Annotated in this window: 54 protein-coding genes and 1 pseudogene (2 of these 55 only partly in view); 30 read left to right on the forward strand and 25 right to left on the reverse strand. The window is 61.7% G+C overall.

The features are described 5' to 3' along the window. The 3 genes in view from AC5RU7_RS04295 to AC5RU7_RS04305 are tightly spaced (at most 39 nt apart) and all read right to left on the reverse strand, a layout consistent with a single transcriptional unit that may run on beyond the window. Positions 1 to 293: the 5' portion of a hypothetical protein gene (locus tag AC5RU7_RS04295; protein ID WP_494051205.1), read on the reverse strand. The gene continues 172 nt to the left of window position 1, outside the view; only the first 293 of its 465 coding nucleotides appear in the window; it begins with the start codon at positions 291 to 293; its stop codon lies beyond the left edge, outside the window. Then, positions 275 to 658, reverse strand: a complete 384-nt coding sequence (locus tag AC5RU7_RS04300) for a thiol-disulfide oxidoreductase DCC family protein (RefSeq protein ID WP_494051206.1) — start codon at positions 656 to 658, stop codon at positions 275 to 277. The genes AC5RU7_RS04295 and AC5RU7_RS04300 overlap by 19 nt, the downstream gene beginning before the upstream one ends. A gap of 39 nt (positions 659 to 697) precedes the next feature. Next, complete coding sequence (locus tag AC5RU7_RS04305) at positions 698 to 1201, reverse strand: LbetaH domain-containing protein (RefSeq protein ID WP_494051207.1); 504 nt, start codon at positions 1199 to 1201, stop codon at positions 698 to 700. Positions 1202 to 1334: 133 nt separating this feature from the next. On the opposite strand from AC5RU7_RS04305, the gene AC5RU7_RS04310 reads away from it, so the two are divergent. Next, positions 1335 to 3371 (forward strand): acyltransferase family protein, encoded by a 2037-nt coding sequence (locus AC5RU7_RS04310; protein ID WP_494051208.1) that lies wholly within the window; start codon positions 1335 to 1337, stop codon positions 3369 to 3371. Positions 3372 to 3570: 199 nt separating this feature from the next. Beyond that, positions 3571 to 3843, forward strand: a pseudogene (locus AC5RU7_RS04315) (Lrp/AsnC family transcriptional regulator); the annotation flags it as partial. 48 nt (positions 3844 to 3891) lie between these two features. On the opposite strand, the gene AC5RU7_RS04320 reads toward AC5RU7_RS04315, so the two are convergent. Both AC5RU7_RS04320 and AC5RU7_RS04325 read right to left on the reverse strand, forming a co-directional pair. Further along, positions 3892 to 5115 carry a MinD/ParA family ATP-binding protein gene (locus AC5RU7_RS04320; RefSeq protein WP_494051209.1) on the reverse strand — a complete coding sequence of 408 codons (1224 nt, stop codon included), beginning with the start codon at positions 5113 to 5115 and terminating at the stop codon, positions 3892 to 3894. Positions 5116 to 6023: 908 nt separating this feature from the next. Continuing rightward, positions 6024 to 8021, reverse strand: a complete 1998-nt coding sequence (locus tag AC5RU7_RS04325) for a right-handed parallel beta-helix repeat-containing protein (RefSeq protein ID WP_494051210.1) — start codon at positions 8019 to 8021, stop codon at positions 6024 to 6026. 731 nt (positions 8022 to 8752) lie between these two features. On the opposite strand from AC5RU7_RS04325, the gene AC5RU7_RS04330 reads away from it, so the two are divergent. From AC5RU7_RS04330 to AC5RU7_RS04360, 7 genes are all read left to right on the forward strand, one after another. Next, positions 8753 to 10237, forward strand: coding sequence for a tyrosine-protein kinase domain-containing protein (locus tag AC5RU7_RS04330; protein ID WP_494051211.1), 1485 nt, complete (start codon positions 8753 to 8755; stop codon positions 10235 to 10237). A 352-nt stretch (positions 10238 to 10589) separates the two neighbouring features. After that, on the forward strand, positions 10590 to 11477 hold the full coding sequence (locus AC5RU7_RS04335) for a glycosyltransferase family 4 protein (RefSeq protein WP_494051361.1): 888 nt from the start codon (positions 10590 to 10592) through the stop codon (positions 11475 to 11477). 8 nt (positions 11478 to 11485) lie between these two features. Continuing rightward, positions 11486 to 12532, forward strand: a complete 1047-nt coding sequence (locus AC5RU7_RS04340) for a polysaccharide pyruvyl transferase family protein (RefSeq protein WP_494051362.1) — start codon at positions 11486 to 11488, stop codon at positions 12530 to 12532. Then, positions 12532 to 13428 (forward strand): glycosyltransferase family 2 protein, encoded by an 897-nt coding sequence (locus tag AC5RU7_RS04345; RefSeq protein WP_494051212.1) that lies wholly within the window; start codon positions 12532 to 12534, stop codon positions 13426 to 13428. Before AC5RU7_RS04340 ends, AC5RU7_RS04345 begins: the two co-directional genes overlap by 1 nt. A 746-nt stretch (positions 13429 to 14174) precedes the next feature. Next, positions 14175 to 14555 carry a hypothetical protein gene (locus AC5RU7_RS04350; RefSeq protein WP_494051213.1) on the forward strand — a complete coding sequence of 127 codons (381 nt, stop codon included), beginning with the start codon at positions 14175 to 14177 and terminating at the stop codon, positions 14553 to 14555. Positions 14556 to 14610: 55 nt separating this feature from the next. After that, complete coding sequence (locus tag AC5RU7_RS04355) at positions 14611 to 16083, forward strand: lipopolysaccharide biosynthesis protein (RefSeq protein WP_494051214.1); 1473 nt, start codon at positions 14611 to 14613, stop codon at positions 16081 to 16083. Beyond that, positions 16084 to 17427 carry an O-antigen ligase family protein gene (locus tag AC5RU7_RS04360; RefSeq protein ID WP_494051215.1) on the forward strand — a complete coding sequence of 448 codons (1344 nt, stop codon included), beginning with the start codon at positions 16084 to 16086 and terminating at the stop codon, positions 17425 to 17427. A 114-nt stretch (positions 17428 to 17541) separates the two neighbouring features. Here the strand turns inward: AC5RU7_RS04360 and AC5RU7_RS04365 are convergent, their stop codons facing one another. Continuing rightward, positions 17542 to 18624, reverse strand: coding sequence for a glycosyltransferase (locus tag AC5RU7_RS04365; RefSeq protein WP_494051216.1), 1083 nt, complete (start codon positions 18622 to 18624; stop codon positions 17542 to 17544). A 294-nt stretch (positions 18625 to 18918) separates the two neighbouring features. Between AC5RU7_RS04365 and AC5RU7_RS04370 the strand changes: the two genes are divergently transcribed. The 5 genes from AC5RU7_RS04370 to AC5RU7_RS04390 all read left to right on the forward strand — a co-directional run bounded on the left by AC5RU7_RS04370 (position 18919) and on the right by AC5RU7_RS04390 (position 25127). Further along, the gene (locus AC5RU7_RS04370; protein WP_494051217.1) at positions 18919 to 20385 is read left to right on the forward strand and encodes a sugar transferase; all 1467 of its coding nucleotides are present in this window, start codon (positions 18919 to 18921) and stop codon (positions 20383 to 20385) included. Between the two features lie 44 nt (positions 20386 to 20429). Then, the gene (locus AC5RU7_RS04375; protein ID WP_494051218.1) at positions 20430 to 21743 is read left to right on the forward strand and encodes a UDP-glucose dehydrogenase family protein; all 1314 of its coding nucleotides are present in this window, start codon (positions 20430 to 20432) and stop codon (positions 21741 to 21743) included. 92 nt (positions 21744 to 21835) lie between these two features. Next, positions 21836 to 23608 (forward strand): DUF4012 domain-containing protein, encoded by a 1773-nt coding sequence (locus tag AC5RU7_RS04380; protein WP_494051219.1) that lies wholly within the window; start codon positions 21836 to 21838, stop codon positions 23606 to 23608. 181 nt (positions 23609 to 23789) lie between these two features. Beyond that, on the forward strand, positions 23790 to 24395 hold the full coding sequence (locus AC5RU7_RS04385) for an LPXTG cell wall anchor domain-containing protein (RefSeq protein WP_494051220.1): 606 nt from the start codon (positions 23790 to 23792) through the stop codon (positions 24393 to 24395). Between the two features lie 321 nt (positions 24396 to 24716). Then, a complete protein-coding gene (locus AC5RU7_RS04390) occupies positions 24717 to 25127 on the forward strand; it encodes a VanZ family protein (RefSeq protein WP_494051221.1) in 411 nt (136 codons plus the stop codon). Positions 25128 to 25136: 9 nt separating this feature from the next. On the opposite strand, the gene galU is transcribed toward AC5RU7_RS04390, so the two are convergent. The 7 genes from galU to AC5RU7_RS04425 form a co-directional block, all read right to left on the reverse strand. Then, positions 25137 to 26027, reverse strand: coding sequence for a UTP--glucose-1-phosphate uridylyltransferase GalU (gene galU, locus AC5RU7_RS04395; RefSeq protein WP_494051222.1), 891 nt, complete (start codon positions 26025 to 26027; stop codon positions 25137 to 25139). Between the two features lie 61 nt (positions 26028 to 26088). Beyond that, positions 26089 to 26985 carry a nucleotidyltransferase family protein gene (locus tag AC5RU7_RS04400; protein ID WP_494051223.1) on the reverse strand — a complete coding sequence of 299 codons (897 nt, stop codon included), beginning with the start codon at positions 26983 to 26985 and terminating at the stop codon, positions 26089 to 26091. A gap of 9 nt (positions 26986 to 26994) precedes the next feature. Next, a complete protein-coding gene (locus AC5RU7_RS04405; RefSeq protein WP_494051224.1) occupies positions 26995 to 28572 on the reverse strand; it encodes a tyrosine-protein kinase domain-containing protein in 1578 nt (525 codons plus the stop codon). A gap of 10 nt (positions 28573 to 28582) precedes the next feature. Further along, positions 28583 to 29806, reverse strand: coding sequence for a hypothetical protein (locus tag AC5RU7_RS04410; RefSeq protein ID WP_494051225.1), 1224 nt, complete (start codon positions 29804 to 29806; stop codon positions 28583 to 28585). Positions 29807 to 29891: 85 nt separating this feature from the next. Then, positions 29892 to 30077, reverse strand: a complete 186-nt coding sequence (locus AC5RU7_RS04415) for a PqqD family peptide modification chaperone (RefSeq protein ID WP_494051226.1) — start codon at positions 30075 to 30077, stop codon at positions 29892 to 29894. Between the two features lie 2 nt (positions 30078 to 30079). Then, positions 30080 to 30607, reverse strand: coding sequence for a hypothetical protein (locus tag AC5RU7_RS04420; RefSeq protein WP_494051227.1), 528 nt, complete (start codon positions 30605 to 30607; stop codon positions 30080 to 30082). A 191-nt stretch (positions 30608 to 30798) separates the two neighbouring features. Further along, complete coding sequence (locus AC5RU7_RS04425) at positions 30799 to 30954, reverse strand: hypothetical protein (RefSeq protein WP_494010166.1); 156 nt, start codon at positions 30952 to 30954, stop codon at positions 30799 to 30801. Between the two features lie 379 nt (positions 30955 to 31333). On the opposite strand from AC5RU7_RS04425, the gene AC5RU7_RS04430 reads away from it, so the two are divergent. From AC5RU7_RS04430 to AC5RU7_RS04445, 4 genes are all read left to right on the forward strand, one after another. Then, the gene (locus AC5RU7_RS04430) at positions 31334 to 32125 is read left to right on the forward strand and encodes a GAF domain-containing protein (protein ID WP_494051228.1); all 792 of its coding nucleotides are present in this window, start codon (positions 31334 to 31336) and stop codon (positions 32123 to 32125) included. A 771-nt stretch (positions 32126 to 32896) separates the two neighbouring features. Continuing rightward, on the forward strand, positions 32897 to 33328 hold the full coding sequence (locus AC5RU7_RS04435) for a hypothetical protein (RefSeq protein ID WP_494051229.1): 432 nt from the start codon (positions 32897 to 32899) through the stop codon (positions 33326 to 33328). After that, on the forward strand, positions 33315 to 33728 hold the full coding sequence (locus AC5RU7_RS04440; RefSeq protein ID WP_494051230.1) for a PadR family transcriptional regulator: 414 nt from the start codon (positions 33315 to 33317) through the stop codon (positions 33726 to 33728). The genes AC5RU7_RS04435 and AC5RU7_RS04440 overlap by 14 nt, the downstream gene beginning before the upstream one ends. Positions 33729 to 34343: 615 nt before the next feature. Next, positions 34344 to 35504 carry a serine hydrolase domain-containing protein gene (locus tag AC5RU7_RS04445; RefSeq protein WP_494051231.1) on the forward strand — a complete coding sequence of 387 codons (1161 nt, stop codon included), beginning with the start codon at positions 34344 to 34346 and terminating at the stop codon, positions 35502 to 35504. Positions 35505 to 35744: 240 nt separating this feature from the next. Here the strand turns inward: AC5RU7_RS04445 and ykgO are convergent, their stop codons facing one another. After that, entirely contained in the window at positions 35745 to 35867 is a 123-nt protein-coding gene (gene ykgO, locus AC5RU7_RS04450; protein ID WP_011693081.1) for a type B 50S ribosomal protein L36, read from the reverse strand. A 29-nt stretch (positions 35868 to 35896) separates the two neighbouring features. After that, positions 35897 to 36994: a GTP-binding protein gene (locus AC5RU7_RS04455; RefSeq protein ID WP_494051232.1), complete on the reverse strand. Its 1098-nt coding sequence runs from the start codon at positions 36992 to 36994 to the stop codon at positions 35897 to 35899. A gap of 151 nt (positions 36995 to 37145) precedes the next feature. On the opposite strand from AC5RU7_RS04455, the gene AC5RU7_RS04460 reads away from it, so the two are divergent. The 9 genes from AC5RU7_RS04460 to AC5RU7_RS04500 all read left to right on the forward strand — a co-directional run bounded on the left by AC5RU7_RS04460 (position 37146) and on the right by AC5RU7_RS04500 (position 45685). Then, positions 37146 to 37466, forward strand: a complete 321-nt coding sequence (locus AC5RU7_RS04460; protein ID WP_494051233.1) for a hypothetical protein — start codon at positions 37146 to 37148, stop codon at positions 37464 to 37466. Positions 37467 to 37547: 81 nt separating this feature from the next. Next, complete coding sequence (locus AC5RU7_RS04465; RefSeq protein ID WP_494010145.1) at positions 37548 to 38585, forward strand: metal ABC transporter substrate-binding protein; 1038 nt, start codon at positions 37548 to 37550, stop codon at positions 38583 to 38585. A gap of 3 nt (positions 38586 to 38588) precedes the next feature. After that, positions 38589 to 39377 carry a metal ABC transporter ATP-binding protein gene (locus tag AC5RU7_RS04470; RefSeq protein ID WP_494010144.1) on the forward strand — a complete coding sequence of 263 codons (789 nt, stop codon included), beginning with the start codon at positions 38589 to 38591 and terminating at the stop codon, positions 39375 to 39377. Beyond that, positions 39377 to 40291 carry a metal ABC transporter permease gene (locus AC5RU7_RS04475; protein WP_494010143.1) on the forward strand — a complete coding sequence of 305 codons (915 nt, stop codon included), beginning with the start codon at positions 39377 to 39379 and terminating at the stop codon, positions 40289 to 40291. The genes AC5RU7_RS04470 and AC5RU7_RS04475 overlap by 1 nt, the downstream gene beginning before the upstream one ends. Before the next feature lies 1 nt (position 40292). Next, a complete protein-coding gene (locus AC5RU7_RS04480) occupies positions 40293 to 40682 on the forward strand; it encodes a Fur family transcriptional regulator (protein WP_494010142.1) in 390 nt (129 codons plus the stop codon). Positions 40683 to 40801: 119 nt separating this feature from the next. Next, entirely contained in the window at positions 40802 to 42355 is a 1554-nt protein-coding gene (locus tag AC5RU7_RS04485; RefSeq protein ID WP_494051234.1) for an ABC transporter substrate-binding protein, read from the forward strand. A 17-nt stretch (positions 42356 to 42372) separates the two neighbouring features. Next, positions 42373 to 43362 carry an ABC transporter permease gene (locus AC5RU7_RS04490; protein WP_494010140.1) on the forward strand — a complete coding sequence of 330 codons (990 nt, stop codon included), beginning with the start codon at positions 42373 to 42375 and terminating at the stop codon, positions 43360 to 43362. Further along, positions 43362 to 44246, forward strand: a complete 885-nt coding sequence (locus tag AC5RU7_RS04495) for an ABC transporter permease (RefSeq protein WP_494010365.1) — start codon at positions 43362 to 43364, stop codon at positions 44244 to 44246. The genes AC5RU7_RS04490 and AC5RU7_RS04495 overlap by 1 nt, the downstream gene beginning before the upstream one ends. A 2-nt stretch (positions 44247 to 44248) precedes the next feature. After that, a complete protein-coding gene (locus tag AC5RU7_RS04500; RefSeq protein WP_494051363.1) occupies positions 44249 to 45685 on the forward strand; it encodes an ABC transporter ATP-binding protein in 1437 nt (478 codons plus the stop codon). A 75-nt stretch (positions 45686 to 45760) separates the two neighbouring features. Here AC5RU7_RS04500 and AC5RU7_RS04505 read toward each other — a convergent pair whose 3' ends face one another. From AC5RU7_RS04505 to AC5RU7_RS04535, 7 genes are all read right to left on the reverse strand, one after another. After that, complete coding sequence (locus AC5RU7_RS04505) at positions 45761 to 46546, reverse strand: enoyl-CoA hydratase/isomerase family protein (RefSeq protein ID WP_494051235.1); 786 nt, start codon at positions 46544 to 46546, stop codon at positions 45761 to 45763. Between the two features lie 30 nt (positions 46547 to 46576). Continuing rightward, entirely contained in the window at positions 46577 to 47818 is a 1242-nt protein-coding gene (gene paaE / locus AC5RU7_RS04510) for a 1,2-phenylacetyl-CoA epoxidase subunit PaaE (protein ID WP_494051236.1), read from the reverse strand. Positions 47819 to 47827: 9 nt separating this feature from the next. Next, a complete protein-coding gene (gene paaD / locus AC5RU7_RS04515; RefSeq protein ID WP_494051364.1) occupies positions 47828 to 48373 on the reverse strand; it encodes a 1,2-phenylacetyl-CoA epoxidase subunit PaaD in 546 nt (181 codons plus the stop codon). Between the two features lie 8 nt (positions 48374 to 48381). After that, positions 48382 to 49302 (reverse strand): 1,2-phenylacetyl-CoA epoxidase subunit PaaC, encoded by a 921-nt coding sequence (gene paaC / locus AC5RU7_RS04520; protein ID WP_494051237.1) that lies wholly within the window; start codon positions 49300 to 49302, stop codon positions 48382 to 48384. Continuing rightward, complete coding sequence (gene paaB, locus AC5RU7_RS04525; protein ID WP_494051238.1) at positions 49299 to 49721, reverse strand: 1,2-phenylacetyl-CoA epoxidase subunit PaaB; 423 nt, start codon at positions 49719 to 49721, stop codon at positions 49299 to 49301. The genes paaC and paaB overlap by 4 nt, the downstream gene beginning before the upstream one ends. Next, positions 49718 to 50737, reverse strand: a complete 1020-nt coding sequence (gene paaA / locus AC5RU7_RS04530; RefSeq protein ID WP_494051239.1) for a 1,2-phenylacetyl-CoA epoxidase subunit PaaA — start codon at positions 50735 to 50737, stop codon at positions 49718 to 49720. Before paaA ends, paaB begins: the two co-directional genes overlap by 4 nt. 286 nt (positions 50738 to 51023) lie before the next feature. Beyond that, on the reverse strand, positions 51024 to 51440 hold the full coding sequence (locus tag AC5RU7_RS04535) for an MmcQ/YjbR family DNA-binding protein (protein ID WP_494051240.1): 417 nt from the start codon (positions 51438 to 51440) through the stop codon (positions 51024 to 51026). 318 nt (positions 51441 to 51758) lie between these two features. On the opposite strand from AC5RU7_RS04535, the gene AC5RU7_RS04540 reads away from it, so the two are divergent. Continuing rightward, positions 51759 to 52787: a hypothetical protein gene (locus tag AC5RU7_RS04540; protein ID WP_494051241.1), complete on the forward strand. Its 1029-nt coding sequence runs from the start codon at positions 51759 to 51761 to the stop codon at positions 52785 to 52787. Positions 52788 to 52982: 195 nt separating this feature from the next. On the opposite strand, the gene AC5RU7_RS04545 is transcribed toward AC5RU7_RS04540, so the two are convergent. The 3 genes from AC5RU7_RS04545 to AC5RU7_RS04555 all read right to left on the reverse strand — a co-directional run bounded on the left by AC5RU7_RS04545 (position 52983) and on the right by AC5RU7_RS04555 (position 55437). Next, positions 52983 to 54113, reverse strand: a complete 1131-nt coding sequence (locus AC5RU7_RS04545) for a carboxylate-amine ligase (protein ID WP_494051242.1) — start codon at positions 54111 to 54113, stop codon at positions 52983 to 52985. 153 nt (positions 54114 to 54266) lie between these two features. Then, positions 54267 to 54554, reverse strand: coding sequence for an isochorismatase family protein (locus tag AC5RU7_RS04550; RefSeq protein ID WP_494051243.1), 288 nt, complete (start codon positions 54552 to 54554; stop codon positions 54267 to 54269). Next, on the reverse strand, positions 54523 to 55437 hold the full coding sequence (locus tag AC5RU7_RS04555) for a LysR family transcriptional regulator (RefSeq protein ID WP_494051244.1): 915 nt from the start codon (positions 55435 to 55437) through the stop codon (positions 54523 to 54525). The genes AC5RU7_RS04550 and AC5RU7_RS04555 overlap by 32 nt, the downstream gene beginning before the upstream one ends. Positions 55438 to 55713: 276 nt before the next feature. Here AC5RU7_RS04555 and AC5RU7_RS04560 point away from each other — a divergent pair, with 276 nt between their 5' ends. Beyond that, a complete protein-coding gene (locus tag AC5RU7_RS04560; RefSeq protein WP_494051245.1) occupies positions 55714 to 56793 on the forward strand; it encodes a PrpF domain-containing protein in 1080 nt (359 codons plus the stop codon). A gap of 61 nt (positions 56794 to 56854) precedes the next feature. Further along, positions 56855 to 57090: the 5' portion of a Bug family tripartite tricarboxylate transporter substrate binding protein gene (locus AC5RU7_RS04565; protein WP_494051246.1), read on the forward strand. 958 nt of this gene lie beyond the right edge of the window; only the first 236 of its 1194 coding nucleotides appear in the window; its start codon is at positions 56855 to 56857; its stop codon lies beyond the right edge, outside the window.

Consider the following 57090-nt stretch of genomic DNA (forward strand, 5'->3'; position numbering starts at 1 on the left):
CCTGGCTTGAATGCGTGGTTCAGCGATGGACGCGCTGCGGAGAACCGGATGCCATTCATCAGCTGAGAAACTTTGGGGCTTGCTGTTGTGCCGTCCGTGTAGGCAACGGTTATCCTCACCATTCGGCTCGGAAAGAGTCCGGCGCGCGTGGGCGCGGCCCCGAATGACGGCATACGGACGGCCGGGTAAGGCTCTGGTTCTACAGCGAATGAGTAAACTCCCTGCGCCAGCAGGATCCCGCCAAAGGCGACCAGTGCGGTCAGGCGTCTCTTGGCTAGTTTGGCAGCCGGCATGCGTCGGTCCCCCCAGGCATGGCATGTCGGTTCTTCGCGATCAGTTTGTAGACCGGTGCCGCTGCGTGGCGGATGCCCGGGAGGAGGATGAAACGGCCGACGATATTCCAGCCTGGTCCGCGGGCGATGAGTGCCTGCGCGATGGCGGCCTCCGCCCCAGCTTTTACTTCGCCCCCGTCAGCCCAGTAGGCCGCGGTTTCGACCATCTCTTCGGTGAGGCCGAGGGCCTCCAGATCGCGGATGCCTTGCCACGGTTTGATGTTTACGGTTCCAGGCTTTGCTAACCATTTTGCGGAGCGGGTGCAGAATCCGCAGTCGGCATCATAAATAAGCGTGCGCTGAAGCGCTACGTCCCCCATTGTCATGCCCCTAATCATAGGGGAAGCGTGATGCCCCGAATCGTGTTAGTTATGGGCCGTGGACTCGATGTGACGGACGGCGGCGCTGACTACAGTGGTGCCCGCGGGGACGTCCTTGCTGACTATGGTGCCCGCGCCAACAGTGACATTGTCGCCAACGGTGACTCTGCCTACGGCTCCGGAGTTCACGTAGAACAGCACGCCGTCCCCCACTGTGGGCACGTTGGTCTTGTCGTGGCCAAATCCGCCAAGGGTCACACGATGGTAGAGGGTGACGCTGCTCCCGATCTTCACGTTCGGGTGCAGCGCAATCCCACGGCCTCCATGGGGGAGGCGCAGTCCAGGCCCGCATTGAACCCGCCCGGGCATGTCTGCCCCCACGACTCCCTGCATCCAAACAATGTCGAGGGCCTTCGCGAATACTCGTTTGACCTTGGTCAGCTTTCCGCGCTGCGCTGCCTGGTTGATCCGGAATACCGTGACCGTGATCCGGTCCAGCAGACGGACGTTGACGGCATAGTCGGCGCGAAGGTCAGATTTTATCCCCATGGCCCAATCATAAGGGTACGAATGTATTGTCATCCCGCGACGTTTCCCCGCCCAATTCCTCGCTGCGGGCCGGGAAGTCGTAATATCAGCGCTGGGGGAAATGGCTTTCCTCTGCGCTGATATCAGGGGGAACATGCTTACCGTCACGACCGAACGAGCCGTCAAGAAGGGCGACTCTCACCGGATAGACATTCAAGGGCTCCGTGCGATCGCCGTGCTCTTAGTCGTTCTCTACCACGCCGGAGTATCCATCCTTTCAGGCGGGTATGTCGGCGTCGATGTCTTCTTTGTCATCTCGGGCTACCTGATAACCTCCCATCTCCTCCGGTCACTCCAAGTCACCGGCCGCATCAAATTCCTTGACTTCTACGCCCGCCGGATCCGCCGCCTGGTCCCGGCTGCGTTACTGGTCATCGTAGTAACCCTCGTTGCCTCGATTGCGCTTTTGCCTCCCCTGAGGGCCATGGCGATCGCCCGGGATGCTGCGGCATCAACGGCTTACGTCCCGAACATGTGGTTCGCCTTCACGGGCACCGATTACCTCACGGAGAAGTTCCCCTCGCCTTTCCAGCAGTACTGGTCTCTGGGCGTTGAAGAACAGTTCTACCTCCTGTGGCCCTTCATCCTCTGTGGACTATGGTTCGCGTCAAAGCGGTCGCCGAAGATCTTGGCGGTCTTCCTCTTCGCCCTTGTCGGGCTGTCCTTGGCCCTTAGCGTGCTGCTCACACAGACCTACGGCCCATGGGCCTTCTTCACACTGCCCACCCGCGCCTGGGAGTTCGGAATCGGTGGGCTCGTCGCCGTTCTCCACCTGACGAAGACGCACGAGGCCATGGCCTCGCGAGCGTGGTCCCCCGCCCTTGCCGCTGTCGGTCTGGGCATGGTTGTTCTAGCCGGCTTCGTGTTTACATCCTCCACACCATTTCCCGGGTACGCCGCGCTCCTGCCCGTAGTTGGCACCGCTCTGCTCATCGCGTTCAGTCATGACACCCAGCGCTCAGTAGCCCGGGTTCTCAAGACCAAGCCGATGACCTACATCGGTGACATCTCTTATTCCCTCTATCTGTGGCACTGGCCAGTAATCATCATCCCGGTCACGCTCGCGGGTGGAAGCCTCCCCCTATGGCAGACACTCTTGCTTGCAGCTTTATGCGTGCCGCTTGCTCATTTGACGTACAAGTACATCGAGAACTGGGCCAGGTTGTCCCCGAAGTTGAAGGCCATTCGGCCCACTCGATTCCTCCCTGCCGCGATCCTCGTCACTGCGCTCCTGGCTGGCGCGATATTCGCCGCCGGAAACGTCCTCGACAAGAGGCTCGTAGCATCAAACAAGACAGCATCGGAGTTCACAGCTGCGGCGCCCATCGTCTTCACGGACTACGTACCCGCAAACGCCAGGCCGCGCCTTCAGCAGGCCAACTTCGATGTTCCCAAAGCTTCAAAGATGGGGTGCAGCCCGGATACCTACGACGGAACTCTCAAGGTTTGCGAGTTCGGCGTCACTGCATCGCCCACCACCTACATCCTATTCGGGGACTCGCATGCGGCTCAGTGGTTTCCCGCAGCAGAAGCTCTGGCCATGGGGCAGGACGCCAGGCTGCTCGTCATGATCAAGGCAGGCTGCGCCTCCATCGACGTGCCCCGCTATGAGACCGGCAGCGTGGACCAGTTCTGTGAGAAGTGGAGGGCGTCTGCCATGGATCGAATCCAAAGGGAGAAGCCCCAGCTGGTACTCATGGCTAACCTGCACGTTCGGCAAGGCCAGGACGGAACGAACGTCACCTCAAGCACCTGGAACAAAGCCACGACGGCGACACTTCACAAGATCCCCGCCGAGTCCCGCGTCGCCGTCCTCGCAGACACTCCATGGTTCACAACGTCGCCGGTCCAATGCGCATCACTGAACGTCGACAACCTTTCCCCCTGCGCAGTCCCCCGTAACGAGGTCATTGACCCTGAGTGGGTAGCGAAAGACAAAGCCGCCGTCGAGGCAGCAGGGGCCAGCTACGTGGACATGACCGATACGTTCTGCACAGACCACTGCAGCCCGTTCATTGCCAACACCGTCGTGTACCGCGACACCCACCACCTCACCGCCACATTCGTCAAAGCCCTGGCAGGACCCTTCCGCGACCGGCTGTCGGCGGCAGGTGTTCTCGAGGGCCAATAAGACCGGTTATGTTTCCTCACCATACTGTCCGGCCTTTCATACTTCGCCTTCCGTACTGCCGGAAGGAGTCAATGCCGGATGGCCGGGTTCCGATGGAGCACCGACGCGCTTCAGAATATTCGTCGGACAGCCGTCTATCCCTCACCCCGATGGACGAGAAAGTGGTTTTTCCCCAGCGATGGGTGCTGCCCAAAACTAAGCCGTGATGGACTTGATAAAGGCGGGGCTGAAGCCCTCGTCCTACGTGACGCTCAAGCCGAAGCAGGAATCTCGGCGGGAATGGCGTGACCAGCTGGGTGTCATTCCCGAGGTGCCACATCGCCCTGCTGGTCGGCGACTTCGACGTGATCCTGCTCGTCCGCGCCGTGGACAACATCGACCTGCGCCCGGTCATCGTCGACCAGCTGCAGTCCATGCCGGCGGTCCTTGATACGCAGACATTCCTGGTATTGAGGATGTGGATACAAGGTAAAGAGCGACCAGTTGAGTTACCGCAACGCGCTGACTACTGCTGTGAGGACTACTGATACCCGTCAACGATCGCCGCAGCGATCTCCTTGTACGCCCGCCGGGTCTCCGGCTTCAGAACGTCCAGCGTGACAAGATCGCCATCTGCCACGCCGCGGTCATGCGGCACGGCGATCAGTTCACGGCAGATCCCGGCAAGGTGTTCCTCGATGGCATCTTTGTCCACGCGCGAGGACACTTCATCTTTGTCGGTAATAACAACGATGGCGTTCCTGGCCAGATCCTCGTACCCGTGGCTGGCCAGCCAGTGCAGCGTGCTGCGGGCGCGCTTGGCTCCACTTACCGCGTAGCCGGCAGCGATGACCAGGTTGTCCGCGGACTGCAGGATCCCGCTCATCGCGTTGTGCGTGACTCCGGTACCGCAGTCGGTCAGCGCCACAGAGTAGTAGCTTGAGATAAGCTTGCGGATCCGCAGGTACTCCTCGGCGGTTAGGGAGTCAGACACCTCCGGGTCCTGCTCCCCCGCGATCAAATGCAATCGCCCCGCGTGGTGCATGTAGCGGGCCAAGGCAGTTAGGGAGTCAACGGACTCTATGTTCTTCAGGAGATCTGTGATGGTCCGGGGACTCGCCTGCTGGTAGATGCCCTCCCCCAGGGCGCGCTCCACCAAGTCTCCCGAGTCCGGGTTGGCGTCGATTGCGCAGGGGGCGTCCCCCCGGTACTCGGCAAGGGTCAGTCCCACCCCCACAGTCGTTGACGTCTTGCCGATACCGCCTTTGAGGCTTAGCACGGCCGTGTTGTAGCTCCCCTGCAGCTGGCGCGAGATACGGCGGGCCAGTTCGTCTTCCTGGCGCTGCTTCGCCCCGGGGCCCAGGTTCCAGGCACCACCCGTGAGCTTGTAGACGGCACCGCGGAATCCGCCGACGGGACGGGGCTTCTGTTCCTTGACGAACAGCCCTGGCGAGCTGATGAAGTCCGGCATGGGGCTGTCAGCGATGGTGTCAGCGACAGTCGGCCGGCTACGCCGGAAGGCTGGAGTGTCCGAGGGGGCATCGGACGGCATCGGCGGTACTTGCCGGGCAGCATCGGATTGCCGGGAGGACGCGGTGCCCGGAGTCGCTGGCTCTGCAGACGCCGGCGGCCGCGTAGGGGCCGGTACGTGCGGGCCCTGCTTCGCTTCGTCGGCTGCTGCCGCGGCCTCGGCCCAGGAGGTCCGATTCGTAGCTGGGCGGCCGGCGTCAGGCTGGCTTGAGGTGTCGGGTGTTACTGCTGGCATGGTTCCTGTCCGGACATCCGTCAGTTTACCGTCGGCGCGACGAAGGTCGCGGCGACGGCGCTGCGGCTGCCTTGCATCCTCTGCATGGGCGTGTGCGTTCTGATCCGCCGGATCGGGCATGTCTGTCCCCCCAGGACGTTCGGCAAAGGTTCTGCGACACTGATTCAACAGTAAGTCTAGGGGGTTTGGCTCCCGGGGCAGGTCAGACGCGTATGAGCGCAGCGGCCACGACGGCGGCCGTGAGAATCAATAGAACGGCCAGGACAGCGTAGCCCTGCCACTTCGGACGGCCTTTGTGCGGGTTAATGTCAACGTATGGCATGGCTAGCGGCGGTTACCTCGAGGCGCGGGGACGGGAACGCTGATCCGTACGGTTCGGCGTTTGAGCCGAAGCACTTGATACAGAACAACGAGGGGAACCAGCAGGGTGCCCAGCAGTGCGCACAGCGCAAAGGCGTACTCGGAAAAAGCCACAATAGCCTCCATTGGTCATGTGATCCCCATCGCCAAGACCTAACCACGTGAATTGCCCAATGACAAATCGCGTTCAGGAAGTACTCACAGGGTTAGCCGCGCCGCGATGCCTCAGCGACTAACTGCCACTGCCACAACACAAACGGTAGTGGCAGCCAACAATGCCAACAAACATAGGAAAGTAAGCGGATCTGGCGCTGTCGCAGTCGGCTGCGGGAATGCCTGTTCGTGCATGTTCCCCCGAGCCTACCCTTGATGCGATGCTAGTATTCGCATGCTCAAGCAATGCTCAAGTCAAGCGTAAAATGACGCTCGCCTTCCTACGGTTGACAATCGCGGCAAAGTACTGATGCCTAAAAGCCCTGGCTCGATACCTTTTTGCGAGTGACCTTCACCACCGTATGACATCGACAACATTGTCTACCAAGACATCATCATCTTGCCAGGCCCAACGAGATAAGTGCAGTTCGGAGCGAGTTGGCTAAAGCCATAACTGACTCCATATCCGATGCAGCAACCGCCAAGACAGGCACCATTACCGGCGGCGCCCCGTTGAAGGCGAGCTTTCCGTCTCTTGAGAATTGCATCACTGTTGCTTTTACAACTCCATTGTCATCATGAGCACGGAGTTGAAAGTGGCTCCCCTTGTCGGAGCCAGGCTCCCCGGAGTTGTCAGCGGTCAGCGACCACCGCTGTGAGCCCGCAGTAGATATTCTGTACTCTCTGTAGACGCTTGAAGGCCCGTTCACCTGAACGTAGTAACCATCGCCGGGCGAGGCGCTATTTGACCCCGAGGACAAGCCGCCTGTGAACGTCTGAACACTACCTGAACTCGTGCGCGCCGTTTCGGTCATCGGTTGGGCGTTACCGACGGCCCAGTTTCCCACTTGGGAGTAGAAGGTGCTGTTGCTCGCATTATTTGCCCCGTAAATCATGCGCGTGGGTGACCTCAGGTCGATGAACTGGTTATTTGCGGAGCGGACATTATTCGTAGTGGCCTGCGGGTATCCGGAACCTATTAGCACATTTGTTCCAAAATTGTGGGTCGTGGATGTGCTGCCAACAGGCGTCACGCCATCAGAAAGAAATTCGGATCCTGGGTTGATTACGGTATTACCTTGAATCAAACAGGCCCGCACCCCAGCCCTTACCAACACACCCCCACGAGCAGGATTAACTATGGTATTACCGCTGACATTGATGTTTTCGGCCCACGTCAGCACTGACAAAGTCGCGGGATCAGTAAGCCCTGCTATATATATGCCGCATCCGTATTCATCAGAAGGCTCGTCGCTTGGCCCGCGATAGATGTCCACGAACGTATTACCTGAGACAGCGGCATTGCGTCCGCCTTTTTGGAGAGTAATCCCATTATGACCGATACGCTTACCTACATTGCCGGTGATTGTTACATTGCATGGACCAGCGGCAGACTCGTAGCCGGCGACCCAGATTGCGTTGTAGCAACAATCTTCGATCTCATTACCGGTGACAACTACGGATTGCCCCCCACGCGACAGGCTGAAGCCGTTGTCGCGGGATCTTCGCGAAATGTTATTCGTACAAATCCCGTTCTCATAATAGATCCAACCAGGATCGAAAGAATTCTCGATCACGCAATCAGCCATTTTGGAGTAGCCGCGTACACCAGAGAAATAAATCGGAAGCCCTTCAACGAGCCCAACAAACTTACAGCGTTCTACAGCGATATCCTCTGCTCTGTAGGTAACGCCCGAAGTGGGGTGAAGGTCACCTGTAATTTTTATAGCAGTTCGGAAGCAAGGGCCGGTCGTACTCCGAGCCCTACGCGGGCCAGCAGCATCATCAACCCCAGGGCCCACGAACTTAAAATTTTTGAATGTCAACCCGGAACAAGCGGAACTGTTATAAAACAGGACATACAGATTAGCGGTACCGGTAATGATAGTGGAGTTTAGTCCAAGTCCTTCAATGGAGCATCCATGAAGACCTCCAAGGTCTACTCCCACTGCACCAAAGGAATAGGAATTGGACTCTGCAATGATGCGCTTTGCGCCGGTAGTTTTTGCTCGATCTACCGCTCGCTGCCATGCCGCGGCAATGGTGCGATCTTCAGGCAACACAAAGTCGTCAACTGCTACGTATGGTTTCTCGGACTTTATCCTCTCATTAATACGGGCTGACAGATCTGGAATCTGGTTCTCGGGAATCTTGGAGTCTAACCCCAGTGTTGCTACGCCGGAAGCAGCACCTTTCTCCGCCACGGGAACATATGCATTAGGCTGGTTCTTGTCGCTCGGCGCGGCATGTGCAGTCGTGGCCGTAACGGTGGAGACGGCCGTTATTGTACTTACTGCTGTTGCCAGTGTCCCAAACTGCAACAAGCCACGGCGTTTCATCATGGAATGGTCGCCCTCTTCTACCCTGTTCTCTTTGCTTTTGTCTTCATTCACAGATGTAACACCGCCGTCAAAAGTTTGAGTTGCAATGCAGCAACTCTCGGAGTACTTAGTCAACCTGCTCGCAGCAGCCTGCTTAATTCGAAAGCAATCTATTTGAGGCTTTCGTGCTGAACCACAGTGACGATTACGCGAATTGCCAACAGACGCTACTTGGCATTGAACCTTAAGTACTTACTTGAAACGGTCAACTACGCGCTGGGGATACGGGCCAGACAGCATTGAATACCAGCGCGTAAGTCCTGCCAACCCAAACACCTCGTCGTAAGTAATAGGACTACGAGGGCAAGACGCAACCTACGGCCGCTCCAGGGGCAAGAACTGGCCACAGAACGCGTTGAGCCCACTCGCTGAGAGAAACCAAGCAGGCGGTCGTCAACATGGTGCTGGGGCGGTGTTGAATGGGACACCATCAAGGGACCTCGTTGCCCACTGCACAAAGAAGATACGCAGGGACTACGGGATGTACGGGAGCCTGCGACAAAGGGGTGGGCGAAGTCCCGGTTTCCTCCACCCAGAAAAGCACAGCTGTCCACTCGCTTTTGATAGCCATGGACGGTGGGGGCTAATGGTGGGTCGGGAAGTGGACCACGCGCAGTCGTAACTTCCTGTTTTGGGGATAAGAGCCTTCGGCCCAGACGGTATGATGTGGAGGACCGTAAGAATATTGCCGTTCTGGTGCATGCCGTCGGCAGACTCCAGGCATCTATACAGGGGGAACCGGCTTGGATCTTCACGACTATCTCCGGGTTCTCCGGCGTCATTGGATCATGGTAGTCGCCGCCACACTCGCGGGTTTGCTAGTCGGTGGCGCTGCATCAATTTTGGTGCAGCCTACTTACAAGGCCGAGACCCAGCTGTTCGTCGCTATACAGAATTCTGGCTCTGTCCAAGAGATGCAACAGGGTAATACGTTCAGTCAAGCCCGGGTGCAATCTTATGTAAAGACCATCAAGACTCCTGTCGTGCTTCAGCCCGCCATTGATGCATTAGGTCTCGACATCAGTTCGGCCGAGCTAGCAAAAAAAGTTGAGGCAAGCACCGAGTTAAACACCGTTCTAATCACCATTTCTGTTACCGACACTTCCCCAGTCCAAGCAGCGGCAATCGCCGAAGCTATCGCAAACAGCCTCGTGAAAGCGGTAGAAACACTCGAAAAGCCAAAGACCGGCGGTATGTCCCCTGTTGGTTTATCAATTATTGCTCCCGCGATTGCGCCGACGGCTCCCTCCGCACCGAATACTCGGCTAAACCTGCTGCTCGGACTCATGGGAGGAGTGGTAGTAGGACTAGGGATCGCGCTGCTGAGGACTAAGCTCGACGATAGGGTTCGCGGCGAAGTTGACCTGCGCGAAATTACTGATGCTCCCCTTCTGGGCGGAATCACATTTGACCAAGATGCTTCTAAGAAGCCGCTTTTGACGCAGGCCCGACACCAAAGTCCGAGGGCAGAGTCCTTTCGCCAAATCCGTACGAATCTGCAATTTGCCTTTGTGTCGGGAAAGGCGAAGTCTGTCCTGGTGTCATCTTCTCTGCCGGGAGAGGGTAAGAGTACTACGGCTACCAACCTTGCCATCGCGCTGGCCCAAGCTGGTCAATCCGTTTGCTTGATCGACGCGGACCTTCGTCGACCTATGATCAATGAATACCTCGGCCTCGATAGAAATGCTGGCCTCACGACAGCTCTATTGGGAGACATGCACGTTAACGATCTCCTTCAACCCTGGGGAGACGGAAACCTTTGTGTGCTGACTTCGGGCCAGATTCCTCCCAACCCTAGTGAACTGTTGGGATCCCATGAGATGAGCGAATTGCTCCGTGCGCTTGAGGAAGCATTCGATACTGTCATAATCGATGCTCCTCCACTCCTTCCTGTCACCGACGCTGCAGTGCTTTCTCAACACGTCGGCGGCGTGGTCATCGTAGTAGGCACGCAGAAAGTCCAGCGTCGCGACTTGGAGAAATCTTTGGATGCGCTAGAGATGGTGGATGCGAATATCTTGGGCGTAATTCTGAACCGACTTCCGGTAAAGGGTCCGGATGCATACGCCTACAGCTACTATTCGCATGCCGATAGTCCAGAAAGCCCTGGGAGTCGGACCAGCCGACGCGGGGCGCGCTCTGATTTCGATGAGCCTTCCAATGGCGTCGACCATTCTCCGTCCGTTCGGCCGGCGCGAGTACTTCCTCACGTCCCAGCCGATCGCTAAGAGTCTTATCACCTTTTGCACTTCTTTTGACGTGTAGGGCTTCTGTCGCGCTCCGGAATTTCACGAACAAAAGCGCGAATTCCATAGCGACCTAATTATCACAGCCGATGTCGATTGCTTTACCTTTCACACTTGCTAATTTTCCCTCCGCCAAAGTCGATGCATGTACTGACCCTAGGCGTAGGTGCTACCCTTAAACCATAGGAGTTAGATGCAAATCCTATTCCCCGGCAGAATTCTCAACCGACATGTCGGCGGTAACACAACATATGCTCGTGAAATCCATCGTGGCCTTGAGAGCCGTGGTATCAAAACGGGAATAATTCCGAGCGGCCCTCACCCTATCGCGACAATGGCCCTAGAAAGCCTCTGGGGACTTATTCCAAAAAAGTCGTCTATACTTCACTACTCAGCCGACACTGGTCCCCTGCTTCCTGCAAGAGTTCCGTCAGTAGTGACTGTCCATGGTGTCGCCAGTCGCTGGACTCGCGTTGCGAGGACGCCTCGGCAGGAGAAACAATGGCGATTCCGTGTACAGAAGGCCATCGAGTGTACAGACACAGTAATCACCGTGTCCGATTCCTCAGCCGACGATATCGCTGAGGTATTTTCGATTCCGCGCGAGTCGATCAAGGTTATCCATCACGGGATCGATAGTGAAGCATTCAATAGCCCAGCCGTGCTGTCAGATCCGACTGCGAAAAAGGTACCTGCGAATTTTGCTCTCTATTTAGGCAACATCGAGCCTCGAAAGAACATCATTGAGCTCGTTCAGGCCTTTCAGTCGCCTGAGTTGCGGTCCTTAGGGATCCCGCTTGTTATTGCTGGGAGGCCAGCATGGAACTTCGATGAAGCCATGCGGGCAATCGATGGTGCCGACAATGTCATATACGTCGGCTTTGTCAGCGATGCGGACCGCATCGCTCTAATGCAGAAATGTTCAATATTTGTATTTCCCAGTCTCTACGAGGGCTTTGGTTTTCCGGTTCTGGAAGCGATGGCTGCCGGCGCCCCTGTTGCAACGTCTCGGAGAGGCTCGTTGGCCGAAGTTGCAGGACCAGCGTGGACGTTGGGGTCTCTAGATTCCGCCGGAATCGCAGATGGCGTTGTTAGGGCGTTGTCGTCCGAGGAATGGTTGAAGTCGGCACACGCTAAGGGTCGGGTCTGGGCTGGAGAGTTTACTTGGGCGAAGAGCGTAGACAGTCACATAGAAACATACGAGAGATTGGCTGACCGGTGAAGGTTTTAGTGCTGCATGCATACAGTGCGACGAACGCTGGCGACGGTCTACTCGTCGAGGAGACAATAGAACTCCTCCGCGAAGCATTGCCGAATCCCGCTATCACTGTGGCGGCTTTACATCCTGACACATTCACACTGCCAGGTGTAACAGTGCTTGATGCGTCGCCGAGTTTGCGCGGATTTTCGAACGGGTTCAAGGAGGCACTACGAGTACTCGGCGACTACGACCTCATCGTCGGAGTCGGAGGCGGTTATCTACGTGCAGGCCACCCCGTCGAAGGGATCAAGATGGCTGCAACGCATGGATACCAACTTCTTCGTGCGAGCTCTACGAGGGTGCCAACGGTCTATCTCCCACAAAGTATCGGTCCACTTCGCTTGGGAACTCTGCCCTTGGCAAAGGTTCTTCTGAAAAAGATCAACAAAGTCTACTTGCGAGATGATCGAAGCGTGGCGGAACTTGGGCTTTCTAATGCCCAAAGATTTCACGACCTTGCCATCATGAGTGCCAAGCAAAGTCCCCGCGAAAGCTTGGATGTGGCTCCCGTCCCCGTCCTAAGTGTCCGGGCAGTAAGGGGTAATGTCAGCGACCCTGTGCGGCGTTTGGCAACTCGCTTACGCCCGTTTGATGGCTATATACAAAGCCGTGGCGCCGGAAATGATGACACGGCTGCAATGGCATCACTCGGACCAGTAGAAACACTGACACGCGATGAATTTTTGACAGGGGACGGGCCCCGACGAGTGGTTGTAGCAGTGCGCCTACATGCCGCATTAATGGCCCTCAACGCTGGACATTGGGTCATTCACCTAGCCTATGAACGAAAAGGCTTCGGTGCCTTCGACGACCTTGGCCTCCCTGATTTTGTGTTCAACGTGAATTCCTTCGACGTAGCACACGTCCATTCGTTGGTCACCGCCTTGCTTACTGACCCTGACTTTCGGCGGGATTATGACAGAAGGCTTGAAGCCTCACGAGGTAGCGCACGGACTGCTAGGTCGCAGCTCCTCGAGGAGATTCGCCACCAGGCCGGGGTTAAGGAGATAGCCTAGTGAACGCACAAACCCAGGCGAATTCCGCAATCGAAGCGCCGACCTTGGCCGTAGTGATTCCAGCTTTCCGAGCCGAGAGGACAATTAGGAGAGCGATAGAATCGGCCTTTGCCAGCGGGGCTAGCGAGGTCATCGTCGTAGACGACGGCTCGGAGGATGGAACAGCAGAGGCCGCAGAGAGCGCGGGTGCCGTCTGTATTCGCCAAGAAAACAGCGGGGCTGCCCGCGCCAGGGTGGCTGGTGCAGCCGTAGCGTCTTCTGACTACATTGTGTTTCTCGACGCTGACGACGAATTAGTAGCATCCGGAGTCAAGCGATCCATTCAAATAATGGAAGCCAACCCGAGGTTAGCCGTCGCTGCCGGTACCGTGATCGGTTTGACGACGACAGGCGAGGAACGTCCTTTCCCTGTTAGGTTCACGCCAGTAAATACAGAGCAATTACTGGTTGTCGGTCATGGCCCATGGCCTCCCTGCGCCGCAGTGGTGCGCAGGACAGCATATGAGCAATCTCAAACGGTCGAACCGGAAGCGCTGAAGCCACGCTTTGCAGAAGACTACGAGATGCTAATCCGGCTTTCAATGGTGGGTCCCATCGACGTACGGAGCGAGGCCACGTGCCGCTACAGTCTCGCAGGTGGCAAATCCGTTGTTTCCGCTATTGATGCAATCGATGCCAAAGAAAGAATACGCCTGCACTACGCCGCTCACCTGGGGCTGAACATATCCACGATGTCGGTAAGGGAGCAGGAAATGGCGGCTTTAGTGCGAGTAGCGCGCGCCCATTGGTCTTCTGGAAGGCGGCCATCCGCCGTTCAAATGATTCTTAAATGGGTTGCCAAGGATCCGTTGGTGGCACTTCGAAAACTGAGGGAACAGCCATGGAAACGAAATTGAAAAGGAACGGTGCTTTGGAACCGGTCAATAGCGAGCAAGCACGGAAACTAACCGTCGGAAGGGCCTTACCTACCACGGTTCATGTATGGGCAACTGGGCAGGACGACAACATCGGAGACTCGCTCCTGCGCCGAGGCTATCTCGACGCACTTCGGGGAATCGGAGCGCTTAACGTCTGGACAGGTCAAGCATCGGGTGGATTCCTCACCGGATTGGGCCTACAGCCAAACGATTCACAGGAAAAGTCGTTCGCCGCGTGGTATTGGAACGCATTCAAAAGTGCAGCCTTAACTCGCACCTTCATTGCAATGAACGCTGGGGAGGTTCCCGTGTCGCGTAAAGGTGCAGTTAGGCTTGCCGCCCTGGCCGTTTTGACAGCATGGTGCAGGTTGCGCGGGGGCGGAGGTATATGGGTGGGGGCTGGCGTTCCTAACACCCATGCAACCCTTGCAATACCGTATAAGGCCGTTGCCACTACTAGCATTTTTGTCCGGTGGCGCGACCGCCCTTCCGGTTCCAACGTAGTTGACAAAGGCACAGCACCTGACTGGGCTTTCATGCTCGGGACCGAGGTATCGGCGTGGCGCCCTGCTACTGACCGTCGTAAACTCGCCGTAATACTGCGCGGCGACCGCCCCCGACCTTCAGATACCTGGATAGCTTGGGTTCGTACGCTAGCAGAGGTCCATGGCTTGCAACCGACAGTCGTTATCCAGGTACGTCGCGATAACGAATTGGGCGCCGAGTTGGCTAAGGCGCTGTCAGGCGACTTGCTGGCATGGAGACACGAGGATCACGCGGCCCAGGAAGCGGCCGTCCGTCAACTCTACCGGGAATCCGCAGTCGCCATCGGGGACCGGCTTCACGGGCTCATCGTTGCAGCAACGGAAGGAGCCATACCCCTCGGCTGGGTTGCTTCTTCCAAGGGAAAGATCAGCCGGCACTTCAAGGTAGTTGGACTTGACTGGGTGGGGCAGCACGAAGGCAGCAACGATTCTGCTCTCCCGGTCATAGACCACGCTCAGCTGAGTCGGTACAGCGACGAGTTGGCGACAGCAGTCACCGCCGCCCGTTCGAACCTAGAGGCAACCGTTGCTGGACTCTACCAACGGGTCCGTCACCTCTAACGTCCCGGACCTACCACGGAAACACCGAAACGGGCTCACTGGACAGGATTGCAACATGAGCACAGACGAAATCACCCCTGAAGGCCAGAGGCTCGGCCAACAGGCGGTACGAGGCGCTTCGGCCACGATCGTAGGGCAGGTGGTCAGGCTCGTCGTCATGCTGGCTTCGACGGTGGTACTTGCTCGTATCTTGTCGCCGGAGGACTTCGGTCTAGTCGCCATAGTCATGAGTATTGTCGCACTCGGCGAACTCGTTCGAGACTTCGGCTTATCCCTAGCCTCTGCTCGTGCTCTCAAGCTAACCCAGGGACAGATGTCGAACCTCTTCTGGATAAACACGCTTTTTGGTCTACTCCTTGCGCTAGGAGGCTTGCTAATCGCAGCCCCCGTGGCAATAGTCTTCTCCCAACCAAAACTCAGTGAAATCGTGGTTGCACTGTCCCTGACATTCGTTCTATCGGGCATTTCGACGCAATTTCGGGCGCGCATCAATCAACAGCTGATGTTCAAGCGGTTGGCTCTTGTTGATACCGCGCCAGTAATTGCAGGCCTATTAGGCGCACTTGCATACGCGGCTCTCGTTGAAGCCAACTATTGGGTTCTCGTTGCTCAACAAATTTCTACCGGTTTCACTGCACTCGTCATGGCAATTGCATTATCACGGTGGTGGCCAGGATGGCCGTCACGGCGTGCGTCAGTGCGTGAGGTGTTCGGCTTCGGCCTTGGAGTTTTCGGCTCCCAGGGAGTCGCCTACATAACCAAGAACATCGACAATTTGTCACTGGGTTATGTATGGGGCCCCGGCGTCCTAGGCATTTACGGACGCGCCTACCAGCTCTTGATGTTGCCGTTGAGTCAGTTGGCCGCGCCATTGACCCGAGTTGCGGTCCCGATTTTGACGAAAGTTGCAGACGACCGAGAAAGATTTCATCGCTTCCTGCTGAAAGGCCAATTGATTGGGAGTGTGGGACTAGGAAGCATTTACGCGGTGGCTTGCGGGCTCGCTCATCCACTAGTAAGCGTTGTATTCGGCGGATCGTGGATTGCCATGGTTCCCGTTTTTCAGGCCTTAGCTATAGGTGGAATATTCAGAGGACTGAACCAGATAACCTTTTGGATATTCTTGGCTAAAAATAGAACGGGCGCTCAGTTCCGCTTTTACCTGGTCTCCCAGCCCCTTATTGTCGCTGCAATTCTTGCCGGGCTTCCGTGGGGAGCTGTGGGTGTAGCCGTCGGCCATTCGATCGGCTATTTAGTGAACTGGATTCTTTCGATGTGGTGGTGCGGGCGGATCACCAGCACTGACATGATGCCCATCACCCTAAACGGCCTGAAAGCTGTTGCTCTCCTCGTCATTCCAATGATTGGAATCGGCCTTCTGGCTTCCACCTACATTGATTCTGATTGGATATCACTCGCGACCGGCCTGGTCGGGATAGCCGTGTATACGCTTCTCATCTATTTCGTTTCACCTTTCTTCCGCCACGTTGTGCAAACCGTTGCTGCAGTCGCGAGGGAGATTAGATAGATGAATTTACTTGCCAGCTCTCCTCGCCGCCACAGCGTTCGGTACAAGGATAGATCCAGTGCGAACCTGGTAACTAACAGGATGCAGCCTACTAGTGCAACCGCCCTTGTGGAAAGCTCCTCAAAAACAACGTTCGGTTCACTGATCTGGATAGCCGTTGCTGGGCTTATCCCTATTTATCGATTCGTAGCGGAGTCCGGTTTGGTCTGGCTTCCGGAGGCTATCCTCATCGTCTTGGTGAGCTCTCTCGTTCTCGGAAAAGTTCGACGTTTACCCGGCGCGACTATCTGGATATTGTCCGCCGTCCTAATAGTTATTGCAGGCTTCGTGTCAGGCGCCAACAGCAACACCGTCGCAAGTGTTCGAACCGCTTTAGCCCTCGCCATACTGTTGGCTACCGCCCCATTTGTGTTGCGGTACTACACGCTTCAGACACGAGTCTTCCTGCCACGAGCTGCGGCCGCATTTATCTTTATCCAAACGGTTTCATCGGTAGCCGCACTGGCCCAAGCGGCCGGCATGACCATTCTGGGTGCAGCGGCAAACAGCGGACGGGCTAATGGATTGGCCGGCCACCCCAACGTACTGGGCCTCATGTGCGTGATATCCATCGTTTTGGCCATTACGGCATACGCGTCCGCCACATCATGGGTGAAGGCACTATTGTTATTGGTTGGAGTGATAAACCTAGGTGCTCTCATTGCCACCGGCAGCCTGAGCTCTCTACTCTCACTCGCCGCCGTACTCATCGTTATCGTTGCAGTTCGTCGAGCCGGGCTGCGGACGCTCTACTGGACGTCAGCAGGCTTTCTCGCGGTGGGGGTCTTGGCCTTCACAGCCGGCTTCGATCCGTCGCTGCTCGTGGCACCCATTGATCACCGGATCAACGTAGTAACGGGTGAAAGCGACGGGGTGGCATCCCTTGGAATCAGGCAGCAAACGTACGCATTCGCTTGGGACTACATTAGAACGGACCCTTTGATCGGCGTCGGCATGGACTCCACAAACCAAGGCACATTCAACGGCGTAACCGTCGTACATAATTACGTCCTCCACGCTTGGTACCAAGGCGGTCTAGCGTTCGTTCTTGCCACCGCTGTAATCACATTACTTCTCTTAACGCGAATTCAGAGGGCAGTAGTAACTGGAGAGAAAGCAACGGAAGCCGCCATTATTGCCGCGGTAATCGTCTATGCCCTGGGCTCGGCCTTTTACGACCAGCAGCAATATTGGCTCCCGATCCTCTTTGCGGTCGCGGCGTCCTATCCACGATTAGGAGAAATGGCGAAGTCCTCCACCAAAGACAGACGTCCCCGTCCTAGGAACATCAAATTGAGCCGCTGATAATGTCTGCTTCATAAACCCGGGCGCCGTGTTAAATCTGGCGCTACTGTTCCGCTGGGCCCCAGTACAAACAGGCCCTAATCAAGAACTACCTGTGAAGGCACTGCGGGCGCATTATTTCCGTGCAAGTCGTGTCGTGGCGGCAGAATGTTCAACGCCGTACAGGCTCCGCAGAGCGTCCGCCTGCGCATCGTCGTTACAGTCTGCAAGTGCCTTGGCAGCCTGCTTTATCATGTCTTCACGGAACGAAGTTGATGTCAAACTCGCCCATTTTTCGACGAGGTCAGCTGGCGATTTGATTAGCAATGGCATATCGAGGCCGTTGAATGCGGGAATATCCCTGGCGACTATGGGAACTCCCATTTGAGATGCTTCAAGGACGGCAATGGGAAATCCTTCCCAAAGGGCAGAGTGTATATAGACATCCGCGGCCACGAGTTGGTTCAGGACCTCCTGGCGGGACAACCACCCTGTCACCTGGATGCTGGCTGCCGTCAGCATGCGCTCAATTTCCGGGTTGCCACCGCCGACCCATACAGCGTCGATTTCATAGCCCGCCTTACGAAGATCCACCACGCAGTCACGGAAAAACTTCGGGTCCTTCTGCGGCCCGAACCGTCCCGCACCTACGACTCGCAAAATTTCAGGCTGTAACTGAATTTTCAGAGGGACTCTAATGTCTCCGGACGCGACGTTCGGGATGTGAATGCGCTTCGCCGATGTCAGTGGCCATCTCGAAAGCGTCTCTTCCCTTTTGGAACAGGCGGCAAACACCGAAGTATTGAAGGAAAAGATCCATTCCAAGGCCCAGTAGGCTAGTCGCTGAGACGCGCTGCTATCTCGCCGCTCAAAGCCATAGCAGTGCGGCGTATAAAGAATGGGCCTGCTTTCACTCTTCAACACTGCGGCCCGAACGTAAGCGCCCGCAAAACTCGAATGAGCATGCACGATTGCATCCGGGCGCTCATTAAGGTAGCGGCGTATATCGCCCACACGGCGAATATGGCCAGATCCCAGACGTGTAACAGATGCAAACTGATCCATATCGGATGACTGAATTGGTGCATCGCCCCGTGGAGCGTAAACGAGATGATGCTCCGCCAAGGGGTAGTTCCTGCTGTAGTCGCGAATAGCAGCAGCCACTCCACCGCCGAAGCTCTCGGTCACGTGAATAATGGGTCGCGTTGCCGCGCTCACTTCTGACTCTTAAGTTGTACCCAGCCCATACTCCCAATATAGAGCAGACACCAGCGTGGGTCGGATCGAAGTGTGATGATGACTACATTGGACGAGAAACTTAACAGTGAGGTGATCACGCCTTACGGGCTCGGCTGCTTCGTCAGACACATTTGCACCCCCGGCAAAGATCGGCGAATATTATGAGCAGGCCTTGCCACCAGGATTGCCGACAACCATCGTCCGAAGCAATCCTCAGGACAACTTGAACTAACGTGGCGAAGGAGCCCAGAAACGGGTTCCAATAACTCGTGGATGTGGCCCGGCCGGAACATTGGGGGCACTTTGAGTCGAGAAACGGATTGGCGAGTTAGGGTATCCCGGCTCCTAGGCGTCGTGGACGCTGTCGTCATTATCTGGGCAGTCCTCGGAGCCTACGTACTCCGGTTTGGCATAGACACAGGTCTAAATGCTACGGGGCAAGAAGCCACCTACGCCTGGCTTTCAGTTATCCTAATCGTCGCTTGGTGGCTGATGCTTGGCGCTTGGAGCAGTCGTCAATACCGTGTGCTCGGCAGTGGCGCTGACGAATACAAACGCGTTGCGGCGGCATCACTTTGGCTCTTTGGTGCGATTGCAATATTCTCTTACGTGTTTCGGTTTGACACAGCACGTGGCTACGTGGGCGTCGCGCTTCCTGTGGGGATCGGAGGACTTCTCCTGGCGCGATGGCTGGTCCGCCAGCATCTTAGTGTCAATCGCCAGCGCGGAAGGAACATGCACCGTCTCCTCCTCCTTGGAGGGCCCGGCGCGGTCGCCCATCTCGCGGAATCGCTAGCCAGTTCAACGCATGCCGGTTATCTCCCAATAGCTGCATACTCGCCCGGAGCTTCCACTCTCCAAGATGAGAAGTGGATTGCAGATCTCCCTCTTCTGGGGACAAGCCCCGAGCCAAAACTGATTCTTGAAGCTCTGGAGTCTTGCGGCGCTGACGCAGTCGCAGTGTCTGCCGGTGTACAACTCCACCCGCAAACATTGCGACACTTGGGCTGGGAACTAGCTTCCCGCAATATTGGGCTGATTATGGCGCCTGCATTGACCGATATCGCTGGCCCCCGGATTCATACGCAACAGGTGGCAGGGCTGCCTCTCATCCACGTCACAACCCCAACGTTGGAGGGCGGGCAGCGCGTAGCCAAACGTCTTTTTGATGTGGTCGTATCTGGACTCCTCATCGCGCTTACCTCTCCAATCATGGCAATAGTCGCGCTGCTGGTTCGCTTGGACAGTAGAGGCCCGATCTTGTTCAAACAAGAAAGAGTGGGCATTGAAGGCACCCGCTTTCGAATGCTTAAGTTCCGGTCGATGGTCGTCGATGCGGAGAAGCAACTTAAGCAGATCACTCACCTGAACGAGGGCAACGGCGTTTTGTTCAAAGTAAAAAATGATCCACGCATCACTCGCGTCGGGCGCTTCCTTCGGAGGTATAGTCTCGATGAACTCCCACAGCTGTTCAACATTTTTGATGGGACGATGAGCCTAGTCGGACCACGCCCGCCTCTGCCGGCGGAAGTTGAGTCCTATGAACATGATGTACGTAGGCGGTTATTAGTCAGACCCGGCCTTACAGGCCTATGGCAGGTCAGCGGTCGGTCAAACCTGTCGTGGCAGGACTCCGTCAGGCTGGATCTCTACTACGTAGAAAACTGGTCTCTTACGGGTGACCTACTGATTCTACTGAGGACTGTTAGGGCCGTATTTCGAAGCACTGGCGCTTACTAACCTGCAACCTTTGCACTACGCCCTCCGGGGGAAGGAAAACTATCATGCGCATTTCTGTAATCGGTTGCGGCTATCTGGGTGCCGTGCATGCTGCCTGCATGGCCAAATTGGGCCATGAAGTTGTTGGCATAGACGTTGACGAGCGCAAAATTGAATCGCTTTCGCGGGCGAATGCTCCTTTTTATGAACCTGGCCTGGGAGAACTGTTGCAGGAGGTACAAGAAACTGGGCGTTTGGCCTTCACCACTGATATCAGTGCTGCCAAGGGAAGCAGTGTTCACTTCGTATGCGTAGGGACACCGCAAAAGAAGGGCGAAAACGCCGCCGATCTGACCTATGTAGATGCAGCCTTCCAAGGGCTTTTACGGCATCTGTCCCCGGGAGACGTTGTCGTAGGCAAATCCACAGTTCCGGTCGGCACTGCGAGCCGGCTATCGGCACTTGTCGCCGAGCATGAACCAAGTGCCCACGTGGTATGGAATCCAGAATTCCTTAGAGAGGGCCATGCAGTTTCCGACACACTCGAGCCCGATCGCTTTGTGTACGGCGTGATTAGCGGATCTGAAGAGCATCCCGCAGTTGCCTTGCTTGATGAAGTGTATGCCGCTCCACTTTCTACCGGAACTCCACGCATCGTCACGGATCAAGCGACCGCAGAACTGGTGAAGACTGCGGCCAACTCCTTCCTGGCCACCAAGATATCCTTTATCAATGCGATGGCTGAGCTTTGCGAAGCGGCTGGAGCCGACGTTACGCAGCTGGCAGATGCAATAGGTTTGGACGATCGCATCGGCCGGAAATTCCTCAACGCCGGAATTGGTTTCGGCGGTGGCTGCTTACCCAAGGATATTAGGGCGTTCATGGCCAGAGCAGGTGAACTGGGTGCCGATCAAGCTCTCACCTTCCTCCGGGAGGTAGATGCCATAAACATGAGGCGTCGAACACGTGTCGTTGAACTAACCCGGGAGCTATGCGACGGCTCCTTACTGGGAAAACGCATCACAGTGCTGGGTGCGGCCTTCAAGCCTGAAAGTGACGATGTACGCGACTCCCCCGCGCTAAGCATCGCTGCCCAGCTTCAGCTGCAGGGCGCAGTCGTTACTGTCACTGACCCCAAATCTCTAGAAAATGCGGCAAAACGCTTCCCCGAGCTTCACTATGAATTCGTTCTAGATACCGCCATACAGGACGCTGATGCACTGTTGCTGCTAACGGAGTGGCAGCAGTACCGGGAACTTGATCCTTATAAGCTTTCTACGGCCGTGGCAACACCACGAATTCTTGATGGACGCAACATTCTTGACTCAGCGAAGTGGCGCGCTGCTGGCTGGACATACCGCGGTCTGGGGCGCCCGTAGCCATGAAACAAGTGAAGCGTAGCGCAGACATTTCGACTTCCACCCGCAGCCGGAGCAAACGTCGCCATCGTAGTACGCGAACACTTGTAAACGTGCTTTCGGCAGTCTTTGCAATTCTGCTTATCGGCATCGGTTTAGCGCTATGGCTTGGTTCGAAGGCGTCGGCGATCAATCGGGAGCTCACCGCGGCAACTGAATTGGTATCTCCTCTCAAGGCAAGCATCGCCAACGATGACCCGGAAGCAGCATCGAAAACCGTTGCGAGCATTCGTGAACACACTTCTGCTGCCAGCCATGCCGCCGGCGACCCCATATGGACGTTGGCGTCAACACTCCCCGTAATCGGACCCAACCTGACGGCGGTTTCTGAAGTCGCGCGCTCCGCTGATGATGTAGCCAATTTAGGCCTTGCTCCGCTGGCCAGAGTTTTTAGTTCACTGAACTGGGATAGCCTCATACCCAACTCTTCTTCAACTGATCTTGAACCCCTGAAAGCGGCATCCCCGAGCATTGTGGGCGCGGCACACGCCGTTAGTGCATCCGCGGATCGACTCGATTCTATTAACCGTGATGTATTGCTTCCTCAAGTTGCTGAGCCTCTCGTACAAGCAAAGGAGCAGTTGCGGGAGGTCACTGGGGCACTCAACACAGCGGCAGTCGCCTCTCAGATCGCCCCGGGGATGCTGGGTTCAGATGAACCGCGGGAGTACCTCCTCATTGTCCAGAACAATGCTGAAACCAGGGCATCCGGTGGTATCCCCGGTGCTCTGGCGATCTTGACGATAGATCAGGGAAAAATGACTTTGGGCACTCAGAGTAGCGCCACAGAAGTGGGTTCCCTGATACCCCCCCTGGCCGTGGACGTCGAACAGCAGCAGATCTACTCGACCCGACTCGGCAAGTTCATGCAGGATGTCAACCTGACTCCTGACTTCCCGACCGCGGCTTCCACAGCACAAGCTATGTGGGAAAAGAAGACCGGACAGCAGGTCAGCGGTGTAATTTCGATCGACCCTGTGGCTATGGGGTACATCCTAGATGCGACAGGTCCCGTCACCGTCAACGAACCTGAACTCCTCGCGACGACCGGCGGGCGTCTTCCCGGTGAGCTCAGCGGCCAAAACATTGTTCACACCTTGCTCTCAAAGGTTTACTCCGAAATCGAACAACCCAAGCGGCAAGATGCTTACTTCGCCGGAGTGGCGAGGGAAACCTTCTCGGCGCTATCTGCGGAGAGGGCTGATCCCAAGAAGCTCCTCGAAGGTATCTCGCGGGGAGCAGACGAAGGACGGGTTCTGATCTGGTCGTCAAGGGCTCAGGAGCAAGCACTCATCGCTCGCTACCCCCTGAGCGGATCAGTATCGGGTCCGAGTATTTCACCTGCACAGTTCGGGGTGTATTTCAACGACGGAACCGGCGCAAAGATGGACTTCTATGTTAAACGAACGGTTCAACTGATAAAGGAATGTCCCAATGAGGGCTACGAGCACGTGACGGTTCGAGTCACCAGCACAAACACTGCCCCTGCCGACGCTGCGAGTTCCCTGCCGGGGTATGTAACCGGAGAAGGCATTTACGGCGTGCCGCCTGGGTCCGTGCAAACGAACGTTGTTGCCTATGGGCCCGTTCAGGCCTTGGTCGAATCTGCAAAACTCGACGGGCAGAGAACCGGGTTTGCACCGCACATCCACTCCAATCGACCTGTGGGTGTTTTGGCCGTCCAGTTGGCGCCGGGTGAAAGCAAGACGGTGGACTTTACATTTGGCAAGATTGTGCAGCACACCGAACCTAACGTCGTTGTCACACCAACGGTTCAGCCCGTAAAGGAAGTAATACTGGACACAAAAAGTGCGGATTGCGGCTAGAGCTTGTGGACGGCGCGTTAACACTATGTAAACCGATTGGATTGAGATTGCTCACAAGGAAGAGCAGATGGTACGGTCTTTTTTGGGATATCTATCCGTAGTTCTGCACAGGGTCTCGTGCGGAGGGGAATACTCCCCAAATCGGGTACATCATAAAACTTAAACGTCTCCGGGGGGACACATGAAGAAAACACTCGCAGCACTCGCACTTGCCGGTTCCATCGCACTCGTAGGTGCGGCACCTTCCATGGCAGCAACCTACCCTGCTCTTCCGCCTCAGGCCGCCGTATCAGACGGCGTCGTAGGCCCGGGTGAAGACTTCATCTTCAGCGGCCAGGGCTTCCTTGCCGGCGAAACCCTCACCATCAATGTGACCCCGGGCGACGCCCCGGCGTCGGACGGCGCGAGCATCGCAGGTGGTGCGGCTGTGGCCGCGAAGATCAACCTTTACTTGGCTCCGAGCACCCTTACCACCACGGCTGACGCACAGGGCAAGTTCTCGCTCCCGATCTCCATTAGCGAACCGGGTAACTACTCCCTCACGGCCACGGGCAACACCTCCGGCGTTACCGTTGGTCCCGTGCGGGTTACGGTGGTCGCTTCCCTGGCCAACACCGGTGGTGCTCCGCTGGCATCCACCGGTGGCGGTTCGGCTACCGGTCTGGCCAACACCGGCGCCGACTCCGGCCTCGTCCTCTGGACCCTGGTTGGTGCCGGCGCACTGGCTGCCGGTGCAACCTCAGTAGTAGTTGTTCGTCGCCGGGCGAAGGCAGAGGCTGCTGCCTAACAGCAACGCCTAGCTAGCACCCGAAGAAGGTGGGTGGTCTCCGTAAAACCGAGACCCTCCACCTTCTTCGTTTAAGGTTTCGACAGGCACAACTGCCACGCTGTGGTATTTATTAGGGCATGGGGAGACATTGGCGCAGAACACCTTGGGAGTTCGACTTCTCCATCCCGCTCCCCCGCCCGCAGGTGCTCCCCTACCTGCTTCTAGGGCTGCTGGCCGCCACTGCCCTCGCGTTAGCAGCAATAGCCCTGCTTCAGACCTCCTGAGGGCGAATTGAAGTACTTCCATAGGGAGCGAATCTGGCGGTGGATCCTTGGACTGATGCTGGTGCAGCTGGCCTTCATCGCTTTTTGGCCAAGCCCCGTGGACCACTCCGTATCGGGGCAGCTCGTCGATATCCTGAACTTCCTACATCGCCACGGGTATCCCCGCTGGTTCAATTACAAATTCGTCGAAGCTTCGGCCAACGTTGTGCTTTTCATCCCGCTGGGATTTGTCAGCACCCTTGCATTTCCTGAAAAGCGCCTATGGCAGGTTGGAGCATTTGGATTGTTCATCTCCGGCTGCATGGAGCTTGGCCAGCTCCTGTTTCTTCACAACCGCTTTGCGAGCCCGCTCGATCTCGTGACAAACACGTCAGGAGCTGTCATGGGCGCTCTGCTGGCCACTGTGGTGATTAAACGATTGGAGGCCCGCCACCTCGCGGCAGCGGACCTCCAATGGGTTCCGTGAGGCTGAGGGCTAGTTCACGAAGCCCTTCATCCAGGTCTTCAAGTCCTCACCGAACTCCACACGCTCGGAGGCCAGGGTGATGACGGCCTTCAGGTAGCTCAGCTTGTCACCCGTATCGAAACGGCGGCCCTTGAAGACCACGCCGTACACGCCGGAGCCTTCGCCCTCGGTGGCAGCCAGGGTCTGCAGCGCGTCGGTCAGCTGGATCTCGTTGCCGCGTCCCGGCGCGGTGTTCTCCAGGACCCCGAATACGGACGGGTGCAGCACGTACCGGCCGATCACGGCCAGGTTGGACGGCGCCTCCCCCACCGCCGGCTTCTCCACCAGGCTGTTCACGCGGACGTAGTCCTCGCCCTCGATGGCGGTGATGTCTGCGCAGCCGTAGGCGCTGATCTGCGACGGATCAACCTCGATCAGGGCAATCACCGAACCGCCGGTCTTCTGCTGCACCTCCATCATGGTGCTCAGCAGGGTCTCTGCCTCGTCAATGAGGTCATCGCCCAGCAGGACGGCGAAGGGTTCGTTGCCCACGTGCTGCTTGGCGCACAGGACGGCGTGGCCCAGGCCCTTGGCCTCCCCCTGGCGGACGTAGTGGATGGGGCCGAGTTCCGAAGCGTACTGGATGGACTCCAGCCGCTCCTTGTCGCCCTTTTCCTCCAGTACACGCTCCAGGCCCGGCTCCCGGTCAAAGTGGTCCTCGAGGGAGCGCTTGTTGCGCCCCGTGATCATCAGAAGGTCCGTGAGGCCCGAGTTGACGGCTTCCTCAACGACGTACTGGATGGCTGGCCGGTCAACAACCGGCAGCATTTCCTTCGGCATTGCCTTGGTGGCGGGCAGGAAGCGAGTCCCCAATCCGGCAGCAGGAATGACGGCTTTGGTGATAGCTTTCCCCGTAGTCATAGGTGAACCTTACAAATCAGCGGTGGACAATGGCAATTTTGTGGCAGGCCGACGAGGCCTGTCAGCCCCTGAAATCCCGAGCGATATGGGGAATAGCACGCAGGAACCGAGCCCATCTCGCCCGATGCTGCATGACCTGCCCCCGCCACGACATGTCCGCATAGATGTTTCGGCTTAAGAGGCTCTGCTGCTGCGGGAAGACGGCCCGGCACAGCAGCCTCGGCTTGTCCCGCCAGGGGGCCTGGACGATGGCGATCAGCCGGGCACTGCCAGGTTCCCTGGCCATCAGGCGGTTGCGCCATTCCGTCGACGGCTCCGGCCACACCACCCCACAGGAATCCCCAAGAAGGCACTCCAGGAAAGGGCGTATCGCCCCTAGGGATCCTGTGGCTACGGCGATCTCCAGGATGCCGGGCGCTTGGGCTTGGCGCTTGACCAGTTGTGCCAGGTACGCGAGTTCCTGCCAGCAGGCAGTCAGGTGTGGTGACCGGAGCGCGTGCAGTGCCAAGAGCAGGATTGCCAAGGCGGGCGTGGGAACCCGCACGGGTTGCCCGGCCAGGTCGAACTCCTTTGCATGGGCCCACATCGCCTCGAAACAATCAGCGGGGTCAGCCTCCATCCCGGGAAACCGGAAGTGGACATCGATGCAGCACGGCCACTCCGGGTGATGAAGGGTAACAGCGTGTTTGGGAAAGGTGGTTGTGTCCGGATCCACAGGACGCTGGAGCCAGCCCCGCTCCCGCAAGCCCTGAAGCACGACCTCGAGACCATCAGGCTCCACGAAGACATCCACATCGGCTGATGTTTTAGGCTGGCGCAACCCTTGCATCACACTGGCCGGTCCCTTGATGAAGAACGCCCGGACCCCCAAACTGTCCGCCACGCGCGCAACCAGGGCATGAGCTAGCAACACACCCTCCGAGATGCTGAGCTGGGCCTTATAGGTTCTGTCTGCCACGGCCAACGCTCAACCCTTGGCCCGGCGCCCGCTCAGGACAGCTTCCACGGCGCTTTCCTCTGGCGAATCCAACACGGGGCGCGCGGCCTGGGGAGCAGCTGCAGGCACTGTGGCAGGAGTGGAGGTGTACGTGCCGTAGTAGGAGTAGGCGTCCGTCCCGCGGGTCGGCACGTAGTTCAGGACCGCACCCAGCACGCGGCCCCTGACCTTGTCCAAGTTCCCCAGGGACTGGGCAAGCTGCTCCTGCGTGGTCCTGCCGGTCCGGATCACCACGATGGCACCGTCTGCCACGCGTGAGAGAACGGCAGCGTCCGTCACCGGAAGGAGCGGAGGGGCGTCGATCAGGACCACGGCGCTTTCGGCCAGGGTAGTGAGCATGGTCTTCATGGCCCGGGATCCGAGCAGCTCGCTGGGATTCGGGGGTATGCGGCCCGAGCCAAGGACTGACAGGTTGGGAAGGGCACCCCAGGGCTGCAGGACATCGTCAAGCTCGGCGGTGCCGGTGAGGACATCGGTGACCCCTGCGCCCGGAACCAGGTTGAAAACGTCCACCAGCGTGGGCCGGCGGAGGTCGCCGTCGACCACCACCACGTTTTCGCCGGCCGCCGCCATGGTGACGGCGAGATTGGCGGTCACCGTGGACTTGCCTTCGGCCTGGACGGAGCTGGTCACCACGATGATCCGCGGCGGCTGGTCCACATCCAGGAAGCTGAGGTTGGTGCGCAGCTCGCGCAGGGCCTCGGCCATCGCTCCCCCGGCGTCGTGGATCTGCTCGGCGGTGCCCGTGTCCAGGACACTGCTCCTGCCGTCGAGACGGCGGTCCGCAGGAAGGGTGCCGATCGCGGGGACCCCGAACAGCCGCTCGATCTCGGAAGCATGGCGGATGCGGCGGTCGAGGTGCCGGCGGACCACCGCATAGGCCATGCCGAGCGCCAGGCCGGCGAGTGCGCCCAACGCCAGATTCAGTCTGGTGTTGGGGGACGAGGGGCTGGTGGGTAGGACGGCTTTGCCCAGCGGAAGCACCCGGACAGCCGTAGCCGTGGCACCCGCCGGCGTCCCGGCGTCGGGCGTTGCCGCGGCCCCTGACTCCACAGCCGCTTGGGCCGCCGGCACTGTCTCTATCGCTTCCACCTGGGCGGCGAGGCCGTTGACCCACGCATCGGCGACGCGCTGTGCCGTAGCCGGATCAGTGGACTGGGCTGTCACCCGGATCTCCGCCGTGTCCAGCGGGACCTTCACCGTGACGCTGCCAAGGAGGGCGTCAGCCGTGGTGTCCAGCCCCAGCGCGGCGATGACGCGGTCCGCCACGAGCCGCGACTTCGCCACGGACTCATAGTTCTTGACCTTGGCCTTGGCCAGGCTGTCGCCGGCGAGCGAGAGGCTGACGTTGTCAGAGCCGGGCGTCACCACAATGCCGCTGGAGTCCGACGAGTAGATCTTGGGCTGCAGCACCGTCCAGCCAAGCGCCGAGAGCGTGGCCAACAGAGTGAGGGCGACAATCCCCTTCCAGTACGCCCGGACCACGCGGAGGTAGTCCGTCAGATCCAGGCCAGGAGGTGCTTCCGCAGCGGCGGCTGGTGTGGTCATGGTGGTTTCCTTACTTTTCCAAAACTGATTGCGCGGTGAGCTGCTTTACGGCTCGTACGACGGCGGCCCGGTAGCCTTCCGGCGCTCTGTGCACCCTGGCAACGGCCTCCACCAGGTGGTCCAGCGGGACCGGGCTGGCGCCCGCTTCCCAAATGGCCGGGCCAATCCCGCTGAGCCGGACAACCTGGTTCTCCAGCATCACCAGGAGGTCACCGCCGATGGCCACGGCATCCCTGGCTGCTGCACGTCGGAAACAGCCCTCCGGAATGGCTCCGGGCCGGGCGATCTCGGCGACCCTGGCTTCCCACTCCGGCTCCGATCGTGGCTGTTGGCGGAACAACGGTTCCAGGGCCGCCGGCAGGTCTTCAGCTTCCGCGTAGGTCACCTGCCACACTCCCCCGACGTCGTCGATCAGGTGGCAGAGCGACTGCAGCGGTGCGCCAATCTCGGCCTGCGAGGAGGTCTCCGGAAGCAGGGCGAGCACGGCGTCGGCCAGCGGGACCTTCTTCAGCACCGGGGCCATGGTTGGGCCGCCTTGGACACGGTCAAGCAGCACGACGGACTGGATGAAGGGCATGGCGGTGACCGGCAGGAGCCCCAGTTCGTCCGGCCCCACCTGCCGCTTGTACGGGCTGTGGCCGTCCTTCACGGACAGCGGCTTGGGGTACGGCACCACGGAGCCGTCATGGGCGATGGCCGCGGTCTCGTCCGTGACGTACCCGTAGCTCCGGGCCAGCACGGAAGCCGCGGTGGTCTTGCCGGTGCCGGACTTGGCCACCAGCGCCACCACAGCGCCCGTCAGGGGGTCCGCGACGCCGCAGGCGTGCAGCATGGTCAGCTCACCGGCGTTCGCCAGGATCGCGGCCAGCGTGAGCCTGGTGGTGAGGGTCTCGGCCAGCTCCTCAAAGGAGGCGGCCTGCAGGAGGAACGTGCCGCCGTCGTGCGTCACGGACCGGTGGGCAACTGACGCCGTGAACGGCAGGTCAGCCGTGGGCTCCTCCGGCAGCGGCGGCAACATGAGCTGGCGAACGCTGGCACAACGTGCCCACGCCGCGCTCATGGCCTCCCGCTGCTGCCGGGTGACGGCACCGCCCCACCGCACACCGAACTGCACTCCCAGGACGTCCACGCAGAGCAGGTCGCTGCCTTTGGCCAGTTCCTCGAACAGCCGCTTCTCCCAGGACACCAGCGCGTTCCGCACTGTGCTCCCGGGGATGCAGCTGCTAGTGGACACTGCCGGGCGCAGCCTCGATCAGGCGCTGTGCCTCCAGGCCCGCCAGGAAGCCTTCCACCTGGGAATGCATCTGTCCTGTCCGGTCCTAGAAGGTGGCCTCAAGTTCCGCGAGGATGGACTGTTCTGTGCGCTGGCCGTCGATCAGGTCCCAGATGACCGCGGCCGGGCCCTCCAGGACCACGGGCTGGGTTGCGTCCACATGGAGCAGGGCAACCCGGCTCCGGCGTTCGCTGCATACTTCGGCCACCAGGCCGCCACGTTTCCAGACCATCGCTAGTAGGTGACCGTCACGGTGCCGGTAACAATCCGGCTCGTGTTGTCGGGAAGGCGCAGGGTTATCGTCAGGGTGTAAGCGAGAGTGCCGGAGGGTGCCGGGTTGACACGCTGGTATTGGAAGAAGATGGGGACAGTTACTGTCTGGCCGGCCGGGACCTCTTGGGCGAGGGTGAACGTGGCGTTGTACTCATGGGCACTCGTGTACGCCGAGGATGTCAGTGTGGCGGACGTGATGGAGTGGACGCCGACACCCGCGCTTGCGATCCCGATCGGCTTGATGTTGACCGTTCCGGTGATTGCGCCAGTGAATGCACTGCCGCTGTTGATGATCTGGAAATTCGCCGGGCCCGTGCCCGGGCGGCTGGTACCTTGACCGGTGGCTGAACTGGCGAGGCTGATAGTGGAAGCAGCACTTAGGCGTGTGATCGCCGAAATTCCCGACGCTGCAGCTGCCGGCGCGGCAATGGCTGTAGCAATGACCGGCAGCGACCAGGCAACGCCTGCGACTACCCTGCGGCGGCTCACACCGCTTTCGTTGCCAACTTCTTCCTGCAAAATCTCAGACAAATAAGCCCCCGGAGTAGTTTTTGAGCGTGGTCAGCCGCTTATGGCCGACGCTGTGCTTTTGGGCCGGCGAACTCCGGCCTCTTCTACTCTTTCCAACGGGGATAAAGATCCCTGCAAGTGGGACTCAAGCTTCAGTCAAGATTGGGTTCTCACTCGGCGGAGAACGTTGTTCCGCCTTCATCCGTCACCATCTGGCCGGATTCCTCCAGGCCTGCCGCCGCGGAACAGTCATCGCACCGGCCAACAAATTGGTGGGGGCAGGCCGCGAGGTTGGTGCCGTCCTCTGTGGACAATCGGACTCGCATGATTCCGCCGTTCCTGAGCCGGTCCGGGCCCCCCGGGGACTCATTGTTTCAGCCGCCGCAATGGTGGTGCCGGCGACGTTGCGGAGCGGGAGCCGTAGTGGCAAGCTCCCATTCCTCGCCGGCACTTCCAGTGAACTACCAGCGGAGGTGGGAATCACGAGTAGGCAATACCCGTTCCAGCAGGCCTCCCGTACCTACCTAAAAGCAAGGCGGCAGACCTACCCTCACTGCGGATGGGCCACTGATTGACAGAGTGCAGCCCGTGGCCAGCGGAAGTGAGTTTCTAGACCCACGACTAGCCCGAGCGGCAAAGTAGTAAGTAGCCTTATTAACATTGATTTTCGGATAAGTGAGACGAGACCTTGTTGGAGGTGGATTCATGGATGAGGAACTGCAGCGCCGGCTTGAGCTCGCCGCCACGCTCGGTATAGATCCCCGAAAACTCCTGCCCGCTACTTCCGGTCATTCCCGCTGGTCGAAGTTCGAGGTAGACACCTACATCCAGGGCGCCCACACCCGGTCCAAAGCTGAACACGACCCTGGTGGCAGGAACGGTTACCGTCTCGCGGCGGGACCACATCCCAGCCACGCACACCACATACAGCTCGGACGGCCCGAGCCGTACCCAGCCAACAAGAAGAGGATCCTGGAGCATGGGCTCTCGTCGCTTGGAGCCGCGGGCAGGTTCCTTCTTACGCCCGAACAAGCCGAGACGGAACGCCTGAAATCACTGCACAGAACAGGCCTGTTAGATACGGGTCCGGAGGAAGCTTTCGACCGGATCGTCGCTGCCACCAGAAAGTTCTTTAAAGTCGGGGCCGCTTCTTTGTCGCTTATAGGCGCAGACACCCAGTACCTCAAGTCTGTCATCGGACCCCTCCGTGAGGAGACTCCCAGGCAAGTCGCGCTCTGCGCGGCCACCGTGGAACACAACTCAATGCTCATCATCAACGACACGCTCACCAGTGAGCGCTTCTCTTCCAACCCGCTCGTTACCGGCGAGCCCCATATCCGCTTCTACGCCGGCTATCCATTGCATGGGCCGCGCGGCTGGAACATCGGCACCCTGTGCATCATCGACCAACAACCCCGGAGCTTTCCGCCATCTGAACAGCAAGTACTTCGGATACTCGCCGCAATCGTCCAAAACCTCGTGGATGCAAGGAACTAGCTGCGGGTTGCACAGCCAGAAACTCTGAATAAGGTTCCTAACGATAGACAGGGTGGGAGGCAAAGGCAACGACAACATCGGCGGAGCCGCACTCTGGGAACCACCACTGACCACAGCTCCGGTATGGTTTTGTCGATTGAGGCTGGCGCTCCTGGTTCGTGGACTCGTTCGCCCTACGTCGGCGCAGACGACGTGGCCGTCAGGCAATCCCGCGGCTGCGAATAGAAGTCCACATCCGACCTCTACTCGAAATCCGCTGTTAGGGCCCGAGAAAGTCTTCGGCCGGGACGCCGACTACACCTGGTGCCGCGGCGTGGGGTACTCAATGCCGCCCGCCTCTTCTCCCCCTGAGCAGCGAGCTCAAGAATCTCTGGCCCGCTATGAGCAACAGAGCCCCGAGGTACATACGAGGCGGCAGGTCGAAAACTAATTGGCCGCTCAGGCAGCGGCAAAATTGGCCCGCTTCTTCCGCTCCCCTGGCTGCGCTCAAAAGCGCATTCAAAAACGGTCGTTTTCGACCGCTCCTACTCGGCCTCCAGATAGCACTCTCGCGGCGGGATGGTCAGGGAGATCCGAGAGAAGTCTTAGAGGCTTTGCCTAAAGACATAGTTACGAGAATCGCCACCAGGCGGAGATTCACGCACTAGGTAACGAGCATCCCTCAGCAAGCAAGCGTTCGGCATGCGGGACAAGCAGGTCGGGGGCCCCCATTCTCGCTGGACTGAGGTAATAACCAAAGGTACTATGCCTATAGTCTACTAAGGAGCTTAGTTGAAAACCCGACCTGACGGCATCATCCCGATCACGAATCAAGCACTCGCCCGCTACACGGGAGCCCTGGTAATGGGGGTTCTGATTGTCCAAGGATTTACAGCCTTCATTGCGGACGGACAGATCACAGCCGGCACCATGCTGCTGCTGGCCGCAGTGGCGCTCTATATGGTGGTGTTCGCAATGAGGAATGCGACCGCGTTGCGCCAACGCGCGTACGCATCGTACTTCGCCCACGCTGTCGCTTTCCTGATCATCAACGGCAGTTTCTGGGTACACGCGTGGATCCTGATGCTTAGCGGACGCGCTGAGGTGCTGCAGCAGGGGTGGTCCGGTCCACTGTTGTCGATGAGTGTACTGTGGGGGGCTGGGCTTCTGGTGCATACGATCGGCGCCATGCTCAGCAGAGGTTATGAGCATGTCGAGGTCTGAACCGGCAGCAGACGAACTGTCCGACTATGAGCGCAAAGTCCTCGCCGCCTGGACCGATACTCACAAAAAGAGCACCCTGATGCTCTTCATCTTGCTAGCCCTATCTGAAGAACCGCGGTGGTCCGGACAAATCCGGAGCTTCATCATCGACCTTAGCGAGGGCCACCTGGCGGTGGACGAGCAGAGCATGCACCGGGCCCTACGGCGAGTGGAAGGCCTAAACCTCATCACCCATAGCCAGGAATCTGTCGTGGGCACCGGCGCCAAGCGCAAAATCTACGAGCTCACCGCCTCGGGCGAGCGGGTTTTGGCGAGCTACCTCCAAGGGCCGATGGCGTACGTGAACACCGAACTCTTCCGAGATTCAACCGCTGCCGCCCGACGCGCCCAACCACGCTAACGCACCATTGCCAATCACAACGATGAGCGTGGTTCGCCATCAGATCCTCCTGCATTTTCCGAGCGAAGTGGGCTGGACCCGGAGTCTATAGACGAGGCAGACCCACGGTCAGCAGTAGTTGTTACCCGTCTTCCGGTCCGGGCCTACCTGCTTCCGTGGGTTGCGCCAGTGTCTCTGTCGTCAAAAGGGGTGCGAGCCTATACTCGTGGTACCGGAAATCACTGCATTGCAGCGACGGGTCGTTGGAAAGGTCGCGGTCAGCCGTGGTCGGTAACCCATTCAGGAACAGCCACCGTTCCCACAAAAATGAGGCTAAAGAGGGCCCTCAGCGGACATCCTGGTTGAAGCGCGAGGACGCCGCCATCGCCGGCGGCCACAGCAGCCTCTTTTTCCTGGCGCACGATACTCCGCCACCTCCGTCGGCCACCTGCATTCAGGGTCACGACGTTTTGCCAGGGGAAAACACCTGCAGCCACGGTCACCCAGTCGGTTGACCGTGCCGGGCGATGGCCGCTTAGCCTTCTAATTCCAGACCGGAAGGCTGTGCTGCGTCCTGCGGCCGCCCTTTCAGCTCTTTTGCCATCGACATCTGGCGGCGTCATGAAAACATCCCGAGTGCCCCTTCTCAGCGCGTTGGCTGCGATGGCGCTGGCCCTGGGCGCGTGTACTTATTCAGAGCCGGCTCCCGCCCCCGTTTCCCTTGGCAGCGCGCCGCCTCCCGCCAAGTCAATCGATAACACCATGCGCGCTTTTGTTGACCAGGGCTCCGTTGCTGTGGTGGCGGAAGTCAGGTGGCCGGAAGGTACCTGGTCCCGGGCCTACGGCGTCCGCAACCTGGAGTCAAGGGAGGCGGCGACGCCCGAGGACCAGGTGTTCGTCGCCAGTATCACCAAGTCCATGACCGCCGTCTCGGTCATGAAGCTGGTGGAGGAGGGCCTGATCGGTCTGGACGATCCTGTGAACGGCATCCTGGACAGTTTCACCCCCGCACTCAAGCCGCCCGGACCTATCACCGTCCGGCAACTCCTGGGACACACATCCGGCATGCACTCCTTCCAAGAGGTCACCGAGAAAACCGCCGACGACGTCCCACGGGTCGTCACGGAAGACATCAGTACCCAACGGGCCTTGGAACTGACAGCCCAACTGCCATGGGACGCCCGGGACGTGGGCTCCTTCCGCTATTCCGATTCCAACTACATGGCGCTCGGCCAGCTCGTGGAGAAACTCCGGGGGCAGCCGTTTACCGAGGTGCTGCGGGCGGACGTCATTGATCCGCTCAAACTGGAGAGCACGTCCCTTGATCCGGCCACAGCCGCCAACCCCTCCGTCATACGGGGCTACATCACATACGACGGGGAACGCCTCGATATCACCGAAGCCCCGGGCATTCTGGGGTCACCTGCCTTCGGAGCGCTTTCCACCATGTCCGATATCAACGACTTCTATGCAGCCCTGTTCCGTGGAGACCTGCTGTCCACGGCTTCACTGCAGGAAATGATGAAGACGGAGGCCATCCCCCTGTTTGGCCTCGGACTGCGTAAGTGGAACCAGGACTGCGATGACAACCACCGGTTCGGCGGTTTGGGCGGGTTCTGGACCTACCGCACCGCCTCGGTTGCCAGCACCGACGGACGGTACCAAGCCAGCATGACCCTGATCCCGCCCCCGATGCCCACACCCCTTGAGGATCCGGAGACGGATGACAAGCTCAATCTGTGGGATGACCAAATGGTCTCCGCCCTCCAAGAGACCTTGGACCGGCTCTGCCCGTAGGCACGCCGACTGTGCCTGGCTTTAGCTTTTGGAGCCTTGGCGACCGGGAGGCGGGCAGCAGCTGGTTGCGCAGCCCGTAGGCTCCGTTTGTTTACTCTGCCGTTCCAGCGTCAGCTTCTGCTGCACCTTTTTCCGTATTCTGCTTTTGGGCATGACGTGTTCCGTATCGGGTCTGGCCGTTGTTGTGTTGATGTCCGTCCGGAGGCGCCCGGAGGAAGAAGAGCCTTTCGGGGCCTGGATTCAGCCTTGGCGCGCCTTCATGCGCGGGTTCTTCTTATTGATGACGAAAGTGCGGCCGCGGCGGCGGACAATCTGTGCACCGGGGATTTTCTTCAGTGCCCGCAGGGAGTTTCTTACCTTCATGTTGTGCTCCTCAGTGATGTTGCTGTTGGTTAGTTCAGTCCGAAAGGATCAGGGAAAGAGGTGGTGCCGGACGCCATTTCCGCTTCCGTCAGTTCGCATGCCTTCAGCAGTGCGCGGATTTCGGCGGCGTCCAGTGCATCGCCGGTGACGGCCAGGACGGTTCCCCGGTCGCCGAATTCGGGATGCCATTCCAGTCCGGCGCCGTAGGGTTCCGCAGCCGGCACACCGGGCAGGGAAGGCCGTCCGGCCTGCCACAGGCCCGTGTTTTCCAGCCAGACACGTGGCCCAATGCCCTGGATGGAGATCCGGCAGGCCGGCGCTGACGCTACCCAGATCCGTCCGCGCAACCAGCAGCATCCCTGGGCGAGCGCTGCCAGGGCATGCCGGAAACGTTCCGGGTGCAGGGGACGCTCAACCTTCTGCACCACCGTGGTGAAAGGCGCAGAGGAGGCAATGGGGACACGGACCGAGCCTGGCACTGTCCGGGCTGCAGCGTCCGCAAGATTATGCCTCCCCAGCCGGATGTCCCCGCTGCTTTCGGTGACGGCGGCGTGCGGCGCCAGCTCTTTGATGAGCTGGACACCCCGGGCACGTGCCTGTGCATCCACCGGCACCAGGGCCGGATCGGCCAGCACCACCGAGTCGTTGAACAGCAGCTCCCCCATCAGGAACTCCCCCGGGGTCCGGTCATCCTCCGGGACGGGAGTAAACCCGGACTCGAACAGCGTGTGATGGTCCCAGATCTGGTCTTCCACTGCGTCAGGGGCACAGGCCAGCACCACCGAATCAACCACCAGGGAGTTCCCAAGACCCTTGCGGAGGGCCTGCACCGCGGTCTGTGAAGCCACAGCCGGAGGCAAACCCAGAATGATGCGCAGGCCAGCCCTCACCAACCGGGCCACGGCTGGCACCACGTCCAACCGCACGGTGCAGCTCAGGCAGCCATGCTCCAGCGTAGATTCCTCCCGCTCGATGCATCGGCCGTCCTGGTAGACCCGGCGGGCCACCACGCCGTCCTCCAACAGGTCATGAAGGATGACAAGGGCGCCGGGCGATCCGGCCGCCAGCGCGGCGCACGCCTGTTGGCGGCTAAGGATGTCAAGGGAGCTCACAACAGTCACAGGCATGACCCAGATGCTACATGAGAAAGATTCTCATTATCAATTGACGTGCTGAAGCATCCCCTGTCCCTCGAAAGCCCATAAGCGTATATTTGGCCCACGTCATCCGTGACACCATCCCCCGCAGCGGGGAACCGCACCGCAACAGCCACAATGAATGACTGGCATTGAAGGAGCCATCATGACCGAGGAAGTCAAAGCAGAACACACCCTCAGCGAGCACACGCACGGAGAAAGCGACTGCACCCATGCAACCGTCCAGCACGGGGACCACGTGGACTACCTGCACGACGGCCACCGCCACGCCGCCCACGAGGACCACTACGACGAACACGACGATCCGGCCGAACATACGGCCAGCGAGCACCGGCACGGAGGTGACTGCCAGCATGAAACGGTGCCCCACGGCGACCACGTGGACTACCTCCACGACGGCCACCGCCATGCCGAACACGGGGACCACTACGACGAGCACTGACCACCGGACGGGGCGCCAGGACGGGACCGCACCTATCGGCGTCAATTGACACTGATTCTCATTTACATGAGAATCGGTGACATGAAACCCCGTACCCGGCTTGTTCTCGCCATGCCCCTTTTGTCCGCCCTGTCACTGACGGCCTGCGCCTCTGGCTCCGGGGAGGCTTCCCCCTCGGGCACGTCCGGCGCAGGCGCTGCGCCCTTGAAGGTCATGGCGTCCTTCTACCCGCTGCAGTACGTGGTGGAGCAGGTGGGAGGAGACAAGGTGGAGGTTGAATCACTTACCCCTCCGGGGACCGAGCCCCACGACCTCGAGCTCTCCCCGGCAGCCGTGGCTTCCCTGGAAAACGCCGGCGCCGTGGTGTACCTTTCCGGCTTCCAGCCCGCCGTCGATGAAGCCATCAAGCAGGCGTCCCCCGCCCGCGCCCTGGACGTCTCGGAAGAAGCAACCCTCCCCGCCGGGCACTCGGAACATGACCACGGCACGGAAACCCAGACCGAAGCCGCGGCGGAACACGGGCACGCGGAGGAAACGGAAGCCGGCCACTCCGAGGAAGCCCACTCAGAAGAAGGCCACACGGAGGAAGGCCACTCCGATGAAGGCCAGGACCTGCACTTCTGGCTCGACCCCGAACGCCTCGCCCACACGGCCCACGCCGTAGCGGAGGAACTGGCCGACGCCGACCCGGCCAACGCCGCCGCGTATGAGGCCAACGCCGAAGCCCTGTCCGGGAAACTGACGAAACTGGATGAGGACTTCAGCCAGGGCCTGAAGACCTGCAAGACGCGCACCATCGTCGTCTCCCACGAGGCCTACGGCTACCTCGCGGACAAGTATGACCTGAACCAGGCCGGCATTTCGGGCCTGGCACCGGATACGGAACCGTCACCGGCGCGGCTGGCCGAAATCGGCCAGGTGGTCAAGGATGAAGGGGTGAGCACCATCTTCACCGAGACCCTGGTCAACCCCAAGGTCGCTGAAACACTCGCCGCCGACCTAAACGTCAAAACCGCGGTCCTGGACCCGCTCGAAGGGCTGACAGACAACAGCTCCGACTACGAAAAGGTGATGCGCAGCAACCTCGAAGCCCTGCGCACCGCCCTGGACTGCGCCTAGGCCGTGGCCGCCCACCAGCCGCCCATCCGGACCCGGCAGCTGCAGGTGTCCGTGGAAAGCGGGACCATCCTGCACGGCATCGATCTCACCGTCCCGGAGGGCGAAGCCGTTGCGCTGCTCGGAGCCAACGGCTCCGGTAAATCGACCCTGGTCAAGGCGCTGGTGGGCATCGTCCCGGTAACCTCCGGAACCGCCGAGATCTACGGCGCGGACGTCACCGCCGCCCGACGCGCAGTCCCCTGGTCCCGGGTGGGCTACGTCCCGCAGCGGCTGGGGCCAAGCTCCGGGGTGCCCGCCACCGCCGTCGAAGTGGTGGCCTCCGGGCTGCTGGACAACCGGCGGCTGCGGATCGGCCGCGCTGCCCGCCGGAAAGCGCTGGAGGCGCTGGAGCAGGTGGGGCTGCTCGATCGCGCCCATGACAGCGTCCAGGTGTTCTCCGGCGGCCAGCAGCAGCGCGTACTGATCGCCCGCGCCCTGGTGCGGGAACCCGACCTCATCATTCTCGATGAGCCGCTGGCGGGAATCGACCGCGCATCCAAGGAGGCCCTCGCCCGCACCCTGGGGCGGATGCGTGAACGGGGCACCACCATCCTGGTGGTGCTGCACGAACTGGGCGAACTGGCCGGCATGGTAGAGCGGGCCGTGGTGCTGCGCCGCGGACGGGTCATTTTCGACGGCCCGCCGCCCGCAGCCGCACCGGGCCACGACCACCCGGACCATGACCACGTCCACGCGCACGCCGACCCTCCCCTGCCCGGGCATACCGTCCCTGACCTGCGATCGGAGTGGTGATGGCTTTCTTCGACGCCATGGCAACCATGCTCGCCAGCCCGCTGATGCAGCGCGGCCTCATGGTCGCTGTGCTGGTGGGCATCTCGGCGCCCGTCATGGGCACCTACCTGGTCCAGCGGCGCCTTGCCCTGCTGGGGGACGGGATCGGGCACGTCGCCCTGACAGGCGTGGCCATGGGCTGGCTCGCCGGAAGCGCGGCAGGGCTCACCCCCCACGACCTGCTCGCTGTCCCTGGGGCCGTCGTCGCCGCCATCATCGGGGCGGTGCTGATCGAAGTGGTGCGGGAAAAGGGCAAGACCAGCGGTGACGTGGCCCTTGCCCTGCTCTTCTACGGCGGCATCGCCGGCGGAGTGCTCCTGATCGGAGTGGCCGGCGGTACCGCGGCCAACCTCACCGGCTACCTGTTCGGTTCCATTTCCACCGTCACGGCGCTGGACGTCTGGCTCGCCGCCGGCCTGGCCGTGCTCATCCTGGGCATCGGCCTGGGATTGCGGCCAGCCCTCTTCGCCCTGAGCCATGATGAGGAATTCGCCCGCGCCACCGGCCTTCCCGTGCGGGCACTGAACATCCTCATCGCAGTGCTGGCAGCCCTGACGGTTTCCGTGTCGATGCGGGTGGTAGGGGTCCTGCTCGTCTCGGCGCTGATGATCGTACCGGTTGCCATCGCCCAGCTGACCGCCAAATCCTTCCGTGCCACGATGGGCACCGCCATGATCATAGGTGCCGCGGTGTGCGTTACTGGGCTGTCCATCACGTACTTCCACCGGCTGTCCCCCGGGGCCACCATCGTGGTCCTCGCTATCGGCGTCTACGCTGTTGTGGCCCTCGTGCGGCCCCTCCTTCCGCGGCCGAAGCAGGCCTCCGGCCCGCACCTGGATGCCGACGACGATCTGCGGCTTCACGAGGACGCCTAGCGTGGAGCGCCGGACCCGGCAGCGCTGCGCGCTTGATGAGCTGCTGAAGCGCACGCCGGAGTTCCGCAGCGCGCAGCAGCTGCACGCGAAACTGCGCGAGGACGGGGAATCGGTGGCCCTGGCCACGGTGTACCGGCTTCTGCAGTCCATGGCCCGGGAAGGCGAAGTGGATGTGCTGCGCAGCGAAGACAACGAAACCCGGTACCGCCGCTGCCAGCGCCAGGAACACCACCACCACCTGGTGTGCCGCCAGTGCGGATACACCGTGGAAGTCACTGAGACCGCCGTCCAGCGCTGGGCAGATCGGACCGCCCGCCAGCATGGCTTCACAGTCGTCTCACACGCCGTTGAACTCCTCGGCGTCTGCGCCGGCTGTGAGGACAGGGGCTAGGCCTAAGCTCCTACTGCCCGTTCCCGCCCACCGCCGCTACTTGCTTGGTAATGATAATCATTTGCAAGTACGATGGCGCGTTGGAACTTGAACATTTGGCGATATAAGAGGAGCGGACCATGCTTGGGCGCACGATGAGAATGGCCGGGGCGTCAGCGGCCGCGGTAATGATGCTGGCCGGCTGCGCGGGGGAAGGCGCGACCAAAGGCCAGGCTCCGGAGCAGCCGTTGAAGGTGGTGGGGCAGTTCGAGCTGCACAGCCTGGACCCCTCAACCAGCGGTGGGTTCTTCACCCGCCTGCAGGTTGCCGAAACCCTGGTGGACGCCGACAACCAGGGGGCACTGCGGCCGGGGCTCGCCACCGGTTGGGAGGCCTCCCCGGACAACCTCTCCTGGCGTTTCACCCTCCGCGAGGGTGCCAGCTTCCACGACGGGACCCCCGTCACGGCAGAGGCCGTCGCCGCTGCACTGGAAACCGCCCGGGGCAAAGCCGGCAGCCCCTTCTCCGCTGTCCCGGTGAAGGCCGTCACGGCCGAGGACGGCGCGGTGCGCGTGGACCTGGGGCAGCCCTATGCCCCGCTGCCCGCCGTGCTGGCCCACACCAGCACACAGATTCTCGCCCCCAGCTCGTATGGGGCCGACCGGACGGTCACCGACGTGGTGGGCTCCGGCCCCTACAAGGTGACCCGCCTGGAACAGCCGGGCACCATTGAGCTGGCTGTCTCCGAGCAATGGAAGGACGAAAAGCCGGCCATCACCGAAGTCCATTACCAGGCAGTAGGTAGGTCCGAAAGCCGTGCACTGATGGCCGAAAGCGGCCAGGCCGACGTGACCTTCGGGATGGACCCCACCAGCCTGCAGCGGATCAGGCAGGCCGGCAAGCAGGACATCGAACAGGTCACCCTCCCACGGAGCATCCTGCTGAAGGTCAACGCGGGCCACGAAATCCTGGGCGACGTCCGGGTCCGCCAGGCCCTGAGCCTGGCCCTGGACCGCGAAGCGATGGCAACAGCTTTGCTCCGGGACCCTGAGATGGCCGCCACCCAGCTTTTCCCGCCGTCGCTGCCGGAATGGCACCAGGACAACGCCGCGCCGCTGACCCACAACATGGAAGAAGCCCGCAAACTGCTCACCGAGGCAGGCTGGGCACCCGGAAGTGACGGCACCCTGGAGCGCGAGGGCCGGAAATTCTCGATCAGCCTGCGCACCTTCCCCGACCGGCCCGAGCTGCCTCTGCTGGCCACCGCCATCCAGGCGAAACTCAAAGACCTGGGCATTGCCCTTGACGTGAAGATCGGCAACTCCAGCGAGATCCCCGCAGGCCACCAGGACGGTTCCCTGGAACTGGCACTGTTTTCCCGGAACTACGCACTTGTACCCGACGCACTGGTGACCCTCGCGGACGACTTCGCTCCCGAGGGCGCGGACTACGGCGCCATGGGCTGGAACAATGCAGACCTGACCTCGACCTTGACCACCATGGCCACCGGCACGGGCACCGGCACACCGGAGGAGAACCGGCGGACGGTGACCGAAATCCTGCAGTCCGAACTGCCCGTAATCCCCGTCGCCTGGTACCGGCAAAGCGCCGTGGTGAGCAAGAGGGTTGACGGCCTGGTCCTCGATCCGCTCGAACGCTCCTGGCGGCTCACGGACCTCAGCTGGGCCAAGTAAAAGGGGAAAGAACTTCCGTGCACACACCCGCAGCGAGCCTGCAGGTCCTTTCCGGACCTGCCGCCCGCATCCTTCGCCAACGCACCGTCCAGGCGGCCGCCGTCGTCCTGCTGGTCTCCACAGCGTGCTTCGCCATTGTGCAGAACCTGCCCGGCGACATCGCCTTCCGCATCGCCGCCGGCCGCTACGGCTACGACCAGGTCACCGCGGCGTCAGCGGACAGCGTCCGCGCTGAACTGGGACTGGACCGGCCCCTCTGGCAGCAGCTTTTGGACTGGATCGCCGACCTGCTGACCTTCAACCTCGGAACCTCCCTGGTGACAGGGGCCGACGTCGCCGGGGAACTGGCCTTCTACCTGTCCAGCAGCACCCAGCTCGCCGTGGCGGCGCTGGCCATCGCCTTCGCCACCGGCGCCACCGCCGGAGCCCTGGCCGCGGCCAAACCCGGCGGCGCCATGGACCGGCTGACCAACCTTTGGGTCTCCGGAGCACGTGCACTTCCGCCGTTCCTCCTCGGCCTGGTCCTGATCCTGGTTTTCTCCGTCCACCTTGGGGTGCTGCCGGCCGCAGGGCACGGTGAAGCAGGCAACATTGTGCTGCCGGCAGCCACCCTTGCCGTGGGCCTCTCCGGGCTCTTCGCCCGCGTCACCCGCGACACCGTGGTGCAGGTCCGGGAATCGGGGTACGTCCACTTCGCCCAGACCAAAGGCCTTAGCGCCCGCCTGGTGTTCTTCCGGCACGTGCTGAGGAACACCGGGGTGACCCTGATCGCCTATGTGGGCGTGCAGGTGCTGATCCTGATCGAAGGCGTGGTCATCGTCGAAAGCCTCTTCGCCTGGCCGGGCCTGGGGCACGCACTGGTGCACGCTATTTTCTGGCGGGACATCCCCATGATCCAGGCCACGGCCGTGGCACTGGCGCTCCTCGTCGTCGCCCTTAACACGGCCGTTGACCTGGGCTCCGCCGCCATCGACCCCCGTCCGCGCCGCCGGGAGGTGGTCCTGTGATGCCCTCTATCCTCAGCAACCGGCCCGCCGGCGACAAGCTGCCGCGGCCGGACAGCTTGTCCGCCTCCACCCTGGTCCGCGGCCGGACCCGCTGGTTCGCCGCCGCCTCCGGGGCCCAGCGCGCCGCGGCGGTGCTGCTGGCCGCCCTGGTGCTCTTCGCCCTGGCCGGGCCGCTGCTCTGGCCCGGCCACGCGGTCCAGGACCTGTCCCGGTTCCTGGAAGCCCCCAGCCTGGCCGAGCCACTGGGCCGGGACCACCTGGGCCGCAGCGTCATCGCGCGGCTCGCCCACGCCACCCGCCTGTCCCTGCTGATGGCCCTGCTGTGCGTCGGCACCGCGCTGCTGCTCGGAACCCTGGCCGGCATCACCGCCGCCTGGCGGGGAGGATGGGCGGACACTGTCCTTCATGGACTCTCGGAAGCGTTCATCGCGCTTCCGGCGCTCCTGGTGGTCCTCATTTTCTCGGCCCTGGCCAACGGCGAGCTGTGGTCACTGTACATCGGGCTCGCCCTGGCCCAGTGGGTGGAGTACTTCCGGATGATCCGGTCCCGCAGCGGGCTGGTGCTGGCCGGCCCGGCCGTGGAGGCAGCCGGGCTGCTCCAGCTCGGGCCCGTGCACATCGTGCGCCGGCACCTCTGGCCCGAACTGCGCCCGCTGCTGGCCACCATGGCGACTTTCGGCGTCGGATCCTCCATCCTGGCCCTGTCCACCCTCGGCTTCGTGGGAGTCGGCGTCCGGCCGCCGACGCCGGAACTGGGGCAGATGATCACCGAAGCCTTCCCCTACTACCATGAGGCGCCCTGGATGTCCCTGGCACCTGTCCTGGTCCTCATCACCATCCTCACCGGGCTCTTGGGCCTGCGAAACAAGGAGTCCCGCCCGTGACGATGCGCCTGAACGACCTGGTAGTAACCCACGGCCGGACAACCCTGGTGGAGGCGGACAGCCTGCACTTCACGCCCGGACGTCCTGTCACGATCGTAGGCGAGAGCGGTTCCGGCAAGTCCCTGCTGGCCCATGCCATCATGGGCACCCTTCCGGCAAACCTCACCGCGAGGGGAAGCCTCAGCATGGACGGGGAGGCGTACGACCTGTCCGAGCCCGGCAACAGGCGCAAGCTCTGGGGCCCGGTCATGTCCCTGCTGCCGCAGGAACCCATGCTGGCCCTGGACCCGACCATGCGGACCAGGGACCAGGTGGCCGAAGCCGCGGCCGGCTTCCGGACCGACCGGAAAAGCGCCAGGAGCCTCGCCGGGAGCCTGCTGTCCGCCCTGGGCCTGGCCCATGCGGCGGGCGCATTCCCGCATACGCTCGCCGGCGGCATGGCCCAGCGGGTGGCTTTCGCCGCGGCCACCATCGGCGGAGCCCAGGTCCTGATCGCGGACGAGCCCTCCAAAGGCCTGGACGAGCGTGCCCGGACGGAGTTGGCGGCACTGCTGAAACGGCATGCCAGCAAGGATGGCATCCTGCTGACCATCACCCACGACCTGGAGCTTGCCCGTGAACTCGGTGGCGACGTCCTGGTGATGAAGGACGCCAACATCATCGAACACGGACCCGCAGGGCAGGTCCTCACCGAACCCACCCACCCCTACACCCGGCGCCTGCTTGCCGCCGAACCCGCCAACTGGCGCCACGCCTGGGCATCGGCACCGGCAGCAGCACCGGTGCCAACAGGTTCCGCCCTGATCCGCGGAGAAGGGCTTGCCAAGGCCTTCGGGAAACAGCAGCTCTTCGCCGGCCTCGACGTGGCCATCCACCCGCGGGAACGGCTGGCACTGAGCGGGCCGAGCGGCAGCGGCAAGACAACCCTGGGAAACGTGCTGCTGCGCCTGCTGCCTCCGGATGCCGGGAAAATCCAGCATTCCCCGGAACTCCAGGGCGGCCGGCTGCAAAAGCTCTACCAGGACCCCGCCCTGGCCTTTCCGGCGCGCGTGGCCCTCAGGGATTCCTTCGGCGACCTCATCCGGCGCCACCGGCTGGACCCGGAACGCCTGGACGAGCTCATGGCCGCACTGCGCCTCGCACCGGCGCTGCTGGCCCGCACGCCCGGGCAGGTCTCCGGCGGGGAACTCCAGCGCCTGGCCATCATCCGCTCCATGCTCCTGGAACCGGCCCTGGTCTTCGCCGACGAACCCACCTCGCGCCTTGACCTCATCACCCAGGAGGAAACCATGGCCTGCCTCATGGAACAGGTGGAACGCCAGGGCTGCGCCTTGGTACTCGTCACCCACGACAGCACCCTTGCCGGCGCCGTGACCCACCGCAGCATCGCGCTGGGAACAGAAGAAGAGTCTGTGGAAAAGGCCGAGGCCTTCGCCTGAACAGCAAAACGGCCGGGCACCGTCTCCTCCTGCTGGAGACCGCGCCCGGCCCATTCTTGCGTGCCAGCGGGTGGCTCAGACGCTGCCCGTAAACCTCGGCTCCCGCTTCTCCTGGAACGCCCGGAAGCCCTCGGCGTAATCCTCGGTCTTGCAGAGCCGCGCCTGCTCGCTGTTTTCCTCCTGCATGGCCTCCCACAGGCCCAGGCGCTGGTCCCGGATATGCGCCACCAGCTCCTTGCTTGCCACAAACGCACCCGTGGCACCGGACGCCACCCGGGCCACAATCTCCCGGGTGCTGTCCAGCAGCGTCTCCGCCGGCATCGCCCGGCTGAACATCCCCTGCGCCACCGCCTCGGCACCGGAGATCAGGTCCGCCGTGTAGATCAGGTCCAGGGTCCGGTGCATGCCCAACCGCTCGGTGAAGTACCAGTGTCCGCCCGAGTCCAGCGTGGCGCCCAGCTTGGCGAACGGGGACCCGAACTTCGCGTTCTCCGCCACGTACACCACGTCCGTGGCCAGCAGCAGCCCCAGCCCCACGCCCAGGCACGCCCCCTGCACCGCAGCGAACGTCGGCGCCGGGAAGGCCGCCATCTTCCTCAGCAGCGGCTCCACCAGCCCGCCCAGGTACGCCGCGGCATCGTCGCTCTCCGGCGTAACGTTCTGGATGTCGCGGCCCGCGCAAAACGCGCGGCCCTCCCCCCGCAGCAGCAGGGCCCGCACGTCACCGCGTTCGGCGGCGGCAGCAGCGTCGTCGTACGCCTGCCGCAGCTCGTTGAGCGCATGCTCGTCGAGCGAGTTCAGCTTCTGCGGGGCATCCAGCACAACCTCGGCCACGCCGCTGCTGATGGAAAGGGAAATCATTCAGGCTCCTTGGTTGAGACCGGGCAAAACTTAGACGTCGAAGTCGACGGTGACTTCCTTGCTGGTGGGGTGGCTCTGGCAGGTGAGCACGTACCCCTTGTCCAGCTCATCCTGCTCCAGCGCGTAGTTTTCGTCCATGGTCACGCTGCCGGTGACCACCTTGGCCCGGCACGTGCCGCACACTCCCCCGGCGCACGCGAACGGCACATCCGGCCGGACCCGCAGCGCGGCGTTGAGGATCGACTCGCGGGCGTGCGTGGGGCTGGCCACCTCGCCCTGCAGGCCGTCCAGCTTGAACGTGATCTTGTACGTCTCCTTGGACTCGTCCACCACCACGGGACGGCCGGCGTGCCCCTCCGGGCGGTCCGGCTTGCCGGACGTGAACAGCTCAAACCTGACGTTCTCCGGCTTCACCCCACGCTCGGCCAGGGTGTCCCGGCACAGCTGCACCAGCTCGAACGGCCCGCACAGGAACCACTCGTCCACGTCGTCCGCGTGGATGGCGGTGCCCAGCAGCTGCTGCAGCTTCTCGGCGTCGATCCGGCCGCTCAGCAGCGGCGCGATCCGCTGCTCGCGGGACAGCACGTGGTGGATGGCCAGCCGCTGCGGGTACTTGTCCTTCAGGTCCGCCAGCTCCTCCAGGAACATCACGTCCATGGCGGCCTTGTTGGCATAGATCAGGTCGAACCGGGTGTCCGGGTTGGCGGCCAGCAGCGTCCGGGCGATCGCGATCACCGGGGTGATGCCCGAGCCGGCGGCGATGGCCACGAAGCTCGCTTCCCCGTTGGAGGCGACGTCCCCCGCCAGCTCCTCCGGATTGTTCATGGAGTTCAAGCGGTTCTGCTCCACGGCCTGGCCGTCCCTGCCGTGCTTGGACACGAACGCGCCCATGGGACTCATCACGTCCAGGGTGTCCCCCGCCTTCAGCTCGGCGTTGGCCCACGTGGAGAACTGCCCGCCCAGGTCCTTTTTAATGGCCACCCGGATCTCGCTGGTGCCGTCCTCGAAGCTGCGCGGCTCGGCGCAGATGGAGTAGCTGCGGCGGATTTCCTTCGGTTCGCCGGTCTCGTCGGGCAGTGTGGTGCGCAGGGCCACATACTGGCCGGGCAGGTAGTCGAACTGGCCGGCGAGCTCCGCCGGGACGTGGAAGGAGACCTCGATGGCGTCCTCGGTCAGCCGGCGCACCTCCTTCACCGCGAGGGTGTGGAAGGACGGACGACGGCGGCCGGTGGCCTGCGCCTCTTCGGCGGCGGTCTGGCGGACAACAGGCATGGGGCTTCCTTACAGGACTTTGAAGTAGTCGAACGGTTCCTTGCAGTCATTGCAGACGTACAGCGCCTTGCAGGACGTGGAACCAAAGCGGGTGAGTTCCCGAGTGTTCAGGCTGGAGCACTGCGGGCACTTGACGGCCATCTTCACCTTGATGGGGCCCTGGTGGCCGGCCTTGCCGGTTGGCGGGGCGATGCCGTACTCCCGCAGCTTGGCCTTGCCGGCTTCGGTCATCCAGTCCGTGGTCCAGGCCGGGGCCAGGACCAGGTCAACCTCGACGTCGGTGTACCCCTCCTTGGCGAACGCGGCCTTCAGATCGTCGCGGATGGCGTCCATCGCCGGGCAGCCCGAGTACGTGGGGGTGATGGTGACCCGCACCTCCGGCGCCATGCCCGCGGAGGCCGTGCCGGCGTCGTAATTTTCTACCTGGACATCCCTAAGGATGCCCAGGTCCTCGATGGTGAGCACCGGGATCTCCGGATCGCACACCGTGGCGGCGATCTCCCACGCCTTGTGCCGCGGGGTCCGGGTCCGGGTTTCGAAGTCCGAGATGTACATGGCCGCAGTCACCAGCTGGCTCCGGGATGCTCGCGGGCCAGCACCTGCATCTCCGCAAGGATGTAGCCCAGGTGCTCCGAGTGCTTGCCGTGCCGGCCGCCGCCGGGGGCCGCCGGGACGTCCGGCACCTCCAGCTCGGCCTCGCGCAGGACCTCGCCGGTGAGCCGGTCGAAGTCCTCCCGCAGGCTGGAAGGCGCGACGGCGGCGCCCGCCTCCGCGAGCCGGCGCGTCAGGTCGTCGTCCTGGAACAGCTCGTTGACGTACGGCCACATCAGGCGCAGGCCGTGGATCATCCTGGTTCTCGACTCCTCCGTGCCACCGGCCAGGCGCAGGATCCACTGGGCGCTGTGGTCCCGGTGGTAGTCCACTTCCTTCACGGCCTTGGCGGCGATGGCGGCGAGCGTCTCGTCCGTTGACTCGGTGAGGCGGCGGTACAGCTCGAACTGGTAGTAGCTCACCACGAACTGGCGCGCGATGGTGGCAGCGAAGTCACCGTTGGGCTGTTCGAACAGCTGGACCGAACGGAATTCGTGTTCGCGGCGGAAGTAGGCCAGGTCATCCTCTGATTTTGCGCTGCCGTCTTCGTTCGTCAGCCCGCCGCCGGCGTAGCTGAGGAAGGAGCGGGCGTGGCCCAGCTGGTCCAGGGCGATGTTGCCCAGGGCCACGTCCTCCTCCAGCTCGGGGGCGCGGGAGATCCAGTGGCCCAGGCGCTGGGCGAGGATGAGGGCGTCGTCGCCGAGCCGCATGGCGTACTCTGCGATATCCTCACTGGGCTTGGCCAGGCCGGTCCGCACCTCGAGGGCGATGTCTTCCGGGCGGAGGGCGTTGCCGGGGGTGATGCGGGTGGCTGACGCGTTGGAGTCGCCGCCTGCCACGCCGGTGGAGATGTCGCCATGGCCTGTGGTGTCTGTTGCTTCGGGTGTGCTCACAGGTGCTTCACCCCTTCGCTCTTGGTGTAGTAGGTGGCGTGCCGGTAGTCCTTGCCCTGCGGCGACTCGAAGAAGGAGCCCTTGGAGTCGGGGTCGCTGGCGGCGATGGCGTCCGCGGGGACCACCCAGATGGAGACGCCCTCGTTGCGGCGGGTGTAGAGGTCGCGGGCGTTGCGGAGGGCCATTGCGGCGTCCGGTGCGTGCAGGGACCCGGCGTGGACGTGGCTCAGGCCGCGGCTGGACCGGACGAAGACCTCCCACAGGCCCCAGGCGGAGCGGTCGTGGTGCTCCTGCGGCGCCGGCTGCGATGCCGCGGCCTTGACCTCACTGGGCTCAACCGCCGGCGACGCCTTCGGGGCTTCGCGCCTGATCTCTGCGGCCGAGCTTGCTGGCTCTTCCGGGTTGCCGTGGGGACTCATGCTGCGTATTCCTTCTGCATCTTTGCTGACTGTTTTGCTCGCTGTTTGTCCGCATAAGCGGCGGCTGCCTCCCTAACCCAGGCGCCGTCGTCGTGCGCTTCCCTGCGGCGCTCCAGGCGCTGGGCGTTGCAGGGGCCGCGGCCGGCCAGGACTTCGTGGAACTCATCCCAGTCCAGGGGGCCGTGCTCCCACTTCTTCGTGTCCTCGTTGAAGCGGATCTGGTCATCGGGGAGGGTGAGGCCCAGGACCCTAACCTGCTCCACCATCATGCCGACGAAGCGGCTGCGGAGCTCGTCATTGCTGAAGCGCTTGATGTTCCAGGCCATGGACTGCTTTGAGTTGGGGGAATCGTCGTCCGGCGGGCCGAACATCATCAGGGCCGGGGCGTACCAGCGGTTTACGGCGTCCTGGGCCATCTGCTTCTGCTCGGGGGTGCCGTTGGAGAGCTCAAGGAGGATCTCGAAGCCCTGGCGCTGGTGGAAGGACTCCTCCTTGCAGATGCGGACCATGGCGCGGCCGTAGGGTCCGTAGGAGGCGCGGCAGAGCGGGACCTGGTTGCAGATGGCTGCGCCGTCCACCAGCCAGCCGATGGCACCCATGTCCGCCCAGGTAAGCGCGGGGTAGTTGAAGATGCTGGAGTAGCGGGCCTTGCCGGCGATGAGGGCGTCCATCATCTCGTCGCGGGTCTGGCCGAGCGTTTCCGCCGCTGAGTAGAGGTAGAGCCCGTGGCCCGCCTCGTCCTGGACCTTGGCCATGAGGATGGCCTTGCGCTTGAGGCTGGGGGCGCGGGAGATCCAGTTGGCTTCGGGCTGCATGCCGATGATCTCGGAGTGCGCGTGCTGGGAGATCTGGCGCAGCAGGGTCTTGCGGTAGGCCGCCGGCATCCAGTCCCTGGGCTCGATGCGTGAGTCCTCGGCCATGACGCGGTCGAAGTGGGCCTGGGCCTCCGCTTCTGCCGCTTCGCTGGTTCCGGCTGTTGGCTCAGCGGGCACTGACTGCAGGTTCTGCGCTGCCATGGTTGCTCCTATGCAATGACCTTCTGGGACGTGCGGAATTATTTACCGACCGTTCGTTCAGGATATGCGGAAGCGTTTGGGGCCGTCAAGCGCCGCCCCCTCCCCCTGCGACGCCCGCTCACTTATCGCTGCTCTCCCCCAAACGCCCGCTCACTTATGGCGGCTGTTCCCCAAACGCGCGCTCACTTATGGCGGCCCTCCCCCAAACGCCCGCGCACTTATGGCAGCCCTCCCGGCGACGCTCTATCACCTACGGCTGCCCCCTTCCCGACGCCGATGCACGCGTTCAACGGCCGGCGAAGAACTGGATCACCAGCCTTTTCGGCGCCCGCGCTGCCCAGGCTTCGACGATGATCTCGGCCAGCTCGTCGCGCGCGATCTCGCCCAGCCGCGACTCCTGCACCAGGACAGCGTTGTAGCCGTCAAAATGCGGAACGGTGAAGAAGGGAACGGACGGGTCCTCGACCAGGGCTGCCTTGGCGGCGTCATCCGGGACCACGATGACCAGCAGGTCGCCGTAAGGCTCACCGGTTTCCGGGTCCACGGCCGTTTTGTGCGGCGCCCGGTACATGACAAAACCGCGTCCTTTCGGCCCGCGGGGGACCTTGTACGTTGGACGGTCACCCCAGGAAGTTCCAAGGTCAACTTCCGGCAGGCCGCTGCAGATGGCGCCAATGTCCCCGGGTACGGCCATGCGATCCATGGCGACAAGGTAGCCCCGTGTGCGATGAGGGGCAATACCGGAAGGTACGGCTGGTAGGTGCGTGCCGCCGTCGTACGCCTCCTGGGCGTCCGGGCATATCCTGGTCGCCCGCATATGCTTGCCGCCAGCAGGAGGCAAGTCTGGTTTGCCCCACTGCCCGGGCATATACTGTCCGCCTGTTTGGCCTTAGAGCATTCGGGAACATCTCATGGTTCAGTGAACCGACACCGGTGCCTCCGGACTTGCGATTTCGGGAGGCGCCGAAGCCTCAATGAACCCTGCCATCGTGCGCGGCATGGATGGCAACCTGGAGGACGGATGGTCATGCGACGGTCCCTGGCACTGATACTTGCCCTTGCGTTGGCGTTCGCCCTCGTGCCCGCACTGCACTCGGGACCTGCCAGGGCCGAGCCGGGACTGTGTATGGGCGCGCCGGGCGCCGACAGCACCATCTACCCGGAAGCCCGGCAGTTCGTGGACACCCAGTCGTGGTGGATGCCGGACGTTGACCAGCCCAACAACGCCAGCACCAACACCGGCCACCTCCACATGGGTGCGTGCATCCCCGAACGGGAAACCATCAGTTCGGGGAATCTCACCGTGAACGTACGGGTGATCCTGCACGACAACCCGGGCACCGCCAACTACGTCTCGATGGTGTTCAAGACGTCGGACCGCGAAACCACTGTCCAGAAGTGCTATTTGCGGGCCGAAGCGCCGGACTTCAGCTGCCCTGGACCGTCCGACAAAGGAAGGGGCGACTTCGTCTGTAACGGAACCTGCGAGCGCTGGCTGAGCTTCTCGCAGCCAATTTCCCTGTTCAACCACTCGGGGCTGCAGGACGTCCGCTTCCGAGGCTTTGTCCGCGAGCCGGACGGCAAGGAGATGCGAGCCAACTTCAATTGGCAGGTCCACATCCAAAATGGAAGGTCCGGCTCGGACGTATCGGACGACGCCTTTCTGCGCGGCAAGGGTTGGTACACGCGCGCCGGATACTGTGAGGCCTTGTTCCGTTCGGTTCCCCTTCCCGACGGCCCGGTGTCCGGCATCTGGAGTCCTTTGGTGGGCCTGACCACGCACTCCGGCAGTGACTCGCGCCCGGCGTCCCACTCCTTCGTGGCGATCGACCCCGACTTCCACGCCGTTCCGCCCAGCCCCGGAGCAGTGCTGGTGGATGCCGCAGGGCCATACGGGTCCGAGCCCTCAGGCGCGGCCCCCATCTCGATCGACACCAGGACCCTGTCCAACGGCGTGCACAAGCTGCATCTGCGAACGTCCTGCCGTGACGACAGGCAGGAGTCGACGAACTCCGGGGTGACCGTGATTCCCTTCACTGTGGCGAACTGAGGCGTGAGGCGTGGGCGAAAAGGCGAGCGCCGCCGTCGTTCGCTCCACCCTCCCTATTCCCCACGCTCGACGCGTAAATTCACTCTCGACGCGCACCTGCCAACCCGCGTCCCAGATTTCCGCCGCGCAATTGCATTTGCGCGTCGCGACGGAACTTGGGCGTCGCCAGCAGGGGGCAGAGCCAAGTCTTAAGCATCAGGCTAGGGTGCGTTTTGCCGCATCCAGGATGACTTTCCGGAAGTTGCCCGCCCTGCTCACGACTGTCCTCTGCCGACTCGCGCCGGTCCCCTTGGCAAAGATCTGGCGGATGCTTTTCTCCACCAAAATCCTCTCTTCGGTTTCCGTCAGGGCCGGCCTGATGTGCTCCAGGAGCGCGTCAATACACTCTTCGGCCGGACGGGGCCGGTTCAGGATGGGATGGATGAGGTGGTCCTCGACGCCGTACCTGCTGGCCCGCCATGAGGCAAGACGAAGCATCTCGGCAGGCACAGCCGGGGAAGGCTTGCCCTCAGCCCACTCCTGAGCCGCAGTCTCCACGAGGGCACGGGCAATAGCGGCAATAGCTACGGAATGGGCCAGCTCGGTACAGACGTCCGGGACACGGATTTCAACCGTTGGATAGGTCGCCGAAAGGCGGGCGTCGAAGTAAATCTGGCCACGGTCCAAAAGGATGTTGCAGGAGAGCAGCATCTCCACCAGGTCCTGATAAGCCTGCGCCGAACCGAATACTTCGGTTGGTCCGGCAGTCGGCCACCGCCTCCAGACCTGATAGCGGTAACTCGCGTAGCCGGTGTCCTTGCCCTGCCAAAAGGGCGAGTTAGCGGAGAGGGCTATCAGGTTCGGAAGCCAGATCCGAATCCGGTCGAGGACCGCCACCCCCTCCTCCGGAGAATCCACCGAGACATGCACGTGCAATCCGCACATCAGTTGCTCGCGGAGGGCCAGCCCGAACCGCTCTTCCATGGCGAGATAGCGGGGAGACCGCACCAAATGAGGCAATGCAGGAAGCGGTGAAGTTCCCAGGGCAGCGATACTCGCGCCGAAGACCGTCGCTTGCCGCTGTGCTTCGGCCCTGCCTTCCTTCAGGGCAGCAGCGAGATTGGACAGGCTGGTGAAAGGGGCGGAAATCGCTTCAACCTGCTCCCGCTGCACCTCGGTGGTCAAGGTATTGCCTTGCATTGCCGTCGAGGGTTCAGCGGCTCCCCCTGCCGCCCGCCTGGCCTTCTGCGCAGACGTTTCGGCAACCAGGTCCTCCCCCACGGCGGCGTGCATCCCGGTCTGGGAATCAACGAGGAGAAATTCCTCTTCCACCCCGAAACTTCGCATACCGCAAGTTTGCCCTGCCCGTTCACATCCGCCAATGGGAGGCCTCTCCGGACTGGTGGACTGCGGAACGCCCGACGAATGTGGGGGCCGTCAGCAGGGGCGGACGGCTGATGGTGAATCCACCCTCGATGTCGGAATCTATTGCCCGTACTGTCAGACACGGAAAGCCCGCCGGTCCCCCACCGACGGGCTCCGAGAGGACTTCGACGGCGAAGCCGAGGGTCTCCGCGGCCGCGGCGGAGGCAATGCGCAGTTGTTGGTCATGTAGCCGGCGAGCGTGATGGTGTCGATGCCCTGTCCGCGCAGCCAGGCTTCGAGGCCGGTGTCCGCGAAGATGCTGGAGAACTGCTTGCTGTGCGCTGGCCACGCGTCCTCGTGCTTTTGGAGGATTAGGGGAGCTGTCTCCCCGTCAGCGGAAGTCGGCGCTGCTCTCTTTGGCAACCTCCAGGAGTGTTGTCTGGAACGCCACTTCAGCCGCCGCCCGCACCCTGTCATGGCGGTGCGCCAGAAGCACCCGCCGGGCCGGCGCGCTCGAGCCCAGGGATACGATGCTGACGCCTGGATGCTTGTTCACCACGGCCGTCCGCGGCGCGAGGGCTACGCCAAGTCCGACACTGACCATGGCCTGGGCCTCCTGGTAGTCGTTGGCGTGGAAGGAGATCCGGGGGACGAACCCCGCTGCCTGCGCACTGCGGTGCAGGACCTCGAGTACAGGGTGCTCCTCTTCCCGGACGATCCATTCCTCCTTGGCCAGGTCCGCCATGTCCACCTGCTTGCGGCGCGCCAGCCGGTGGTCCTTGCCGACAATCAGGGCCGTGGCATCCTCGAAGACAGTGGTGAGCGCGAAGCTTTCCGGGCTGATCCGGTTCCACTCGTAGTCCCACAGCAGCGACATCCCCACCTGGCCGTTCTCCAGCATCTCGATGAGCTCGTTGAAGCGGCTGCTCCGGACGTGCAGGTCGATGGCAGGGTACTGCGCTTTGAACCTGCTGATGACCAGCGGCAGGAACGAGCCTCCCAGGGTGGGGAAGGTTCCCATAGTGAGACTGCCCCGGTTGAGGCCCGCGATCTCGGCGAGGTCCGCCTCCGCGGCCGCCATCTGCCGCAGGATTTTCCGGGTGTGCGCCGTGAGGACGTGCCCGGCGTCGGTGGGCACCATTCCCCGGGCCTGGCGCTGCAGGAGCGGCTGCCCCACCTCCGCCTCAAGGCGCCGTAGCTGCTGGGAGACTCCCGACGGAGAGTAGACGTGCTTGTCCGCCGCCGCGGTGATGGACCCGAGCTCCACCACATCCAGCAGCAGTTCCAGTCTTCTGATGTTCAGCACGCGCCCTGCCCTCCTTGAAGTATCAGTTACACCCCCTTGCTAATTCTATACAAACGATTCATCTGGACCGGCCCGGTGCGGCATTTTCGGCACGCTTCGCCACGAAAGGGCAGAAGACGGCGCCACTAATCGGAAAACCAGCGTTAGTGATTGAAGTAAAAGTGCAGGCAGGTGAACTTTTTAGCGTTTGTAATTCATCTGGGACCGGCATCACACTGAGGTAGGCCAACAAGGCCGGCGGCCCGCAAATGGGCCCTGGGAAAGGTGAAAGCAATCATGTTTAAGATCCCTGCAACGTGGATGCGTGGAGGAACCAGCAAGTGCTGGGTCTTCGAATGGGACAGCCTCCAGGTTCCGGGCAAGAGCGTGGACGAGGTGCTCCTGCGCCTCTTCGGCAGCCCGGACAACCGACAGATCGACGGCGTTGGCGGCGGCACATCCACCACCAGCAAGGCCGTCATCCTGTCCCGGTCCGTCAGCGAGGACGCCGACGTCGACTACACCTTCGCGCAGGTGGGCATCGATGAGCAGCGGGTTGACTGGGGAAGCAACTGCGGCAACTGCTCCGCCGTCGTCGCCCCCTACGCCATCGAACGCGGGTGGGTCACGCCAGGCCCGGAAACGACGGCGGTCCGCACCCTGAACACCAACACGAACCAGCTCATCCTGCAGAAGGTGGACACACCGGGCGGCGAGCTGGGGCACTCCGGCAACCAGATGATTCCCGGCGTTCCGTTCCCGGGCATGCAGGTGGGCATGGGCTTCTATGATCCGGCCGGCAGGACCACGGGCAAACTTTTCCCCACCGGGGAACCGCTGGACAAGGTCACCTTCGACGGCCGCCAGATACCCGCCACATTCATCGACGCCGGCGCCCCGGTGGTCATCGTCGAAGCCGAAGCGGTTGGCCTGACCGGCCACGAAACCGCGGCCGAGATCGACACCCGTACCGACCTGCTGGTGCACCTGGACGACACGCGCCGCGACGCAGCAGTGCAGATGGGACTCGCTGCAACCCGGGCAGACGCCGAACGCGCCATCCCCAAGCTCGCACTCGTGGCCAAGGCCGACGACGGCGACGAGGCGGACCTGGTGGTGCGGATGCTTTCCATGGGACGCCTGCACCCGGCGCTCGCCATCACCGGAAGTGTTGCCCTCACCATGGCAGCGCAGCACCAGGGCACCGTGGCGTCCAACCTCATCAGCAGCAACGTTTCCGCCGGAGTCACCATGCGGACACCGGCCGGCCTGGTACAGACCTGGGCCGAAACCCGCGAAGGAACCCCGGTTGTCGGCGCCCTCCGCAGCGCCCGTCGGCTGGCCGATGCCGAACTCCTCTTGCCGGACATCTGGTAACCGCTCCCCACCCCCCTCGGGCGCCGCTCCGTACCCGACTCCCCAACAAAAGGACACCTCAATGACGAGCCAGAAGTCTTCCCTGGAACCCCCCGGCGACCTGCAGGCACCTGTTGCCACCGAACTCCCCGACCCGCCCAAGCACTCACGGCGCACCGTCCTCTCCGCTGTTGCCACCCTTGCCGCTCTCGGCCTGGCCACCACCGTCCTCGGTGAGGGCCTCCTCAACCCGCCGTCCAGCACTGAGGACGGGGACTTCAGCGGCGAAACCCTGGAGTTCCTCATCCCGCTGGCATC

This window comes from Arthrobacter sp. K410C, assembly GCF_059090105.1.

What these genes read in the sequence shown, in the direction of transcription:
- AC5RU7_RS04300 (WP_494051206.1), bottom strand. Translation starts at nt 658, where the DNA reads ATGACAATGGGGGACGTAGCGCTTCAGCGCACGCTTATTTATGATGCC.
- AC5RU7_RS04305 (WP_494051207.1), bottom strand. Translation starts at nt 1,201, where the DNA reads ATGGGGATAAAATCTGACCTTCGCGCCGACTATGCCGTCAACGTCCGT.
- AC5RU7_RS04310 (WP_494051208.1), top strand. Translation starts at nt 1,335, where the DNA reads ATGCTTACCGTCACGACCGAACGAGCCGTCAAGAAGGGCGACTCTCAC.
- AC5RU7_RS04320 (WP_494051209.1), bottom strand. Translation starts at nt 5,115, where the DNA reads ATGCCAGCAGTAACACCCGACACCTCAAGCCAGCCTGACGCCGGCCGC.
- AC5RU7_RS04335 (WP_494051361.1), top strand. Translation starts at nt 10,590, where the DNA reads ATGGCCCTAGAAAGCCTCTGGGGACTTATTCCAAAAAAGTCGTCTATA.
- AC5RU7_RS04355 (WP_494051214.1), top strand. Translation starts at nt 14,611, where the DNA reads ATGAGCACAGACGAAATCACCCCTGAAGGCCAGAGGCTCGGCCAACAG.
- AC5RU7_RS04360 (WP_494051215.1), top strand. Translation starts at nt 16,084, where the DNA reads ATGAATTTACTTGCCAGCTCTCCTCGCCGCCACAGCGTTCGGTACAAG.
- AC5RU7_RS04370 (WP_494051217.1), top strand. Translation starts at nt 18,919, where the DNA reads ATGTGGCCCGGCCGGAACATTGGGGGCACTTTGAGTCGAGAAACGGAT.
- AC5RU7_RS04375 (WP_494051218.1), top strand. Translation starts at nt 20,430, where the DNA reads ATGCGCATTTCTGTAATCGGTTGCGGCTATCTGGGTGCCGTGCATGCT.
- AC5RU7_RS04385 (WP_494051220.1), top strand. Translation starts at nt 23,790, where the DNA reads ATGAAGAAAACACTCGCAGCACTCGCACTTGCCGGTTCCATCGCACTC.
- AC5RU7_RS04390 (WP_494051221.1), top strand. Translation starts at nt 24,717, where the DNA reads ATGCTGGTGCAGCTGGCCTTCATCGCTTTTTGGCCAAGCCCCGTGGAC.
- galU (WP_494051222.1), bottom strand. Translation starts at nt 26,027, where the DNA reads ATGACTACGGGGAAAGCTATCACCAAAGCCGTCATTCCTGCTGCCGGA.
- AC5RU7_RS04405 (WP_494051224.1), bottom strand. Translation starts at nt 28,572, where the DNA reads ATGACCACACCAGCCGCCGCTGCGGAAGCACCTCCTGGCCTGGATCTG.
- AC5RU7_RS04415 (WP_494051226.1), bottom strand. Translation starts at nt 30,077, where the DNA reads ATGGTCTGGAAACGTGGCGGCCTGGTGGCCGAAGTATGCAGCGAACGC.
- AC5RU7_RS04425 (WP_494010166.1), bottom strand. Translation starts at nt 30,954, where the DNA reads ATGCGAGTCCGATTGTCCACAGAGGACGGCACCAACCTCGCGGCCTGC.
- AC5RU7_RS04430 (WP_494051228.1), top strand. Translation starts at nt 31,334, where the DNA reads ATGGATGAGGAACTGCAGCGCCGGCTTGAGCTCGCCGCCACGCTCGGT.
- AC5RU7_RS04440 (WP_494051230.1), top strand. Translation starts at nt 33,315, where the DNA reads ATGTCGAGGTCTGAACCGGCAGCAGACGAACTGTCCGACTATGAGCGC.
- ykgO (WP_011693081.1), bottom strand. Translation starts at nt 35,867, where the DNA reads ATGAAGGTAAGAAACTCCCTGCGGGCACTGAAGAAAATCCCCGGTGCA.
- AC5RU7_RS04455 (WP_494051232.1), bottom strand. Translation starts at nt 36,994, where the DNA reads ATGCCTGTGACTGTTGTGAGCTCCCTTGACATCCTTAGCCGCCAACAG.
- AC5RU7_RS04460 (WP_494051233.1), top strand. Translation starts at nt 37,146, where the DNA reads ATGACTGGCATTGAAGGAGCCATCATGACCGAGGAAGTCAAAGCAGAA.
- AC5RU7_RS04465 (WP_494010145.1), top strand. Translation starts at nt 37,548, where the DNA reads ATGAAACCCCGTACCCGGCTTGTTCTCGCCATGCCCCTTTTGTCCGCC.
- AC5RU7_RS04475 (WP_494010143.1), top strand. Translation starts at nt 39,377, where the DNA reads ATGGCTTTCTTCGACGCCATGGCAACCATGCTCGCCAGCCCGCTGATG.
- AC5RU7_RS04485 (WP_494051234.1), top strand. Translation starts at nt 40,802, where the DNA reads ATGCTTGGGCGCACGATGAGAATGGCCGGGGCGTCAGCGGCCGCGGTA.
- AC5RU7_RS04495 (WP_494010365.1), top strand. Translation starts at nt 43,362, where the DNA reads ATGCCCTCTATCCTCAGCAACCGGCCCGCCGGCGACAAGCTGCCGCGG.
- AC5RU7_RS04500 (WP_494051363.1), top strand. Translation starts at nt 44,249, where the DNA reads ATGCGCCTGAACGACCTGGTAGTAACCCACGGCCGGACAACCCTGGTG.
- AC5RU7_RS04505 (WP_494051235.1), bottom strand. Translation starts at nt 46,546, where the DNA reads ATGATTTCCCTTTCCATCAGCAGCGGCGTGGCCGAGGTTGTGCTGGAT.
- paaE (WP_494051236.1), bottom strand. Translation starts at nt 47,818, where the DNA reads ATGCCTGTTGTCCGCCAGACCGCCGCCGAAGAGGCGCAGGCCACCGGC.
- paaD (WP_494051364.1), bottom strand. Translation starts at nt 48,373, where the DNA reads ATGTACATCTCGGACTTCGAAACCCGGACCCGGACCCCGCGGCACAAG.
- paaB (WP_494051238.1), bottom strand. Translation starts at nt 49,721, where the DNA reads ATGAGTCCCCACGGCAACCCGGAAGAGCCAGCAAGCTCGGCCGCAGAG.
- paaA (WP_494051239.1), bottom strand. Translation starts at nt 50,737, where the DNA reads ATGGCAGCGCAGAACCTGCAGTCAGTGCCCGCTGAGCCAACAGCCGGA.
- AC5RU7_RS04535 (WP_494051240.1), bottom strand. Translation starts at nt 51,440, where the DNA reads ATGGATCGCATGGCCGTACCCGGGGACATTGGCGCCATCTGCAGCGGC.
- AC5RU7_RS04540 (WP_494051241.1), top strand. Translation starts at nt 51,759, where the DNA reads ATGGTCATGCGACGGTCCCTGGCACTGATACTTGCCCTTGCGTTGGCG.
- AC5RU7_RS04545 (WP_494051242.1), bottom strand. Translation starts at nt 54,113, where the DNA reads ATGCGAAGTTTCGGGGTGGAAGAGGAATTTCTCCTCGTTGATTCCCAG.
- AC5RU7_RS04560 (WP_494051245.1), top strand. Translation starts at nt 55,714, where the DNA reads ATGTTTAAGATCCCTGCAACGTGGATGCGTGGAGGAACCAGCAAGTGC.